This window comes from Nocardioides sp. WJ219, assembly GCF_058559815.1.
Window position 1 is genome coordinate 168445 of record NZ_JBZUJV010000005.1, and the last position, 54439, is coordinate 222883.

Here is a 54439-nt window from a genome sequence, read left to right on the forward strand (position 1 = left end):
GACCGACTCGGTGGTGCCGAGGGTGAACTCGCCGGAGGCCTCGGTGGAGGAGGTGTCGCCGCCGGAGCCCTCGCCGCCGGAGCCGCCGTTGTCGTCGGTGTCGCGTTCGCCGTCGCCGCACGCAGCCAGGGCGAGGATCAGGGTGCCGGCGCCTGCCAGGGACAGGACCTTCCGTACTGGGGTCACGAGCGACTACCTCCGGGAGACGTGAGCAGAACGTCGCGAACGTACTCGCGACCCCCGGTCGGCGCCACCCTGAGGGCGTGCGGCGAAGGTCGCGAATTGGCAACGATCCGCCGCGCCCGCGGTCCGGCCGGCGGAAGTCCTCCGGTCGGTGGCCCCGGCCCGGCGGACGGGGGCGGGACGGGCCCGGCTACCGGGCGGGCGCCGCCGGGAGCAGGTACGACGTCACCGCGGCCGTGTCGAGACCGGCGAGCGTCTCGACGAAGACCCGCCGCTCCCCCGGCTCGACCGGCACGTGGTGGGGCACGGCCAGCACCGTGCACCCGGCCGTCTCGGCCGAGCGACAGCCGGTGTTGGAGTCCTCGATCGCGACGCAGTCGCCTGGGTCGACCCCGAGCTGCCGGGCCGCACTCAGGTAGGGCTCGGGGTCGGGCTTGCCGCGGGCGACCTGGTCGCCGGTCACCACCACCTGGAAGGAGCCCGCGGGCAGCACCGCCAGGATCGGCGCGACGAACCGCTCGTAGGACATGGTGACCAGCGCGCAGGGCACGCCCTCGCTCCGGAGGTCGGCCAGCAGCTCGCGCGCGCCGGGCCGCCACGGCACGGCCTGCTCGACGTGGGCCACCACGCCGTCGAGGAGCCGCTCCACGATCTCCTCGGGGCTCAGCTGCGGCAGCGGCATGTGCTCCTGGATGAACCGCCCCGACTCCAGCAGGTCGTTGCCGACCAGCTGCAGGGCGAGCTCGTCGCTCCAGCTGCCGCCGAACTCGGCCGCGAGCGCGTGCTCGGTGGCGATCCAGTAGGGCTCGGTGTCGACGAGGGTGCCGTCCATGTCCCAGAGCACCGCGGCGGGCCGGGTGCTCTCGAGACGGGCGTGTCCGCCCTCCTCGACCAGCGTGGAGACGGTGGTCGGGGCAGGCGCGCCAGCGCCTGTCTCGAGACCCCTCTCGTCTGCGGTGCCCATCAGTCCTCGGGCTCGTAGCCGAGGTTGGGCGAGAGCCACCGCTCGGTCTCGGCGAGGGTCCAGCCCTTGCGCTCGGCGTAGGACGCGACCTGGTCGCGGCCCACACGGCCGACCACGAAGTACTGCGACTGCGGGTGGCTGAAGTACCAGCCGGAGACCGACGCGCCGGGCCACATCGCCATCGACTCGGTCAGGGTGATGCCGGTGGCGGCCTCGACGTCGAGGAGGTCCCACAGGGTGAGCTTCTCGGTGTGGTCGGGGCAGGCCGGGTAGCCGGGCGCCGGGCGGATGCCGTCGTACTTCTCGGCGATCAGGTCCTCGCTGCTGAGGTGCTCGTCGGGGACGTGGCCCCAGAACTCGGTGCGGACCCGCTGGTGCAGCCGCTCGGCGAACGCCTCGGCGAGCCGGTCGGCCAGCGACTCGAGCAGGATCGCGCTGTAGTCGTCGAGGTCGTCCTTGAACGCCTTGACCCGCTCGGGCAGGCCGATGCCGGTGGTGACCGCGAACCCGCCGACGTGGTCGGCCAGGCCGGTGTCGACCGGCGCCACGAAGTCGGCGAGCGACTTGTGGGGCACGCCCTGGCGGTGCTCCCCCTGCTGGCGCAGGTGGTGCAGCGTCGTGCGCACCTCCGACCGGGAGTCGTCGGTGTAGACGAGCGTGTCGTCGCCGTCGCCGGCGGCCGGCAGGAACCCGTAGACGCCCTTGGCGGTCAGCCACTTCTCGTCGATGATCCGGTCGAGCATGGCCTGGGCGTCGTCGTAGAGCTTGCGGGCGGTCTCGCCCGACGCCGGGTTGTTGAGGATGTCGGGGAACTTGCCCTTCATCTCCCAGGCGTTGAAGAACGGCTGCCAGTCGATGTAGCCGCGCAGCTCGGCGATGTCGTAGTCGTCGAGGACGTGGACGCCGGGCTGCTTCGGCGCCGGCGGCGTGTACGCCGTCCAGTCGACCGGGGTGGCGTCGGCGCGCGCGACGTCGTAGGAGACCAGCTTGCGGTCGCTCTTGCCCGCGTGGCGGGCGCGCAGGGCGTCGTAGTCGACCTTGATGTCGGCCATCAGCGTCGCGCGCTTGGTGTCGTGGAGCAGGGCGGCGGCGGTGGGCACCGAGCGGGAGGCGTCCTTGACCCAGACGACCGGGCCGTCGTAGCGCGGGTCGACCTTGACGGCCGTGTGCGCCCGCGAGGTGGTGGCCCCGCCGATGAGCAGCGGGATCTCCAGGCCCTGGCGCTGCATCTCGTTGGCGAGGTTGACCATCTCGTCGAGCGAGGGCGTGATCAGGCCGGAGAGGCCGATGATGTCGGCGCCCACCTCGGCGGCGGTGTCGAGGATCTTCTGCGCCGGCACCATCACGCCGAGGTCGATGACCTCGTAGTTGTTGCACTGCAGGACCACGCCGACGATGTTCTTGCCGATGTCGTGCACGTCGCCCTTGACGGTGGCCATCACGATCGTGCCGTTGGTCTCCTTGTCGCTGCTGGCGACGCCCCCGGCGGCGATGAGGTCGGCCTTCTCCTGCTCGATGTAGGGGATCAGGTAGGCCACGGCCTTCTTCATCACCCGGGCCGACTTCACCACCTGTGGCAGGAACATCTTGCCGGCGCCGAAGAGGTCACCGACGACGTTCATGCCGTCCATCAGCGGGCCCTCGATCACCTCGATCGGGCGGCCCCCGCGGTCGGCGATCAGCTGGCGCAGCTCCTCGGTGTCGGCCTCGACGTGGGCGTCGATCCCCTTCACCAGGGCGTGCGTGATCCGCTCGCCCACGGGCAGGTCGCGCCACTCCTCGGTCGCGGCCTCGACGGCCTCACCCGCCTTGTTGTGCGCCTCGGCGATCTCGAGCAGTCGCTCGGCGGCGTCGGGGCGGCGGTTGAGGACGACGTCCTCGATGCGCTCGCGCAGCTCGGGCTCGACCGAGTCGTAGGGCACCAGGGCGCCGGCGTTGACGATGCCCAGGTCGAGCCCGGCCCGGATGGCGTGGAAGAGGAAGACCGCGTGGATCGCCTCGCGCACCGGGTTGTTGCCGCGGAAGGAGAAGGAGACGTTGGAGATGCCGCCGGAGACCTTGGCACCGGGCAGGTTCTCCTTGATCCAGCGGGTCGCCTCGATGAAGTCGAGGCCGTAGGAGGCGTGCTCCTCGATGCCGGTGGCCACGGCGAAGACGTTGGGGTCGAAGATGATGTCCTCGGCCGGGAAGTCCACCTCGTCGACCAGGATCCGGTAGGCCCGCTCGCAGATCTGCTTGCGGCGCTCGAGGTTGTCGGCCTGGCCGTCCTCGTCGAAGGCCATCACGACCGCGGCGGCGCCGTACTTCTTGACCAGGGTCGCCTGCTCGCGGAAGGTGTCCTCGCCCTCCTTCATGGAGATCGAGTTGACGATCGCCTTGCCCTGGACGTTCTTCAGGCCGGCCTGGATCACCTCCCACTTCGAGGAGTCGACCATGAGCGGCACCCGGCTGATGTCGGGCTCGCTGGCGATGAGCTTGGTGAAGCGGTCCATGGCCGCGACGCCGTCGATCATGCCCTCGTCCATGTTGACGTCGATGACCTGCGCGCCGTTCTCGACCTGCTGGAGGGCGACCGCGAGCGCGGTGTCGTAGTCGCCGTCCTTGATCAGGTTGCGGAACTTCGCCGAGCCGGTGATGTTGGTGCGCTCGCCGACGTTGACGAACAGCGAGTCGGCGTCGACGGTGAACGGCTCGAGGCCCGAGAGGCGCATGGCCGACTCGACGGTGACCGGCTCGCGCCGGGTCTTGTCGGCGACCGCGCCGGCGATGGCCTTGATGTGGTCGGGGGTGGTGCCGCAGCAGCCGCCGGCGAGGTTGACGAACCCGGCCTCGGCGAACTCGGCCAGCATCGCGGCGGTCTCGTCGGGCGCCTCGTCGTACTCACCGAACGCGTTGGGCAGCCCGGCGTTGGGGTAGCAGGAGACGAAGGTGTCGGCCAGCCGGCTCATCTCGGCGATGTAGGGGCGCATCTCCTTGGCCCCGAGCGCGCAGTTGAGTCCGACGGCCAGTGGGCGCGCGTGGCGCACGGAGTCCCAGAAGGCCTCGGTGACCTGGCCCGACAGGGTGCGGCCCGAGGCGTCGGTGATGGTGCCGGAGATGATGACCGGCCAGCGCCGGCCGCGCTCCTCGAACAGCGTCTCGACGGCGAAGATCGCCGCCTTGGCGTTGAGGGTGTCGAAGATCGTCTCGATGAAGATCAGGTCGGAGCCGCCGTCGACCAGGCCGTTGGCCGCCTCGAGGTACGCCGCCACCAGCTGGTCCCAGGAGACGTTGCGGGCGCCGGGGTCGTTGACGTCGGGGCTGATGCTGGCCGTGCGCGTCGTGGGGCCGAGCGCGCCGCCGACGTAGCGGGGGGTGCCGGTGGCCGCGGCCACCTCGTCCGCGACCGAGCGGGCCAGCCTGGCGGCCTCGAGGTTGAGCTCGTAGGCGAGCTCGTCCATGCCGTAGTCGCTGAGCGAGACCCGGTTGGCGTTGAACGTGTTGGTCTCGATGACGTCGGCGCCGGCCTCGAGGTACTCGCGGTGGATGCCGGCGATGATGTCCGGCTGGGTCAGCGTGAGCAGGTCGTTGTTGCCCTGCAGGTCGCTGGGCCAGTCGGCGAACCGGTCGCCGCGGTAGCCGGCCTCGGAGGGGCGGTCGCGCTGGATGGCGGTGCCCATGGCGCCGTCGAGCACCACGATCCGCTCGCGCAGGAGCGCGGTGAGCTCGTCGGTGACGTCGGGACGCAGGTCGGGCACGGTGACTCCTTCTCGGTGGCCCTGTCCAGCCTAGGAACGGCGGTCCACGACCCGGACAGGGTTCTCAAATCGTGACACCGGCCGGCGGGGCGGCGAAATCGCGGCCCGGGACGCGGGCCCCGGGACAACACCGCACGCCTGAGTAGGCTTCCCGGGTGATCGAGATCGACGAGACCCCGGACCTGGTCGACCCCCTGGTCATCGCCGCGTTCGAGGGCTGGAACGACGCCGCCGACGCCGCCTCCTCGGTCATCGACCACCTGATGCAGGTCTGGTCGGCGCGGGTCGTGGCCGCGATCGACCCCGAGGAGTTCTACGACTTCCAGGTCAACCGGCCGATGGTCGGCACCGACGAGCTCGGCCACCGCCGGATCACCTGGCCGACCACGCAGATCGCGGTGGCCTCGCCGCCCGACCTCGACCGCGACATCATCCTGGTCCGTGGCATCGAGCCCAACATGCGGTGGCGCCTGTTCTGCGCCGAGCTGCTGGCGGCCTGCGACGACCTCGGGGGCGAGCTGGTCGTCACCCTCGGCGCGCTGCTGGCCGACACCCCGCACACCCGCCCGATCCCGGTGACCGGCACCACCACCGAGCCGGAGCTGGTCGACCGGCTCAAGCTGGAGCAGTCGACGTACGAGGGCCCGACCGGCATCGTCGGCGTCTTCCAGGACGCCTGCGTGCGGCTCGACGTGCCGGCCGTGTCCTACTGGGCCGCGGTCCCCCACTACGTCGCCCAGCCGCCGTGCCCCAAGGCCACCCTGGCCCTGCTCGGCCAGCTCGAGGACCTCCTCGAGGTCTCGATCCCGCTCGGCGACCTGCCAGAGGACGCCCGCGCCTGGGAGCGCGGCGTCGACGAGCTCGCCGAGGAGGACGAGGACGTCGCCGACTACGTCCGGTCGCTGGAGGAGACCCGCGACACCGCCGACCTGCCCGAGGCGTCCGGCGAGGCGATCGCCCGGGAGTTCGAGCGCTACCTCAAGCGCCGCGGCGACGACCAGCCGCCGGGACCGACCGGCGCCTGACCCCGAGGTCCCTCACCCGGCGCCCATCGCCGCCGCGACCTGCTCCGGGGTCGCGTCGTCGGGCGTGGCGAGGAGCCACTGCACGCCGAACGGGTCGCGCACGCGCCCCCAGCGCCCGCCCCAGGGCCGGTCGCTGATGGCGAAGACCTCGCTCGCGCCCGCGGCGAGCATCACCTGCGCGAGGCGGTCGGGGTCGTCGTGGACGACGTCGAGGATCGGCCCCGGGGTCGGCACCGGGTCGGCGCCGTCGGCGTCCTTGAGGGTCACCGTGGTGCCCAGGACGGTGAGCCGGGCGAAGACGACGGTCCCCTCGTGCTCGAAGACGGGCCCGACGTCGGCGCCGAGCGTCGCGGCGTACCACCGCAGGGCCTCGGCAGCGGGCTGGACGACGAGCTTGGGGCGGACGGCGTTGGTCATGGCTCCAGCGTGCGCCACCGGTGGCCTCCTTGTCCCGGCTTGTCCCGGCCCGTCCCGGCCCGGGGTCAGAGGGTGAGACCGAGAGCAGCGTCGACCACGGCGAGGACCGCGGTCGCGGCGTCGGGGTCGGAGGTGTCGGCCAGGCCGTCGGTGCCGAGCGTCGCGGCGACCCAGGCGTCGACGGCCGCGACCGCCCGCGGCGCGTCGAGGTCGTCGGCGAGCGCGGCCAGCACCGCGGTCACCACGGGCTCGGCGGGCGCGCCGGCGCCGAGCGCGACGGCCTTGCGCCAGCGGGCGAGTGCGTCGACGGCGTCGAACAGCTCGGCGTCGACCCACTCCCAGTCGCTGCGGAAGTGGTGACGCAGCAGCGCGAGACGGATCGCCATCGGGTCGATGTCGCTGTTGCGCAGCGCGGAGACGAAGACCAGGTTGCCCTTGGACTTCGACATCTTCTCGCCGTCGTAGCCGACCATCCCGGCGTGGCTGTAGACCTGCGCGAACCGCTCGCCGGGCGAGACCACCTGGGCGTGGCTGGCGCACATCTCGTGGTGCGGGAAGACCAGGTCGCTGCCGCCGCCCTGCACCTCGAACTCGCCACCGAGGTGGTGCCGGGCGATCGCGGCGCACTCGATGTGCCAGCCCGGGCGTCCGGGACCGTACGGGCTGGGCCACGACGGCTCGCCCTCCCGCTCGCCACGCCACACGACGGAGTCGAGCGGGTCCTGCTTGCCGGGCCGGTCGGGGTCGCCGCCACGCTCGCCGAACAGCCGCAGCATCGTCTCGCGGTCGTAGCCGGACTCCTCGCCGAACGACGGGTCCGACGCGACCGCGTGGTAGAGGTCGGTCTCGACGCCGTAGACCGCCCCGGCGGCGTCGAGCGCCTGGATCATCTGCACGGCCAGCGGGATCGACTCGACCGCGCCGACGTAGTGGTGCGGCGGCAGCACCCGCAGTGCCTGCATGTCCTGGCGGAACAGCTCCGTCTCGCGCTCGGCCAGCTCGACCCAGTCGACCTTCACCTTGGCGGCGCGCTCGAGGAGCGGGTCGTCGACGTCGGTCACGTTCTGCACGTAGAGCACGTCGTGCCCGGCGTTGCGCCAGGCGCGGTGGAGCAGGTCGAAGCCGACGTACGTCGCCGCGTGGCCGAGGTGGGTGGCGTCGTACGGCGTGATGCCGCAGACGTAGAGCCGCGCCGCCCGGCCCTCGGCCGGCGACACGTCGACCCGGGACCCGGTGGGGGTGTCGTGGAGCACCACGGGTGGGGCCGTCACGGGAAGGGTCGGGACCTCCGGGGCCGGCCAGGAACGCATGACTGCACCCTAGTGAAGAGTTGCGCGGACCCCGCCACGAGCCGTCGCCGGCCGAGCGTGGTGTGGTCTCGAGACGGGCCTGGCGGCCCGCCTCGACCACCGTGGGTCACCGATCACCGGTGGTCGAGGAGGTTGCCCTAGCAACCGTCTCGAAAGAACCCCGCAGGGCGCGCACCTCGCCGGATCTCGACCCGGGCTCGCCGGTCGAGGAGGCCGGCCACGGCCGTCTCGAGACCACGGTGGGGCACCCTCAGAACGGCGGCCAGGGGATCACGGGCCACTCGCCGCGCGGGACCGGCATCACGCCGCGGTCGAGGAGGCGGCGGCAGCGCCGGGCGAAGGTGTCGATCTCGAGGTCGGTGAGGTGCTCGGCGAGGGTGGCGCCGAGGTCGGCGGCCAGCGCCGAGAGCACCCGCTCGACCCCGGCGACCTGCTCGTCGTCGAGCGGGTAGCCGTGCCAGCCCCACAGCACGGTGCGCAGCTTGGGCTCGTGGTGGAAGGTCAGGCCGTGGTCGACGCCGTAGCGGTGGCCGCCGACCATCTCCAGCACGTGGCCGCCCTTGCGGTCGGCGTTGTTGGTGATCACGTCGAAGACGGCCATCCGGCGCAGCGGCTCGGTGTCCTCGTGGACGAGGGTGACCTCGCGGTCCTGCTCGTCGAGGCCCTCGAAGACCGACAGCATGCCGTCGGGCAGGCCGCGGCCGCTGCGGACCAGGGTCACGGCGTCCTGGTCGGGGTCGGGCTCCTGCCACTCCTGCAGCATCCCGGGACCGTGCGGTCCCTCGCCCAGCCAGGTGCGCGGGACGACGTCCCAGCCCGTCGCCTCCGAGACGGCGTACGCCGCCACCTCGCGGTCGGCGAGGGTGCCGTCGGGGAAGTCCCAGAGCGGGCGCTCGCCGGCGATCGGCTTGTAGACGACCGTGCGGCCGTCGAGCTCACCGAGGAACGTCGCGTTGGACGCGGGCATGATCCGCCCGCGCAGCTCGAGGTCGGCCACGTGCCCGCCGGGCCTCAGGGGGCCTGCGGGTCGCGGCGCCGGAAGCCGTTGGCCCGCACGCAGAGGTGGCCGTCGGGGTCGATCGGGTTGCCGCAGAACGGGCAGCTCGGACGTCCGGCCTCGAGCACCTGCTCGGCCCGCTGGACGAAGGAGCGGGCGACCGCCGGGCTGATCCGGACCAGCAAGACCTCGTCGGGCTCGGGCTCCTCGAAGTCCTCGTCGACCTGCTCCGGGCTGACCACCGCCGCCTCGCTGAACGGGAAGACCTCGATCACGACACGCTCGTCGCTCGGGTCCCACGACAGCGTCATGGTGCCGGCGCGGAACTCCTCCTCGATGGGCTGCTCGAGCGGGGCGGAGTCCTCGAGCCCGATGGGGGCGACGGCGGGCACGACGGTCTCGGTCTGGGTCGACATCACCTCGTCGAGCAGCTCGTCGACGCGCTCGGCGAGCGCGGCGACCTGCTGCTTCTCCAGCGAGACCGAGGTGACCCGCGCGCCGGTGCGGGCCTGGAGGAAGAACGTCCGCGCCCCGGGCTCGCCGACGGTGCCGGTGACGAAGCGTTCCGGCGGGTCGAAGGAGTGCACGATCGGCATGTCGTTCACCCTATGACCGACCCGAAGGACCGGCGCCACCCCCGACCGGGGCGTCCTCCCCCGGCTCGGTGGTACGACGGGCGCGGCCCTTCTTCTTCGGCGGCGGCGGCACCAGCCAGGACAGGTCCCCGGCGTGGGTGTTGGTGGCCAGCACGTAGGGACGGGTCCCGGTGTAGCGCACGATCGAGACCGAGGCCGGGTCGACGTTGATGCGCTGGAACAGGTCGAGGTGCATGCCGAGGGCGTCGGCCAGGACCGACTTGATGATGTCGCCGTGGCTGACCGCCACCCACACCGCGCCGGCTCCGTGCTCGGCCTCGATGGCCGCGTCGTGCCGGCGCACCGCGGCCACCGAGCGCGCCTGCATCGTCGCCATCGACTCCCCGCCGGGGAACGCGGCGGCCGACGGCTGGGCCTGGACGGTCTTCCAGAGGGGCTCCTTGGCGAGGTCCTTGAGCAGCCGGCCCTGCCACTCGCCGTAGTCGCACTCGGTGATCCCCTTCTCCGGGGTGATCCGCGGCGTCGTCCCGACCGTGCCGTCGCGGGCGTCGAGGAGGGCCTTGGCCGTCTGCCGGCACCGCTCGAGCGGGCTGCTGACGACCGCCGCCAGGGGCACCACGACGAGCCGCTCCCCCGTCCGCCGCGCCTGGTCGACGCCCACGTCGTCGAGCCGGACGCCGGGCAGGCGCCCGGCCAGGGTGCCCGAGGCGTTGGCCGTGGTCCGGCCGTGTCGGACGAGGATCACCGTTGCCATGTCGTGGAGCGTAGAGGGGCGTGCCGAGCGGCCGCGGTGACTATCGTGACGCCGTGATCGTGGACAGCGCCGTGTACAAGGGCGGCTCGAGGCTCCCGCTCGACTCGCACAAGCACGACTTCGCCGGTCTGCGCGCAGCCGCCGCCGAGTGCGACGGGTTCGTCTGGGTGGGGCTCTACCAGCCGAGCCGGACCGAGCTGAGCGAGGTCGCGACCGGGTTCGACCTGCACGACCTGGCCGTCGAGGACGCCTTCAAGGCCCACCAGCGCCCCAAGCTCGAGCAGTACGGCGGCAACCTGTTCCTGACGCTGAAGACGCTCTGGTACGTCGACGAGGACGACGCCGTGGAGACCGGCGAGATCAACATCTTCGTCGGACCCGACTTCGTCGTCTCGGTGCGGCACGGCCGCGGCTCCCAGCTCCAGGAGGCGCGCAGGTTCCTCGAGACGTCCCAGCACGTGCTCACCCACGGCCCGTCCGCCGTCGTGTACGCCGTGTGCGACACCGTGGTCGACGCCTACCTCGAGGTCGTCGAGTTCCTCCAAAAGGACGTCGACGAGGTCGAGGAGTCGGTCTTCTCCGATCAGCGGACCAAGGACTCCGCCCGCATCTACGCGCTCAAGCGCGAGATCGCCGAGGTACGCCGGGCGGTGCTGCCGCTGCGCGAGCCGATGCGTCGCTTCGCCTCGGGGCTGGTGCCCGGGGTCGAGGAGGAGGCGGCGCCGTTCTACCGCGACGTGGTCGACCACCTCAACCAGGCCGCCGAGATCGTCGACAGCCTCGACCAGCTCCTCTCCACCGCGTTCGACGCCCACCTGGCGTCGATCTCGGTGCAGCAGAACGACGACATGCGCAAGATCTCCGCGGGCGCCGCGCTGGTCGTCGTACCCACGCTGATCGCGGGGGTCTACGGCATGAACTTCGAGCACATGCCCGAGCTCGGCTGGACCCTCGGCTACCCCTTCGCGCTGGCGCTGATGACCGGGGTCTCGCTGGGACTGCTGTGGTTCTTCAAGCGGTCCGGCTGGCTGTAGCGCCGGCCTGGGCTCAGCCCCGGGCGGAGAGCACCCCGGTGGCCAGGAGCACGAACGTCGCCACGCCGAGCGCCACCCGGTAGAGCACGAACGGGGTGAACGAGCGGGTCGAGACGTAGCGCAGCAGCCAGGCGATCGCGGCGTACCCGACGACGAAGGAGACCACCGTCGCCACGATCGTGGGACCCCAGCCGTAGGGGTTGGCCTCGTCGCCGATCTTGCGGAGCTCGAAGATGCCGGCGCCGACCACCGCCGGGATGGCGAGCAGGAAGGCGAACCGGGTGGCCGACTCCCGGTCGTAGCCCAGCGCGCGCCCCATCGAGAGCGTGGCACCCGAACGGGACACCCCGGGGACGAGCGCCAGCGCCTGCGCACCGCCCATCAGCGCCGCGTGGCGCAGCGTCATCTGCTTCAGGTCGCGGTCGGTCGAGCCCAGCCGGTCGGCCAGGCCGAGCACGACGCCGAGCACGACGAGCGTGGTGGCGATGATCCACAGGTTGCGGAAGTCGGAGCGGATGACGCTCTGCAGGGCGAACCCCAGCACCACGATCGGCAGCGAACCGATCAGCACGAACCAGCCCATCCGGGCGTCGATGTGGCCGCGCAGCTCGGGCCGGAACAGCGACCGCACCCAGGTCGAGGAGATCCGCCAGATGTCGTGTCGGAAGTAGAGCAGCACCGCCACCTCGGTCCCGATCTGCACCACGGCGGTGAACGACGCGCCGGGGTCCTCCCAGCCGAACAGCTGGGGGTAGATCGCGAGGTGGGCGCTGCTCGAGATGGGCAGGAACTCGGTCAGACCCTGGAGGACGCCGAGGACCACAGCCTGGAGCACGTCCCACACGAGGGGCACGGTAGCGGCCCCACCCGCGAGCCACCGCCACCGCCCCACCGCGACTCGTCTAGGTTTTCGGCCATGCAGCAGCGAGCCGTGGGCAGCACCGGCCTCCAGGTGTCCCGCCTCGGGCTCGGGACGATGACGTGGGGCCGGGACACCGACGAGCACGAGGCGCGCGACCAGCTGATCGCGTTCGCCGAGGCCGGCGGCACCCTGGTCGACACCGCGGCCGGCTACACCGACGGCGACTCCGAGCGCCTGGTCGGCTCGCTCATCGGCGACGTGGTCGCGCGGGACGAGGTCGTGCTGGCGACCAAGGCCGGCATCTCCCGGCGGTCCGGCGAGCGGGTCACCGACACCTCCCGCGGGCACCTGCTCACCACCCTCGACGCCTCGCTGCGCCGACTCGGTGTCGACCACGTCGACCTGTGGCAGGTGCACGTGTGGTCCGACCGGGCGCCGCTCGACGAGACGCTCGGCGCCCTCGACGTCGCCGTGTCGTCGGGCCGGGCGTCGTACGTCGGGATCTCCAACTACGCCGGCTGGCAGACCGCCCAGGCGGCCACCTGGCAGCGGGCCGTGCCGGGCCGGGCGACCCTGGCCTCGACCCAGGTCGAGTACTCCCTGCTCAACCGGCTCGTCGAGCGCGAGGTGCTGCCGGCCTGCGCGGCGCTGGGCCTCGGCGTCCTCCCCTGGTCGCCGTTGGGCCGCGGCGTGCTCACCGGCAAGTACCGCGGCGGTACGCCGTCGGACTCGCGGGCGGCGTCGCCGGTCTTCGCCGGGTTCGTCGGTGCCTACCTCGACGACCAGAGCGCCCGGGTGGTCGAGGCGGTCGCCCGCGCCGCCGACGGCCTGGGCTGGACGCCGCTGGAGGTGGCGCTGGTGTGGGTCCGCGACCGGCCGGGGGTGACGGCGCCGATCGTGGGCGCCCGCACCGCCCACCAGCTGCGCGGTTCACTGGCCATCGAGGACAAGACGTTGCCGCCCGAGCTCGTCGACGCGCTCGACGACGTCTCGGGCGGCCCGGCAGGAGGAGCCTGAGTGCCCCGGCACGACCGCCGTCCGCCCCGCCCGGGGGTGGAGTGGGAGTTCGACAAGGTCACCTACTCGCGCGAGTTCCCGCGCAACGTCGTGACCAAGCTGCTGGTCGAGCGCGCCGAGCACGGCGGCTGGGAGCTCGACCGGGTCCGGATCGGCGCCGACGGCACCCGACGGGTCGTGCTGCGCCGCAAGATCATCCGCGCGGTGCGCACCGCCTGAGCGCGCTCAGACGTCGTCGAGGAACCGGTCGAAGACCCGCGCCCCGAACTCCAGCGCGTCGACCGGGACCCGCTCGTCGACGCCGTGGAACAGCGCGGTGAAGTCGAGGTCGGCCGGCAGCCGCAGCGGCGCGAAGCCGTAGGAGCGCATGCCGAGCTTGCGGAAGTGCTTGGCGTCGGTGCCGCCGCTCATCGTGTACGGCGCCACGATGCCCTCGGGGTCCTCGGCCAGGATCGAGCGGGTCATCGCGGCGACCAGGTCGCCGTCGTACGGCGTCTCCCAGGGTTGCTGGTGGGACAGGAAGTCCCACTCGATGCCGTCGCCGCACAGCTCGCGCAGGGTCGCGAAGAACTCGTCCTCGTAGCCCGGCAGGAACCGGCCGTCGACGTGGGCGGTGGCCTCGGTGGGCACGACGTTGACCTTGTAGCCGGCGTCGAGCTGGGTCGGGTTGACCGTGTTGCGGATGACGGCGCCGAGCATCCGGGCCGCACCGCCGAACTCCTCGACCAGCGCGGGCGCGTTGTCGGGGGTGGCCTCGGTGCCGGCCAGGTCGGCGACCGTGGCGAGCAGCACCTCCATGGTCGGGGTGAGCCGCACCGGCCACTGGTGGGCGCCGATGCGGGCCACCGCGGCCGAGAGCCGGGTCACCGCGTTGTCCGGGTTGATCATCGAGCCGTGGCCGGCGCGACCGCGGGCGGTGAGCCGCATCCAGGCCATCCCCTTCTCGGCCGCCTCGACGAGGTAGAGCCGGCGTCCGCGCACGGTCGTCGAGAACCCACCCACCTCGCCGACCGCCTCCGTGCAGCCCTCCAGCTCGTCGCGGTGGAGCCCGACGAGCTGCTCGGCACCGTGGTGCCCGCCGGCCTCCTCGTCGGCGGTGAAGCACAGCACGACGGGCCGCGCCGGTGCGGCGCCGGCGCGCTGCCGGGCACGGACCACCGAGAGCAGCATCGCGTCGAAGTCCTTCATGTCGACCGCGCCGCGGCCCCACACGTAGCCGTCCTGCACCTCGCCGCTGAACGGGTCGACCTGCCAGTCCTCCGCCGCGGCGGGCACGACGTCGAGGTGCCCGTGCAGCAGCAGCCGGTCGTCCCGGCTGCCGTCGCCGCCCCACGACGCCACCACCGAGGTACGGCCGGGGGTGGTCTCGTACAGGCGCGCCTCGATGCCGACCTCCTCGAGCAGCGCGGCGACGTGCTCGGCCGCCTTGCGCTCCCCCGGCCCGCCCTGTCCGTCGGCCTCGCCGTAGTTGGAGGTGTCGATCCGGATCAGGTCGCGGCACAGCTCGACGACCTCACCGGCCGGGTCGTAGGAGGCGCCGTCGGGCTCGGGTTCCATGGCCCCATCCTGGCACCCGCGCCGAGGACCCCCGATGCGGCCGGGAGGCCGCCGCTTTGCTACTGTTCCGACGCACTCGTCCGGGTGGCGGAATTGGCAGACGCGCTAGCTTGAGGTGCTAGTGCCCGTATTAGGGCGTGGGGGTTCAAGTCCCCCCTCGGACACCAGATCGGCCCCGACCCGCTGTCTCCAGCGGTCGGGGCCGGAGTCGTTTTTCTCGGCCCGCCGCCGACCCGCCGCCGGCCCGTTCGACCGCCCAGGCCGCGTCCGGCGTCCCTGGGAACCCGTCGGTGAGCGCCACGCAGGCGCGTCAAACAGGCGTCGGACGCCTGTGACGCAAGTGGCGGGAGTTGCCGGTGGGGTAGGCGTGACTGGTGAGGCTGTCACAAAGCGGAAATTGATGAAATCTTCGGGCGATTGCTTGCCGAACAGGCGCGTTTGCCACTCAGATTTGACACAATGTAACGACGGTTCGGGTACGCCGAATCGCCAAGTCGCTCGCGATCACTCCCTAGGAGAACCCGATGACCAAGTTCCGCGCCCTTCTCGCCTCGTCGCTGCTCGCCGCCACCCTGGTCGGCGGCGCGGTCTCCGCGACGGCCTCGGGCACGGAGGCCAAGGCGCCCGCGCCGGTCAGCGCCCGCAACGTCTGGTGCTGCTGACCACCTGCTGCGCACCTGGTCGTGGCGCCTGCCGGCGTCGCTCCTAGTTCGAGTTCATCAAGCGCGACCTCGCAAAAGTGGGCGCGGTCAAGCCGGTCGACGTGGCGGCACGACGGAACGCGTCGAGCGCATCGTCGGTGGCGCCGTACTCGCGCAGCAACGTGCCGAGCTCGAACCAGAGCTGAGCCGACTGACGGTCCTGCCCGACCCCCTCGAGGATGACGAGCGCGTGACGGAAGTGCGCGACCGCGTCGTCCAGCCGGTCGTGCATGGCATCGACCTGCCCGAGCACGGTCTGGGCCTCGGCGGCCACCAGCAGGCTGGCCCCGAGGGCGGCCTCGAACACGTCCTCCGCGAGACGCTCCGCCTCCTCGGCGTCGCCGATGAGCAGCCGCGCCTTGGCCAGACCGAGGTCGACGCGACCACGGTCGGCGACGTTGGTCTCGGTGAGCACGAACTCCGCCTGGGCTTGGGAGAGGTTGAGCATCGCGCCCTCGATCTCCGGGGGGACCATCGCCAGCTGCAGCAGCCCGAGCTGACCCCGCAGCCGCGCCATGTTGCGCGCGTCGTGGGTCTGCTCCATCAGGGTGACGGCCTTCTGGGCGAGCGGCACCGCGGCACCGAAGTCGCCCTGCTCCTTGTAGACGATGCTGCTGTTCCAGTAGGCCGAGGCGCGGGCGGTCGCCGACCCGAGCCGCTCGGCGTCCTCGATCGCACGCTCGCACTGGCGCGTCGCGAGGTGGTGGTCGCCGCGCTCGTAGTGGGCGGCGGCGACGGTCACGGCCAGCTGGATGCCCTCGGCGCTGCCCTGCAGCTCACCGGCGGTCAGCAGCTGCTCGGCACGTTCGCCGATCTCGCAGGCCCGCGAGAGGTTGCCGAGCTCGCGGTAGCAACGGGTGAGCGCGGTCAGGGCGCGGATCAGCTCGACGCCGGCGAGGCTGCGCACCACCTGCTCGAGCACGTCGATGGCCTTGTCGACCTCGCCCATCGTCTCCAGGGCGAGCGCCCGGAGGTGCTGGGCCCGGGCGGGGAAGCCGAGCGGGAGGTCGTCCTCGGCCAGCAGACCGTCGACCCGACGGAGGGCCGAGACCGCCTGACCGGTGCGCAGGTCGAGCTCGGCGTAGTCGAGCTCGAGGCTCAGCCGCGACTGCCGCTCCCGCTCGACGACGTCGTCGGCCGGCGCCAGCAGCTCCTCGGGGTCGCACCCCAGCCGCTGGGCCAGGGCGACCAGCAGCTCGGCACTGGCGCGGCGCTGGCCGGCCTCGATCCGGGAGATGTAGGCGGTCGACATGTGGTCGCCCGCGGCCTCGCCCTGCGTGAGCCCGGCACGCTGCCGAGCGAGCTTCAGACGCGACCCCACGAGGGTCGCGTCGATGTTCTTGGCCCGGACGCGCAGGTCGGGTGTGACGGCGCCCGGTTCGAGAGTCTTGTCCACCTCTTCAGTATGCCCGAATGTGACATGCGGTATGCGCAATCGGTTCAGATGGGTCACATCGAAGGGGTGATTGCCGCGGTCCTGCCATGCTGGGCACGTGACCGCAGATGACGCCACCGCCCTCCTGTCCCTGCACCGCGACCCGACGCTGCTGACCGTCGTCAACGTGTGGGACTCCATCAGTGCCACCGTGGTCTCCGACCTGCCCGGCACCCTGGCCCTCGCCACCGCCAGCCACTCGATCGCCGCCTCGCGCGGCTACGAGGACGGCGAGAACATCCCCGTCGAGGAGATGATCGAGGAGGTACGCCGCATCGTGGCCGCCACCTCCCTGCCGGTCAGCGCCGACCTCGAGGCCGGCTACGGCGACGCCGCCGAGACCGTCCGCAAGGCCATCGGCGTCGGTGTCGTCGGCGCCAACATCGAGGACCAGCTCAAGCCGCTCGCCGAGGCCACGGCCCAGGTCGAGGCGATCATGGCCGCTGCGACGGCCGCGGGAGTGCCCGACTTCGTCCTCAACGCCCGGACCGACGCCTTCCTCAAGGGGATCGACGACCCGCTGGCGGAGGCCGTGACCCGCGGCCGGGCCTACCTCGACGCCGGCGCCCCGGTCGTCTTCGTCCCCGGCCTGCTCGACGAGGAGCAGGTGGCGACGCTGGTGGAGGCGTTCGGCCCCCAGCGGCTGACGCTGATCGGCGTGCCCGGCACCCCGCCGCTCGCGCGCCTGGAGGAGCTCGGCGTCGCCCGGGTCTCCTACGGCCCGATGTCGCAGCGCGTGGCGCTGACCGCGCTGGCCGAGCTCGTGGAGGCCGTGCACGCCGGCGGCGGCGTCCCGGACACCATGCGACCGCTCAACTGACGGTCGAGCCGACCCACTCCGGGTCGCTGTCGGCCTCGCCCTGGACGTCGCCCTCGGCCGAGGTGGCGTCAGTGACGCCGGCCAGCGACCGGGTGATCGCCTCGTCGAGCGACAGGTAGGGCACCCCGGGCGCGAGGTCGCGACGCACGTCGTCGTCGCGGCAGACCATGTCGTGCGACAGGCTCCGCACCAGCGCCCGGACGGTGGTGCGGGGCACGCCGGTGACCAGCGCGATCGCCTCACCGACCAGCAGCTGCGGCGCCACGGGCACCGGCACCTGAGGTCGTTCGAGCCCGGCCAGCACGGCGAACCGCGCGATCAGGTCGGGGTAGGACAGCACCTCGTCGCCACCCACGTCGTAGGCGCGCCGGCGCGGCTCGCCGTCGAGCGCGGCGACGAGCAGGCGGACGACGTCCTCGACGGCGATCGGCTGGATGCGGCTCTGCATCCAGGTCGGCAGCGCGGTGACCGGGAGTCGCTCGCTGACCCGACGCATGATCTCGAACGACAGCGAGCCGCCGCCGATGACCATCGAGGCGCGCAGGACCGTGGTCGGGGTCGCTCCGGCGAGCAGCACCTCCTCGACCTCGAGCCGCGACCGCAGGTGGTCGGAGAGCTCGTCGACCGGCACGTCGGGCACCAGCCCGGACAGGTAGACGATGCGGCCGGTGCCGGCGTACTCGCAGGCGTGCGCCAGGCTCTCGGCGGCGTCGCGGTCGCGCTTGAGGAACTCTCCCGCCCCCATCGAGTGCACCAGGTAGAACACGGCGTCGACGTCGCGGACGGCCAGGTGCACCGAGACGGTGTCCTCGACGTCGAGGTAGCGGCGCTCGACGCGGTCGGACCACGCGAACCGGTCGAGCCCGTCGGTGTCGCGAGCGGCGGCGACGACCTCGTGCCCGGCCGCGAGCAGCGACGGGACCAGCCGGGAACCGACGTAGCCGGAAGCACCGGTGACCAGGACGCGCATGGCCCCGAACGTACGGGACACCGACGCCGCGATACTTCACCCATGACGTTCCGTCTGGGCTTCGTGACCGGCGCCACGCCCGACAAGTGGGCCCGGGCCTGGCGCGAGCGGTCGAGCGAGCCGATCGAGCTGGTGCCGGTCGAGGAGGCGCACCAGCTCGACGCGGTGCGCTCGGGCGACCTCGACATGGCGCTGGTGCGGTTGCCCGTCGACCGCGAGGGCCTCCACTGCGTGCGGCTGTACGACGAGGTGCCGGTCGTCGTCGCCGGTCACGAGCACCTGGTGGCGGCCACCGACCCGAGCGACCCCGACGACGCCGTCACGCTCACCGACCTGGCCGACGAGCAGCTGGTCCTGCCCCACCCCTCGGGCTGGACGCCGACCGTCGAGCAGCTCGCCTGGCCGCCGATGTCGCAGCGGGAGGCCGTCGAGACCGTCGCTGCCGGCACCGGGATCGCGATCCTGCCGATGTCGGTGGCCCGGCTGCACGCCCGCAAGGACGTGGTGAGCCGACCGGTCGCCGACCTCGACCCCACCACCGTCGCCCTGGTGTGGCGCACCGACCGCGACGACGACCGCACCCAGGCCTTCGTCGGCGTCGTCAAGGGCCGCACCTCGCGCTCCAGCCGCTGAGCCTGGTCTGGGCTGGGCCCAGGCACCGGCTCACCAGCTGGTCGAGAGCGGGCGACCCTCCTGGAAGCCGGCGGCGGACTGGACGCCGAGGACGGCGCGCTCGTGCAGCTCGGCGAGGCCGGCGGCGCCGGCGTACGTGCAGGCGGAGCGGACGCCCGAGCAGATCTGGTCGATCAGGTCCTCCACGCCGGGACGGGCCGGGTCGAGGTACATGCGCGAGGAGGAGATCCCCTCCTCGTAGAGCCCCTTGCGGGCCCGGTCGTACGCCGACTCCCCCACGGTGCGGGACGCGACGGCCCGCGCCGATGCCATCCCGAACGAGGTCTTGTAGGCGCGGCCATCGGCGTCGAGCACGAGGTCGCCGGGCGACTCGTGGGTGCCGGCGAACCACGAGCCCACCATCACCGACGACGCACCGGCCGCCAGGGCGAGCGCGACGTCGCGCGGGTGTCGCACGCCGCCGTCGGCCCACACGTGGGCGCCCAGCTCGCGAGCGGCGGCCGCGCACTCGAGGACCGCCGAGAACTGCGGGCGGCCGACGCCGGTCATCATCCGGGTGGTGCACATCGCACCGGGCCCGACGCCGACCTTGACGACGTCGGCGCCCGCGGCGACGAGGTCACGGGTGCCCTCGGCCGAGACGACGTTGCCTGCGACGACCGGGACCTGCGGGTCCAGCGCCCGTACGGCGCGGAGCGCCTCGAGCATGCGGTCCTGGTGGCCGTGGGCGGTGTCGACGACGAGGCAGTCGACACCGGCGTCGAGCAGCCGGCGGGCGATCGTGGCGACGGCGCCGTTGACGCCGACGGCCGCGGCGACGCGCAGGCCGCCGCGGGCGTCGGTCGCGGGCGTGTAGAGCGTGGCCCGCAGGGCGCCGGTCCGGGTGAGCACGCCGAGGAGCATCCCGTCGGCGTCGACGGCGACGGCCAGGTCGGCCCGGGCGGCGTCCAGGCGCTCGAACGCCGTGCGGGGGTCGGTGTCGGCGTCGACGACGACCGCGGGCGGCCGCATGACCTGACCGGCCTGGGCGAAGCGGTCCACGTCGCCGCAGTCGGACTCGGCGACGACCCCGACGGGCCGGCCGTCGACGACGACCACCGCGGCGCCGTGGGAGCGCTTGGGGATCAGCGACAGCGCCTCGGCCACGGTCTGGGCGGGGTCGAGCACGATCGGGGTGTCGAAGACCAGGTGGCGCGACTTCACCGACGCGACGACCTCGGCCACCACCGAGGGCGGGATGTCCTGCGGGATCACGGTGAGCGCCCCGCGGCGCGCCGTCGTCTCGGCCATCCGCTTGCCGGCGATCGCGGTCATGTTGGCCACGACCAGCGGGATCGTCGCGCCGGTGCCGTCGGTCGTCGCGAGGTCGACGTCGTAGCGGCTGGTCACGGCGCTGCTGCGCGGCACCATGAAGACGTCGTCGTAGGTCAGGTCGTGCGTCGGGGCTGCACCGAGGAACTCCACGTGGATCAACCTTAGGGTGCTGGGCGTGGACGACTTCACCGTGCGTGCGCCGGGACGGGTGAACCTCATCGGCGAGCACACCGACTACAACGCCGGGCTCTGCCTGCCGGTCGCCATCCCCGTGGCCACGACCGCGCGGGTGCGGGTGCGCGGCCGCGGGCCGTCACGGCTGGTCAGCGCGCAGCAGCCCGAGCCCTGGGAGGGCTCCCCCGCCGACGCCGCGCCGGGGCGCGTCGACGGGTGGGCGGCGTACGCCGCGGGGGTGCTGTGGGCCCTGGCCGAGGCCGGGTGGGACGTCCCCGCCCTCGAGGTGCGGCTCGACAGCACGGTGCCGCTGGGCGCCGGGTTGTCGAGCTCGGCCTCGCTCGAGGCCGCGGTCGCGGTGGCCGCGGCGACCGCGGCGGGCGTCGACCTCGACGACGCCGTACGACGCCACCTCGTCGAGGCATGCCGGCGCGCCGAGACCGAGGTGGCCGGTGCCCCGACCGGGGGCCTCGACCAGACCGCGGTGCTGCTGGCGTCGGCCGCTCACGCGCTGCTGGTCGACTTCGCCGACGGGTCGACCGAGCAGGTGCCCGTCGACGCGGCCGCGGTCGGGCTCGAGCTGCTCGTGATCGACACGCGGGTCCAGCACGCGCTGACCGACGGTGGCTACGGCTCGCGCCGCGACGAGTGCGCCGAGGCGGCACGGCGGCTCGGCCTCGGGTCGCTGCGGGAGGCCGGCGCCGGCGAGGTCGAGGCGCTCGACGACGACGTCCTGCGCCGGCGGGCGCGGCACGTGGTCACCGAGAACGACCGGGTCACTGCCTGCGTCGACGCCCTCCGTGATGGCGACTGGGCGGTCGTCGGCGGTCTCTTCACCGCCTCGCACCTCTCGCTGCGCGACGACTTCGAGGTCTCGTGCGCCGAGCTCGACCTCGTCGTCGCCACCGCGCTCGACGCCGGCGCGCTGGGCGCCCGGATGACCGGGGGCGGCTTCGGGGGGTCGGCGATCGCCCTCGTGCCCGTCGAGCGCGCCGAGGCCGTGCGCCGGGCGGTCGACACGGCGTTCGCGCGGGCGGGCCACGGCGTACCGGGCCACCTCGACGGGACGCCGTCGGAGGGCGCCGGCCTCACGCCGTCGCGGTGACCCCGATGTCGCCGTCGCGGAAGGCCTGCACGAAGCAGGCGTGGTCGTCGCGGGCCTGCACGGCGTACGTCGCCCCGAACTCGGTCACCCAGGCGACCAGCTCGTCGTCGCGGCCGTCGATCGCGCCCGCGATGGCGTCCTCGACCTGGAAGGCGACGAGGCTCTCGTCGCTGTCCTCGTCGGAGGCGCAGTGGATCTTGGCCGTCGCCCGGCCCAGCAGCCCGACCACCTGCTGCATCTCGTCGGGCTCGGTCAGCCCCGACCAGTCGAGGTCGACCTCGTAGGGCGAGACCTCCGCGACGAGGTAGCCCGTGCCGTCGACGTCGGTGTAGCCGAGCAGCGGGTCGGTGTGCACCTGCAGCGCCCGCTGGCTCACCGCCGTGCGGTGCCCCTCGTGCTCGAAGAAGCCCTCGACCTCGTGCGCGTCGACGAACCGGCTGATGGCCGGCACGTTGGCCTGCTTCATCGACAGGATCACGTCGTTGTCGAGCGCCTGGCTGTAGCCCTCGATGAGCACGTTGTAGGCCGGCAGCCCCGCGCTGCCGATGCCGAACCCCGACTTGCCGACCACGTCGCGCACGTCGTAGAACAGCGCGCGCTCGGAGCGTCGGTCGTGCGGGATCGTGTCGAGGTACTTCTCGTACGCCGCGACCACCCGCGCCCGCTCGTCGTCGTCGAGGCGGCGGAACGTCGGGTTGTCGCTGAAGTGGCGCACCCCGCCCTCGACGACCGTGTTGTCGTCGAGCAGGTCGGCGCGCCGCTGGCAGCGGGCCGCGACGAGCGCCGCCTGGATCGGGCCCTCGGTGTTGTCGAGGGTGAGGGCGAAGTCGTCGGTGTCGCCCTCGGCGTAGGCCCGGACCTGGTCGATGTAGGCGCGCAGGTAGGTCTCGGTCAGCGCCTCGACGTCGGCGACCGGCAGCGCCTTGGCCCAGCCCATCAGCGCCAGCGAGGCGGCGAAGCGCTGCAGGTCCCAGGTGAAGCGACCGAGGTAGGCCTCGTCGAAGTCGTTGACGTCGAAGACGAACCGCCCGTCGGAGTTGAGGTAGGTGCCGAAGTTCTCGACGTGCAGGTCGCCGTGCACCCAGATCCGGCCGGCGTCGCCGCTGGCGAACGGGTCGTCGTCGAGCCGGTCGCCGGCGACGTCGTGGAAGAACAGGCACGCCGTGCCGCGGTAGAACGCGTGCGGGTCGCGGGCCATCTTGCGGTACTTGGCGCGGAAGGAGACCGGGTCGGCCTCCATGAGGGGCGCGAACGCGTCGGCGAGGACGGAGACGATCACCTGGGTCCGGGAGTCAGCCACGAGGACACCGTGCCACAGCGGCGGCAGCGTCGCGCGGACCTGGGCCCGCGTACTCAGACCGGTCGAGTACGCCGGTGGGTCGCCGCCCGGCGCCCGACCGACACGCTCGACCCATGACCAACCCCGACACCCCGACCAAGAACACCGCCGCCTTCTTCGCGATGGCGGGGATCTCGTTCGCGGTCTCCCTGCTCGCCCTCCTCATGGCCGTGCTCTACCTCGAGGCCGACCCGTGGGCCAAGGCGTTCCTCGGCCTCGGCACGCTCTTCCTGACCACGTCGAGCTTCACCCTGGCCAAGTGCGTGCGCGACAACCAGGAGAGCCAGTCGGTGGTGCACCGCCTCGACCAGGCCCGCGTCGACCGGCTCCTGGCCGAGCACGACCCCTTCCGCAACGTCTCCTGACCTGCCCGGCCGTGTGCTTGGATCGGGCCACCGCACCCCGATCGAGGAGCCGCCCCGTGCCCCACCACGCGCTCGACCTGCTCAGGACGGCGGCCCGGCAGGCCGCCGGCGTCGTCACCACCGTGGGCGCGACGGCCTACCGCACCGCTGCGCCGCTGGTGCGGCGTGCGGCGCCCGGCCGGCGCGACGAGGTGGCTGCTCCCGTCGAGCCGCAGGTCGAGGAGACCCGGGTCGACGACCCGCAGCCGACCGCGGCCGCGCCGTCACCGGCGGCGATCGCCCCCCGCGTCGCACCTCGCGTCGCGCACCGTCGACCGGTCGCGGCGCCGGTCGCCGCGATGAACCGGACGCCGTCGCCGGACGACGTCCCCGGCGGCAAGCTGCCGCCACGGCGCTGACGACGGGCCTGCCCGACCCGGCGCTGGTCGTCCTCGTCGGGCCGAGCGGATCCGGCAAGACGCACTGGGCACGGTCGCACCACCGGGCCGAGGAGGTCGTGTCCTCCGACGCGCTGCGCGGGTTGGTCCGGCAGCGGCGCGCACGACCTCGACGCCTCTGCTGATGCCTTCGACCTGCTCGAGCGCATCGTCGCCGCCCGCCTCTCGCGCGGGCTGACGACCGTCGTCGACACCCTCGGCACCGACGCGGAGCGCCGGCAGCGCTGGCTCGGTCTCGGCCGGGCGGCCCGGCTGCCGTGCCTGGCGGTGGTCGTGGACACGCCGGCCGCCGAGGCCCGCGCCCGCAACGCCGCCCGCGACCGCCCCGTCCCCGCCGCCGTGCTCGCGCAGCAGCAGCGGCGGCACGCGGCCGTCGTACCGGTGCTGGGTGGGGAGGGGTGGGACCGCGTCGTCACCGTGCCGGGCTCGGGTCGGGTGCCCGAGGCCGGGCCCGCACCGGCTGCCAAGCCCACGACCCGGCCTCCCGGACGGACCGACCGGACCGAGCGGCGCAGCTCGCAGGGCCTGCGGGTGGTGCTGCAGCTCTCCCGCTTCCCGTGGGGCGCGGACCCGCGCGCCTGGCTGCGCGACGTCGCCCTGGCCGCCGACGACGCCGGCCTCGCCGGCATCGCGCTGATGGACCACCTGGTGCAGATCCCGCAGGTCGACCGTGCCTGGTCGCCGATCCCCGAGCCCTGGGTCGCGCTCGGCCTCCTCGCCGGCCTCGACACCGGCCTCGACCTCGGCACCCTGGTCACCCCGGTCACGTTCCGCCCCGCCGGCGTCACCGCCAAGGCGGCGGCGACGCTGAGCGCGCTCACGGGCGGCCGGGCCTTCGTCGGGGTCGGGGCCGGCTGGTGGGAGCGCGAGCACGCGGCGTACGGGCTCGACTTCCCGCCCGCCCGTGAGCGGCTCGACGCCCTCGAGGCCGCGATCGAGACCATGCGCGCCCTGTGGTCGGCCGGCACCAGGGCGCACGGGGGGCAGCGGGTCACCCTCCCCGAGACCACCTGCTACCCGCGTCCGGTCGGGGCGGTCCCGATCGTCGTCGGCGGGTCCGGACGCCGCACGCTGCGGATCGCCGCCACGCTCGGCGACGCCGCCAACGTGCCGTCGGCGCTGCCCGCCCTCGACGACCACCTCGCCGTCCTGCGCGGCCACCGCCCCGACGTCAACCGTGACCGTGCTCGACCTGCCGACCATCGGGACGTCGAGGGACGACACCTGGGCGCGGGTCGAGCGACTGCGCGGACGCGCGGTGGCGTCGTCGTACGCCGCTCGGACGCACGCCGGGACCGCCGCCGAGCAGCGGGACCGCTACGGCCTGCTGGCCGAACGGGGCGTCGACACCGTCTTCGTCGCGCTGGCCGACCTCGAGGGCCCCGACGACGTCGCCCGCCTCGCCCCACTGGCCCGTTGAGGGTTCCCCTGCCCCCTGAGCGTGGCGCAGTGTGACATGGTGCACGCCGCGATCACCCGCGCGGACGGGGTGAGGGCCCAGGCGGGGTGCGAGGGTGGGGCCATGCCCCTCCTCAACACCGTGAGCTCCGTCGTCCGCCTCCCGCTCCGCGTGGCCGGCAAGGTCGTCGGCACCGCCGCCAAGGTCCTGCCCGGCGGCGGCTCCAAGACGCCCGCCGCCGCGCCCACCGACGTGAAGCCCACCCCGGCTCCGTCGCCCGAGCCCGCCGCGCGCGAGACGCCGGTCCAGAAGCCCCCGGCCAAGGGCCCGGTCACGCCCCCCAAGAAGTCGCCCGCGGCCGCGACCACGGCGCCGCCGAAGAAGCCGGCCCCTGCCGACAAGGCGGCGGTGCCCGCGAAGAAGGCCGCGCCCGCTGCGCCCGTGAAGAAGGCCGCGCCCGCTGCGCCCGTGAAGAAGGCCGCGCCCGCCCAAGCCGCCGTGAAGAAGGCCGCGCCCGCCACGCCCGCCAAGCCCGCCGAGCCCGTCAAGAAGGCCGCGCCCGCCGCACCGGTGAAGAAGGCCGCGCCCGCCGAGCCCGCTAAGCCCGCCGAGCCCGCCAAGAAGGCCGCGCCCGCCGAGCCCGAGAAGAAGGCGCCTGCTGCGAAGGCGGCGCCGGCCAAGAAGAGCGCCCCGGTCGCGAGCACCACGCCCGCCAAGAAGACCGCGCCGGCCACGAAGGCGGCGCCGGCTCCCGAGGCGTCCCCCGCGCCGGTGACCGACATCGACGCCTCCGCCGACGCGTCCGAGGTCAAGATCACCCCCGCCGACATCGCGCCCATCGCGGGCCAGAAGCTCGTCGCGTCGGCCGAGGCCGCGGAGGCACCCGCGACGTCCGACGCCGCCGACGGCGACCGGCCGCCCAGCCCGTCCTGACGCCTTAACCGATGGCAGGTCATGCCCCGTACGCCTAGCGTGCGGGGCATGTCTGTGTCCCTGCCCACCTCGGTCGAGGAGGCCGTCCGCCTCGAGGACGCCGGGACGCGCCTGAAGATGCTGGCCTTCTGGGGCCACCGTCCGGCCCGCCCGGGCCAGGTCGACCAGGCCTGCCTCAGCCAGTGGTGGCCGGCCGCCTTCGAGGTCGACGGCCACCGCTACCGCAGCGCCGAGCACTTCATGATGGCGCACAAGGCGTGGCTCTTCGGCGACGACCTGTCGGCCCGGAGAATCCTCGAGGCGCGCAGCCCGGCCCAGGCCAAGGACCTCGGACGCCGGGTGGCGTCGTTCGACGAGGCCGTGTGGGCCGAGCACCGCAGCGACGTCGTCCGGCGGGCCAGCCTGGCCAAGTTCGGCGCCCACGCCGACCTGGCGGCGTACCTGGTCGGGACGCGGAGCCGGGTGCTCGTCGAGGCCAGCCCGGTCGACCGCATCTGGGGCGTCGGGCTCGCCGCGGCCGACGAGCGGATCGACTCGCCGAGCCGCTGGCGCGGCCTCAACCTGCTCGGGTTCGCGCTGATGGAGGCCCGCGCCGCGCTCACCTGACCCACGACGTACGACGGCCCCGCACTCCAAGGAGGGCGGGGCCGTCGTCGTGGGCCGTCAGGTGCGTGTCGTCACTTGAGCTCGGCGCTGGAGAGGCCCAGCACCCGGCGCGCCACGATCAGCTGCTGGATCTGCTGGGTGCCCTCGAAGATGTCGAGGATCTTGGAGTCGCGCGCCCACTTCTCGAGCAGCTCGGCCTCGCTGTAGCCGATCGAGCCGGCGAGCTCGACGCACGACAGCGTGATGTCGGAGCCGACCCGGCCGGCCTTGGCCTTGGCCATGGACGCCTCGAGCGAGTTGGGGCGGCGGTTGTCGGCCAGCCACGCCGCCTGGAGCATCAGCAGGTAGGCGCCCTCCCAGTCGGACTCCATCTGCAGGAACTTCGCCGCGGCCGCGGACTGCACCAGCGCCGGCCGGTCGTAGTCGACGACGACACCGGCGTCGGCGAGCAGGTCGCGGGTCAGGTCGAGGGCAGCGCGGGAGCAGCCCACGGCCATGGCGGCGACGAGGGGCCGGGTGTTGTCGAAGGTCGCCATCGCCCCGGCGAAGCCCTGCCCAGCCGATGGTCCCGTGTCGACGTCGGGCGAGCCGAGCAGGTTCTCCTTCGGCACCCGGCAGTCCTCGAAGATGATCGTGGCGGTGTCGGAGGCCCGGATGCCGAGCTTGTGCTCGAGCCGGTCGACCCGCATGCCGGGGGTGCCCTTGGCGACCACGAACGACTTGATCGCGGCCCGGCCGAGGTCGCGGTCGAGGGTCGCCCACACCACGATGTGGTCGGCGCGGTCGCCGGAGGTGACGTAGATCTTCTCGCCGTTGAGCACGTACTCGTCGCCGTCGAGGACCGCGGTGGTCCTGATGTTGGCGGAGTCGGAGCCGGTGCCGGGCTCGGTGATCGCCATGCCGGCCCACACGCCGGCGAACCGCTCCTGCTGCTCGGCGTCGGCGACCGAGGCGATCGCGGAGTTGCCCAGACCCTGCCGGGGCATCGACAGCAGCAGCCCGACGTCTCCCCAGCACATCTCGGCGATCGACATCACCGAGGCGAGGTTGGTGCCGTTCTTGACCGTCGTGTCGGCGGACGCGTCGTCCCGGCGCACGCCGGCGGCGCCGGCACCCTCCGACGCGCCGGACTCGGCGAGCCCGTCGATCATCGCGGCGAGCATGTCGAGCTCCTTGGGGTACTCGTGCTCGGCGCGGTCGTACTTGCGCGAGATGGGCCGCAGCATGTTCATCGCGACCTGGTGGGCCTGGCCCACCAGCGGGCGGAACTTCTTGGGGTTGTCCAGGTTGATGGCCATCAGACGATCAGGGTTCCTTCCATGACACCGACGGCCCGCAGGTCGCGGTACCACCGCTCGACCGGGTGCTCCTTGACGTAGCCGTGACCGCCGAGCAGCTGGACGCCGTCGAGGCCGATCCGCATGCCCTTGTCGGCGCAGGCCTTGCGGGCCAGCGCGACCTCGCGCGAGAAGTCCTTGCCGGCGGCCGCGCGGGCGGCGGCCTTGTAGGTGAGCAGGCGCATGGCCTGCAGCTCGATGGCGATGTCGGCGACCATGAACGCCACCGACTGACGGTGGGCGATCGGCTCGCCGAACGCCTCGCGGTCCTTGACGTACGGCGTGACGTAGTCGAGCACGGCCTGCCCGGTCCCGACGGCCAGCGCGCACCAGGCCAGGCGCGCGAGGCGCACGCACTCGACGTACGTCGTGCCGTCGGTGGCGCCGAGGACGGCGTCGGGCGGCACCTGGACGCCGTCGAGCGTCAGCCGGGTGAGCGCGGCGGCGCGGACGCCCATCGACGGGTCGCCCTCGACCTGGAGGCCGGGGGTGCCGGACTCGACGAGGAACAGCACCGGCTGGCCGTCGAGGTCGGCGCCCACCACGAACAGCTCGGCCTGCGCGCCGCGGGGCACGAGGGTCTTGACGCCGTCGAGCACGTAGCCGTCGGCGGTCCTGCGGGCCGTGGTCGACGGGGACAGCACGTCGAGGAGCACGGTGGGCTCGTTGAGCGCGATGGCCGCGGCCGGCACGTCGTCGCCGGTGAACGCCGGGAGGTAGGTCTGCTGCTGGGCGTCGGTGCCCCACAGGCCGAGGGCGGTGGCCACCGACCCGGCCGACAAGGTGGCGACCGCCAGGCCCATGTCGCCCTGCGCCAGGGCCTCGGCGACCAGGACGCCCGCCATCGCCGAGCGCTCCTCGGAGATGCCGCCGAGCGCCTCGGGCACGCCGAGGATCGGCAGGCCGATCTCGAGGCTGGCCTTGAGCACGGCCTCGGGCGCCTCGCAGGACTCGTCGGCCTCGACGGCGGCGGGCCGCACGACCTCCTCGGCGTACTCGGTGACGACGTCGACGAGCATCTGCTCGTCCTCGGTCGGCGTCAGGTCGAAGACGCCCGGTGGCGTCGAGGCCGGTGCCGGGCGGGCGCCGGGCTGACCGGTCCGGCCGGCGCGGGCAAAGGTGCGACTGGCCGCGGTGAGCACCTTGAAGCCGTCGCGGGTGGCGGAGAAGACGACCTGCTCGGCCGGCTTGCGGAGCCGGACGCGGTCGATGAGGTCGCTCTGGGCGAGCCGGTTGAGGCCGGCGACGAGGTAGCCGATCGGGTCGCGCGACTCCGAGCTCGGGACGCCGTGCCGGCCGCCCGGCCGGAGGCTCTGGATGAGGGGCATGCGGAAAATGTAACTGAGAGTTACACACTTGGCCACGGACGGCCTCGGTTGGTGGCGTCACATCCCCGATCTCTATTGTTCGGCGCATGTCCGACGACGACCTCCGCGCTCCCCACGGCCCGCTGCCGACCGGCGGCACGGTCCGCCCGATCACCCGCTGGGGCACCCCGGTGATGCACCGCCCGCAGGCCCCCGTCACCTCCTACGACGACGACCTGCGGACGCTCGCCGCCGACATGGTCGCCACCATGTACGCCGCCGACGGGGTCGGGCTGGCCGCCTGCCAGGTCGGCGAGGACGTCGCGATGTTCGTCTTCGACTGCCCCGACGACGACCAGGTGCGCACCGTCGGGGTGGTCTGCAACCCCGTGCTGACGCTGCCGGAGGGCAAGGACCGCCGCCTCGAGGAGGCCGACGAGGGCTGCCTGTCGCTGCCCGGCGCCTTCGTCGACTGCGCGCGCCCGGACCACGCGTCGGTGACCGGGTTCGGGCTCGACGGCGAGCCCGTCTCGTTCGAGGGCACCGGCCTGCTCGCCCGCTGCCTGCAGCACGAGACCGACCACACCGTCGGCACCGTCTTCGGCGACCGCGTCTCGGCCAAGGCCCGCAAGAAGCTGCAGAAGACCCACGAGGCCGCCGCCGACGAGTTCCCGCCCGACTGGCCCGTCGGCGTCGAGCACGACTGACGTGACGTGGTCGAGCCGCGGCGACGACGTCATCGCGGGTCGAGACCCCCGCAGGGTCCGTGCCCACCGTCCGCGCGCACCTCACCGGGTCTCGACTCGGGCTCGTTCCTCGCCCGGCTCGACCACCGTCGGTGCCACCGTCGCCGCCGGCGTCAGCCGCGGCGGGCGGTGACCCAGCAGGCGACCGCCGCCGCGGCGGCGACGTTGAGGGAGTCGATGCCGTGCTCGGCGCCGCGGGCCATCGGGATCGTGGCGCGGCGGTCAGCGGTGTCCTGCCAGGTGCGGGAGAGGCCGTGGCCCTCGGAGCCGAGGACGAGCGCGACCCGGTCGAGGCCGCGCACGGCGTCGTCGAGGGGGACGGCGTCGGGCGCCACCGTGAGGGCGACGGTGGTGAAGCCGGCGGCGGAGAGGTCGGGCAGCGCGGTGCGCCAGTCGGGCACCCGGGTCCACGGCACCGAGAAGACCGCCCCCATCGCGACCTTGACCGAACGGCGGTAGAGCGGGTCGCCGCACCGGGGGGCGAGCAGCACGGCGTCGAACCCGAGCGCGGCGGCGGAGCGGAAGACGGCGCCGACGTTGGTGTGGTCGACGAGGTCCTCCAGCACCAGCACCGTGCGAGCGCCGTCGAGGACCTCGGTGACCGACGACAGCGCCCGGCGCTCCAGCGACGCCAGCGCGCCGCGGTGGACGTGGAAGCCGGTGACCTGCTCGACCAGCTCCTCGGCCAGCACGAAGCACGGCGCGTCGGTGGTCGCGAGGACGTCGGCGAGCCCGTCGACCCAACGGGGTGCCATCAGGAACGACCGGGCCGGGTAGCCGGCGGCGAGCGCGCGGCGTACGACCTTCTCGCCCTCGGCGAGGAACAGCCCGTGGTCGACCTCGAGGTGGCGGCGCAGCTGGACGTCGCGCAGGTCGCGATAGTCGGCGAGCCGGGGATCGGCGGGGTCGGTGACCTCGACGACCTCAGCCATCCACGACGCCGTACCGCTCCGGGTGGGCGACGGCCACCACCTCGCCGACGACGATGATCGCCGGGGGCTTGACGCCCTGGGCCTCGAGGTCGTGGGCGAGCCCGCCGAGGGTGCTGAGCACGGTGCGCTCGGCCGGCATCGTGCCGTCGCAGACCACCGCCACCGGCGTGGTCGCGGCGCGGCCACCCGCCACCAGCGCGGCCGCGATCTGCGGGCCGTGCTCGACGGCCATCATCAGCAGCAGCGTGCCGCGGAGCCGGGCGAGCGCCGCCCAGTCGACCAGCGACTCGTCGTGGCCCGGCGGCAGGTGCCCCGAGACGATCGTCATCTCGTGGGCGATCCCGCGGTGGGTGACCGGGATGCCGGCGATGGCGGGTACGGCGATCGGGCTGGTCAGCCCCGGGACCACGGTGACCGGGACCCCGGCCTCGCGGCAGGCGATGACCTCCTCGTAGCCGCGCCCGAACACGAAGCTGTCGCCGCCCTTGAACCGGACGACGCGGTGCCCGGCCAGCGCACGGTCGACGATGATCCGGTTGATCTCCTCCTGCTGGGCCGACCGGCCGCGCGGGAGCTTGGCCACGTCGATCAGCTCGACGTTGCTCGGCAGCTCGCTGAGCAGCTCGCGGGGCGCGAGGCGGTCGGCGACGACGACGTCGGCCTCCATCAACGCGCGCCGTCCCGCGAGGGAGATCAGCTGGGGGTCGCCCGGTCCCCCGCCGACCAGCGTGACCCCCGGTGTGCGGTCGCGGTGGCGGGCGGTGCTGATCGACCCCTGGCGCAGGCCCTCGAGGATCTCGTCGCGCACCGCCACCGAGCGGCGCGGGTCGCGCCCGCCGTGGACCGCGACCGTGACCCCGGCCGCCTGCCCGACCGCCGGCGTCCAGGCGCTCGCGCGGGTGGCGTCGTCGGCGCGGTTGCAGAACGTACGCCGCTCCTCGGCCGCCGCCGAGACAGCCTCGTTGACCTCGGTGTCGTCGGTCGCGGCGACGACGTACCACGCGTCGTCGAGGTCGTCGGGCTCGAAGCCGCGGCGCTCCCAGACCACCTCGCCGGCACCGACCAGGCCCTCGATGGCCGGCGTCACCGACGGCGAGACCACGGTGACCCGGGCCCCGGCCGCGAGCAGCGCCGGCACCCGGCGCTGGGCGACGTGGCCGCCGCCCACGACCACGACCCGACGGTCGGCCAGCCGGAGCCCGGTGGGGTACAGAGGGGTGTCGTCCACGGGGGGATCATCCCGTACGTTCGGTCCATGGTTCTCGAGCGCCCCGTGACCCCGGACCCCTACGACCTCCTGCCGGCCGCGCCGTCCTTCCGCGTGACCAGCGACGACGTCACCGACGGCCAGCCCCTCCGGGACGACCAGGTCGCCGACGGCGGCAACACCTCACCGCAGCTGTCGTGGGACCCCGTCGAGGGCGCCCAGAGCTACACCGTCACCTGCTTCGACCCCGACGCGCCCACCCCGAGCGGGTTCTGGCACTGGGTGCTGGTGGACCTGCCTGCCGACGTGACCTCGCTCGACACCGGCGCCGGCGCCGAGGGTGCCGACCTGCCCGGCTCGGCGTTCCACTGCCGCAACGACGGCGGCGGCCACGGGTTCATGGGCGCCGCTCCCCCGCAGGGCGACCAGGTGCACCGCTACTACTTCGTGGTGCACGCCGTCACCGAGCCGCGGCTCGGGGTCGACAGCGACGCCTCGCCCGCCGTGGTGTCGTTCAACCTCGCCTTCAAGACCGCCGCCCGCGCGATCCTCCACGGGACCTACCAGCACTGAGCTGAATGGCGCGAGCGTGTCGCTCGTGCCCGCGTCGCCGCCGCCGCGAGGTGGGTGCCGATCGGGCTCGCAGCGGCGGCGCCCCGCGCGAGCGCCACGCTGCCGCGCTGCCGCGCGTGTCGCTCGGCGCCGAGCCACGGTGGTCGAGCCGCGGGGACGAAGTCTCCGCGAGTCGAGACCCCCGCAGGATGCCTTGCCGCACCAGGTCTCGACTCGGGCTCGCTGGCGCTCACCCGGCTCGACCTGCGTCAGCCGGCGCGGCTGAGGATCAGCACGGCGCGGTCGTCGTCACCGCGCGGCACCTGGCGGATGATGCGCCGGGCGGCGCCCGCCGCGCCCGCGCGGTACGCCGTGGCGGCGGTCTCCTGCAGCCAGGCGATGCCGTCGTCGATGTCCTGGCCGGGGGTCTCGACGACGCCGTCGGTGTAGAACAGCAGCGCCTGTCCCGGGCGCAGGACGCCGGTGCTCGCCTCGAGCTCGGGGCGGTCGAGCACGCCGAGCGCGGTCCCGCGGGCGCCGTCGAGCACCCAGCGCTCGTCGTCGGGCTCGAACCGCAGCGCCGGCGGGTGGCCGGCACTGAGGATCGTGTAGGCGCCGTCGAGCAGGTCGACGCTGACGTGGACGGCGGTGGCGAAGGTCTCCTCGGCGTACCGCTCGTCCTGGCGCAGCAGGAAGTCGTTGGCGGCCTCGAAGAGCGCGGGGCCGCGCAGCGCGCCGACCATGCCGCCGAGCGCGCCGGCGAGCAGCAGCGCCGACGGCGCGGCCTTGACGCCCTTGCCGACCACGTCGACGAGCACCAGGTCGAGGCGGCCGGTCTCGGTGTCGAGGTCGGTGACCATGAAGTCGCCGGCGTAGCCGACGCCGTGCGCCGCCAGCATCGCCGTCTCGCACGTCCACGGGGCCGGCAGCGGGGGCACCCGACCCAGCGCGTTGAGCCGGTCGCGCAGGTCGGCGAGCAGGGCCGAGCTGAGCGGTCCCGGCAGCCCGCTGCGCTGCCGGCTGGACGTGTAGAGGATCAGCAGTGACGCCACCACCAGCAGCACGACGCCCGAGACCCGCCCACCGGCGACGTCGCCCTGCCCGACGCGGACCGCGGCTCCGGCGAGGGTGACGAGGGCGGCCAGGACCAGCAGCTCGCGGAACCTCAGCAGCAGCAGCCCGAGCAGCAGCCAGACGAAGAACCCCGCCATCGGGAACAGGTCGTAGTCGGCCAGCGAGACCACCATGGACAGCAGCACCGCCACCACGAGCCCGGCGAGGACCAGCTGCTGGCCGTGGCGGGTGCCCGAGCGCCAGGCGTCGACCGCGTCGCCGAGCGAGCGCGGGAGCCAGGTCACCCCGGAACCGTAGTCGTGCCGGGGATCACACGTCGCGCAACGCGCCAGCGGACCTCACCGCCCTGCTGGCATCATCGGCTCGCGTGAGGCCCGACCAGACCGTCGACGTCCTCGGCGAGCCGTGGCTGTCCGAGACCATCGGCCTGCCGCCCGACGAGGAGGGCGCGGTGGTCGCGACCCTCGTCTCCCGCCGGGCGGAGCAGCCGAACGGCCGGGCGGTGCTGCACGTGCACGGGTTCGCCGACTACTTCTTCCACACCGACTACGCCGAGTGGTGGCTGGCGCGCGGCTACGACTTCTACGCCCTCGACCTGCGCAAGTACGGCCGGTCGATCCGCCCGCACCAGACCCCGACGTACGTCGCCGACCTGCACGACTACTTCACCGAGCTCGACCTCGCCTGGTGGCGGATCACCGAGCGCGACGGCCACGGCGACCCGGCGTCGGTCGTGCTGTCGGGGCACTCGACCGGCGGCCTCACCACCTCGTTGTGGGCCCACCACCGGCAGCCCGACGGGCTCGCGGCGCTGGTGCTCAACTCGCCGTGGTTCGACCTGCAGGGGGCGCCGTGGCTGCGCACGGCCACCGCCGGCCGGCTCCTCGACCGGGTGGGGCAGCGCCAGCCGCTGCGCGAGATCTCCCGCGAGGTCACGGGCGTCTACGCGCGCAGCCTGCACCGCGACCACGCGGGCGAGTGGGACTTCGACCTCAGGTGGAAGCCCGTCGAGTCGTTCCCGGTGCGGCTCGGGTGGCTGCGGGCGATCCGACGCGGCCACGCCGAGCTGCACGCCGGGCTGTCGGTCCTGGCGCCGGCGCTGATCCTCTCCTCCGCCGCGACCGTGCGCCCGCCCGAGCTCGACGACGACGTGCACACCCACGACGTCGTCCTCGACGTGCCGCAGATCAGGCACTGGGCCGCCTCGGTCGGGCCGCACGTCACCTACGTCGCCGTCGACGGGGCGCGCCACGACGTGGTGCTCTCGCTCCCCCACGTCCGCAAGGTCGTCTACGACGAGCTCGACCGATGGGTGTCGTCGTACGTCGAGCGGTGAGCGCTGCCCGCCCGGTCAGGTCGCGGCGAGGGCGGCGACCAGGCGCTGCTCGAGCCGGTCGAACTCGTCGGGTGCGGTGACGAGGGCAGCGGTCAGCGCGCGCTCGGCGACGACCGCCGACCCGACCTGGGCGCCGGCCCAGGCGACGAGCGTCCCGATGCTCAGAGGGGCGGCCCGTCGTAGCGCTCGCGGGTGACGAACTCGTCGATCGGCTGCCGCTTGAGCCGGGTGAGCACCTTGACCGGCCGGCCCAGCGGGACGACGGCCGCCACCGCGAACGTCTCGGGCATCCCGAAGAGCTCCTTGACGGCCGGCTCCTCGACCGCCGCCATCGTGGTGATCGTGCCGCCGAGGCCCTCGTTGCGGGCGGCGAGCAGCACGTTCCAGACCAGCGGGTAGACCGAGCCACCGCTGATGACCCCGACCCGGTCGAGGTCCTGGTCCATCGAGGCGACGACCGCGAGGTCGACGAAGAAGACCAGCACGACCGGGGCGTGCAGCACCGGGTCGGTGAACCGTCCGGGCACTTCGGTGGCCGCGATCTCCTCGGGCGACGGACCGGGCGGGTGGACGCTGTTCCACGGGCTCTCCCCCGCCGTCGCCTGGGCGACGTAGCGGCGCACCGCGCTCGGGTAGAGCGCCACGAGGCGCTCGCGGGTCTCCCGCTCGCGGACCACGACGACGTGGGCGCCCTGCCGGTTGCCCCCGCTCGGCGCGAACCGGGCGTGCTCGAGCATCCGGCGCAGCGTCTCGTCGTCGACCGGGTCGTCGGTGAACTCCCGGGTGGCCGGGGTCGTCCGCATGACGTCGTAGAGCTCCATGGCACTCACGCTACTGACGGCGTTCCGCTGCGCGCCCCTGGACGCCCCGCCAGACTGTGCCCGTGATCCGTCGCGTCGTCCTGCCGACCCTCGCCCTGCTGCTCGCCCCGCTGCTCGTGGCCGCCCCGTCGTACGCCGACGCGTGGTCGGGACCCGATCCGACGGGCGACGTCCGGAACCTGAGGTTCGACCCCGAGCCCGTGCCCTGCGGCAGCCTGGTCGAGACCCGGGGCACCGTCGGTGACGTGCGTCGGCTCGGCGTGCGCCACGCCGACGGCGAGATCCGGTTCGTCGTCGACATCGCCCGGCTGCGCCGGGTCCACGACGTGATGCTGGCGATCCCGGTGCTCACGGAGCGGCGAGCCTCCACGATCCAGGTCGACCGGCGTCCAGGAGGCCGCGTCGTGGCTTCGCTCTGGAGCGCGACCAGCTGGGGCGACGCACACACCGACGAGTGCGGGTACGAGTCCTTCCTCGGCGGCGCCTCGGGACGGACCTGCACGGGCATCGAGGCACGGTCCGAGCGCCGGGGCAACCGCGTCGTCGTCACCATGCCCCGGCGCTGCCTCGGTGCGCCACGATGGGTCCGGGCCGGGGTCGAGGTCCAGGGAGAAGTCGGCGACGGTGTCTTCGTGCTCGACACCTGGCAGCGTCCGGGCACCGGCAACGGCGACTTCCGCACACCGGACTATGGGGCCCGTGTCCGGCACTCGGCCCGCTAGGTTGCGGGCATGAATCCCGTGACCGGTCTCTCCCTCGGCCGCATCGCCGTCGGCGTCGTCTCCCTCGCCCGCCCCGACGTGGCCGCCAACGCGCTCGGCGCGCCGTCCAGCCACCCGCTGCTGACCCGCTGGTTCGGCACCCGCGAGATCGCCCTGGGCACCGCCACGCTGCTGTCCTCGGGCCCCGCGCGCCGGTCCCTGGTGCTGATCGGGGTCGCCGTCGACGGCGCCGACGCCGCGACCGCCTACGCCGCCGTGCAGGACGAGTCGATGGACAAGAAGATCGGTCTGACCCTGGTCGGCGTGGCGGCCGGGGCCGCGCTGCAGGGCCTCCTCGGCCTCCGGGTCAAGCGGAAGATCGCGCTCGACGCGGCCTGACCTCGTCGGCGGATCGCCGTCGCTCAGGAAGCAAGGATCGCCACGAAGGCCGTGAGGCCGACGACGACGATGGTGACGCGCAGCACCAGCGGCGGGAGCCGCTTGCCGATGCGGGCGCCGATCAGGCCGCCGACCACGCTGCCGGCCCCGATCAGGGCGACGACCCGCCAGTCGACGTCGGCCACGACGACGAAGATCGCGCCGGCGATGCCGTTGACCCCGGCCGCAAGCACGTTCTTGACGGCGTTGCTGCGCTGCAGCGACTGGGCGACGCCGATCCCGAGCACGCCCATCAGCAGGACGCCCTGGGCTGCGCCGAAGTAGCCGCCGTACACGCCGGTCAGGAGCACGGCCGGCCACACCCACCAGGCGCCGTCGGCGCGCTCGCCGCCCCGCTCCTCGGCGCGGCGGCGTACCCAGGCCGACAGCCGGGGCTGGACGACCACCAGCACCACGCCGAGCAGGATCAGCACCGGCACGACCGCGGCGAAGGCCCCGTCGGGCAGCACGAGCAGCAGCACCGCGCCGGTCGCGCCGCCGACCAGCGACGCGCTGAGCAGGCGCAGCACCCGGTCGCGCTGGCCCGCGAGCTCGTCGCGGTAGCCGATCGCGCCGGCCACCGACCCCGGCACCAGGCCGATGTTGTTGGACACGTTGGCCGTCACCGGCGGGACGCCGAACGCCAGCAGCGTCGGGAAGGTGATGAGCGTGCCCGACCCGACGACGGTGTTGATGGTGCCGGCGGCCAGACCGGCGAGAGCGACCAGGACGGACTCGAGCAGGCTCACTCGGCGGGCGGGGGCGGCGGCACGTTGGTGGGGTCGATCGCCGGGTCGGTCGCGAGCTCGGCGTGCTGGGTGCGGTCGCCGGGGGCGGTGCGAGCGGCGCTCTCGGCCGCCGCGATCGCCTGCCTGACGGCGTCGTCGGCCGCCCCCACCGCGGCCGGCTTCTCCTCCGGCGCGGGACCCATGTCGACCCGGGTGCGCGGGCCCTCGGTCTCGGTCGGGATGCCGGTGAGCTGGTTCATCGTCGACCCGAGACCCTCGAGCGCCTTGCCGATCTCGCTGGGCACGATCCAGACCTTGTTGGCGTCGCCCTCGGCGATCTTGGGCATCATCTGGAGGTACTGGTAGGCCAGCAGCGACTGGTCGGGCCGGCCGTCGTGGATCGCCTGGAAGACCGTCTGGATCGCCTGCCCCTCACCCTGGGCGCGCAGGATGGACGCCTCGCGCTCGGCCTGGGCCCGCAGATCTGCGACTCGCGCTCGCCCTCGGCGGTGAGGATGGCCGACTGCTTCTGGCCCTCGGCCATCAGGATCGCTGACTGCCGCCCGCCCTCGGCGGTGAGGATCTGGGCCCGCTTGTCCCGGTCGGCCCGCATCTGCTTCTCCATCGAGTCCTTGATCGACGGCGGCGGGTCGATGCCCTTCAGCTCGACCCGGTTGACCCGGATGCCCCACTTGCCGGTGGCCTCGTCGAGGACGCCGCGCAGGCCGGTGTTGATCTGGTCGCGGCTGGTGAGCGTCTCCTCGAGGTCCATGCCGCCGACGATGTTGCGCAGCGTGGTCATCGTGAGCTGCTCGATGGCCTGGATGTAGTTGGCGATCTCGTACGTCGCCGCGACCGGGTCGGTGACCTGGAAGTAGATGACGGTGTCGATCGAGACCACCAGGTTGTCCTCGGTGATCACCGGCTGCGGCGGGAAGCTGACGACCTGCTCGCGCAGGTCGATCTGGTAGCGCACCTTGTCGACGAACGGCACCACCGTGTTGAGGCCGGCGTTGAGCGTCGTCTTGTACTTGCCGAAGCGCTCCACGATGCCGGCCCGCGCCTGCGGCACGATCCGGATGGTCTTGGCCAGCAGGACCACCACGAACAGCAGCACCAGGCCCAGGACTCCGAGCAGGATCTCCACGTGTCTTCACTCTCCGCTGTCGATGGCAGGGACGGGGTGCACGTAGGCCGTGGCCCCCCGGATCTCGAACACCTCGACCGTCGCCCCCTCGGCGATGGTCAGGCTGTCGTCGTACGGCGCGGCCGACCAGACGTCGCCGTCGATGCGCACCCGGCCGATCTCGGTGCCGCTCATCGTCGCCGTGACCACGCCGCGGCGTCCGACGAGCTTGCCGTGGCCCAGCCGCAGCTCGGGTCCGCTGTGCAGCCGGCCCACCACCGCCGGGCGCACCAGCGCCAGCATCGCGACGGCGGCACCGCCGGCCACCAGCCCCTGGACCACGAGGGGTGCCCCGGCCAGGGCCGTGACGCCGCCGGCCAGCGCGCCCACGGCCAGCATGGCCAGCACCAGGTCGAGGCTCATCAGCTCGGCCACGCCGAGCACCACGGCGACCGCGAGCCAGATGCTCCAGAGGTGGTCGCCGAGCCATTCCATGGGCGCAGCCTAGACGGAGCGCATCAGCGGTGCCGTACGTCGCGCCGCGCCGCCCAGCGCCCGTCGGCGTGCTGGAGCACCAGCGGCATCCCGAACGTCGCCGAGAGCGCCTGGGCGGTGAGCACCTCCTCGACCGGGCCCTCGGCCACCACCGCACCCTGGCGCAGCAGCAGGGCGTGGGTGAACCCCGGCGGGATCTCCTCGACGTGGTGGGAGACGAGCACCGTGGCCGGTGCGTCGGGGTCGTAGGCCAGCGTCGACAGCGTCGAGACCAGGTCCTCGCGGCCCCCGAGGTCGAGGCCGGCGGCCGGCTCGTCGAGCAGCAGCAGCTCGGGGTCGGTCATCAGGGCGCGCGCCACCTGCACGCGCTTGCGCTCGCCCTCGCTGAGGGTGCCGAAGGTGCGCTCGGCGAGGTGGGCCACCCCGATCTCGCGCAGCAGCGCCGTGGCCCGCTCGTGGTCGAGGTCGTCGTAGGCCTCGCGCCAGCGGCCCAGGACGCCGTAGGCCGCGGAGATCACGACGTCGCGCACCAGCTCCTGGCGCGGGAGCTTCTCGGCCAGCGCGGCGCTGGTCAGGCCGATCCGGGGCCGCAGCTCGAAGACGTCGACGGTGCCGAGCAGCTCGCCGAGCACGGCGGCCACGCCGGAGGTCGGGTGCATCTGCGCCGAGGCGATCTGCAGCAGCGTCGTCTTGCCGGCCCCGTTGGGCCCGAGGACCACCCAGCGCTCGCTGTCGCGGACCACCCAGGTGACGCGGTCGAGGAGCACCGTGGAGCCCCGTCGCACCGTGACGTCGGCGAGCTCGAGGACGGCAGCCATGGCCGTCACCCTATGTGCTGGTCGCCGGCGGCTACCGTCGGGGCGTGCCGTCGCAGAACCCCAGCCCGCTCCCCGTCTCGGGCCGCCTGGCGTGGTGGGCGACGGCGTGGCTGCGCGGGCACGTGGGACCCGACGACCTCCTCGACGGCGTGCTCGACGGCGACGTGACCCACGTCGTCCTCGGACCGGTCGGCGGCCTGGTGACCACGCTGGCCTCGCTGCGCGCGGCCGGCGCGACGGCGTTCGGTGCGGCGTTCCCGGCCGAGGGCGACCTGGTCGGCCTCGGGGGTCCGGCGGAGCTGAACGTCGCCGCACTGGAGGCCGGCGAGGCCGTGGTCGTGCTCGGCGCCGAGACCGGTCTGGTGCCGAACCGGGTGGGACCCACGGTGGAGTGGACGCTCCTCCCGGCTCGCCGCCGGTCGCTGCCCGACGTGGGCGAGGCCGACCGGGAGCTGCGCACGGTGCTCATCGAGGCCGCCGAGCGGCTGGCCGCGCTCGACGTGGCCCGGTGGCGCCCCGAGGTCGCCGACCAGCTGCTCAACCTGCGTCACCGACCGGCGGTGCCGGCGCCCCCGGGCGTCCCGCCCCGGTGCGTCGACCTCGCCTCCCGCGGGCTCCAGGCGCTGGGCATCGCCGAGCTCGCCCTGGAGGACGACGGGGGTGCCCTGACGGCGGCGGAGATCGGACGCCGTCGCGACGCGCTGGCCCCCCTGGCCCGGGCCGGACGTCGGGCGCTGGTCGCCGCCACGTCACCCGAGGTGTGGCCGCCCGGGTAGGGCCTCAGCCGGCAGCCGGGGTCCACGCGCCGAGCCGGTTGCCGTCGGGGTCGGCGAAGAAGAACCGGCGACCGCCGGGGAACGCGTAGGGCGGCTCGACGACCTCGCCGCCGGCGGCCTCGACCGCGGCGACGGTGGCGTCGAGGTCGTCGGAGTAGAGGAGCACGTGCACCCCGCCCGGGCGCTCGACGGTGCCCGCGGCCAGCCCGCCGACCTCGCCGTCACCGTCGGGGGCGCGGATGCCGGCGTAGTCGGGGCCGTAGTCGGTGAAGGTCCAGCCGAACGCGGCGGCGTAGAACGCCCGTGCGCGGGCCACGTCGCTGACGGTGATCTCGACGTAGTCGATCGCGTGGTGGGTGTGGGTCTCGGTCATCGGCTGCTCCTGTCGGGGACGGGTTGCTCGTCGTCGGTCCAGAGCTCGACGAGCTCGGTGAGCTGCTCGCCCTCGACGGTGGCGAAGAGGGCGACGTGGAACCCGGCGGTGCCGTCGGTGACGAACGCGCGACCGGCCGCCCGGGCGCCGCGGCCGACGAGGTCGTCGAGCCGCACCTGCCACGCCCCGGGGTAGTCGCGGTTGAAGGCGACGTAGGCGGCGGCGTCGAAGGTCTCGCCGGTGTGCACGAGGCGGGCGGTGAAGCGCGGTGCGAGCAGGCCGGCCAGGCCGGACCAGTCGCGGGCGTCGAGCGCGGCGGCGTAGCGCCGGAGCACGCGAGCGGCGATCGAGGGTTCCATGCGGGACAGCATGGACGCCGCCACCGACAACGCGGTGCGGACCGCTAGCGTGACCGCGGTGAGCACGACGCCCGACACCCTCCTGGTGACCCTCACCGGCAAGGACCGGCCCGGCGTCACGTCCTCGGTCTTCGCGGCCCTGACCTCGGCCGGGGTCGAGGTGGTCGACGTCGAGCAGATCATCCTGCGGCGCCGGCTGATCCTCGGCGTCCTGGTCACGGCCCCCCGGGACTGGCGCAAGCTGAGCGCCGCCGTCGAGCGCACCGCGGCCGGGCTCGACATGCACGTCGAGATCGAGCGCGGCTCCGGCGACAACCGCACCCGCGCGGCCGGCCGGGCCCACGTCACCGTGATCGGCAGGCCGCTCCGGGCCTCGCACATGGCCGCCATCGCCGGCCGGATCGCCGACACCGGCGGCAACATCGACCGGATCGAGCGGATGGCCCGCTACCCGGTCACCGCGATCGACCTGCACGTCTCGGGTGCCGACCCCGACATGCTGCGCAGCCTGCTCGCCGCCGAGGCCGCGGCCCAGGGCGTCGACGTGGCCGTGCAGCCGGCCAACCTGCTGCGTCGCGGCTCCCGCCTGATCGTGATGGACGTCGACAGCACGCTGATCCAGGGCGAGGTGATCGAGATGCTCGCCGCGCACGCCGGCCACGAGGCCGAGGTGGCCCGGGTGACCGAGGCGGCCATGCGCGGCGAGCTCGACTTCGAGGAGTCGCTGCGCCGACGGGTCAGGCTGCTCGCCGGGCTCGACGCCGCCACGCTCGACGAGGTGTACGACGCCATCGTGGTCACCCCCGGTGCCCGCACCATGGTCCGCACCCTGCGCCGCCTGGGCTACCGGTTCGCGATCGTCAGTGGCGGCTTCAGCCAGATCACCGACCGTCTCGCCACCGACCTCGGCATCCACTTCTCCCGCGCCAACGAGCTCGAGATCGTCGACGGCCGGATCACCGGCGAGATCGTCGGCGAGGTGGTCGACCGGGCCGGCAAGGCCCGGGCGCTGCGCGAGTTCGCCGAGCGGGTCGGCGTCCCCATCGCGGCCACCATCGCGGTCGGCGACGGCGCCAACGACCTCGACATGCTCAACGCCGCCGGGCTGGGCATCGCCTACAATGCCCGGCCGGTGGTCCAGGAGGCGGCCGACACCGCCGTCAACGTGCCGTTCCTCGACCCGATCCTCTACCTGCTCGGCATCTCGCGCGAGGAGATCGAGGCCGCCGACGCCGAGGCCGGCATCGTCACCCCCGCGCCCCCGGTGTGAGCACGACCCGCTCGCCGAACGCCGGGGTCAGCGGCAGCACCGCGGGCGCCGCCGCCGCCAGCGCCTGACGGAACCGCTGGGGCGGGCTGACGAACAGCCGGCGGTGGGTCCCCGGCTGCAAGCGGCGCAGCCACAGCGGCCAGAAGGTGCCGTAGTGCACGGCCAGCGCCCAGCGCGCACCGACCTGGGTCACGGCGGTCACCGCCTCCTCGGGGTCGAGGTGCTCGTCGCCGAGCGAGGGCCCCCAGCCGCCGATCGGCACCGCGGCGAGGTCGACCGGCCCGACGTCGGCGAAGTCGGGGCGCATGCCGGTGTCGCCCGGGTACCAGCAGGACGTCGTCCCGTCGCTGACCCGGAAGCCGATCGCCGGCACGTCGCCGCCGCGCCCGACCACGCTCCGCCGGCCGCTGTGGTGGGCCGGGAGGACCTCGATGGCGACGCCGGCGACGTCGACCCGGTCACCCGGCGCGACCTCCACGAGCGGGCGTCGGTCGAGGCCGCGCACGGCGCGCGGCGACCCGCGGGGCACCACGACCGGCACGTCGGGGGCGAAGCGGTCGAGCGAGGGCAGGTGCAGGTGGTCGTGGTGCAGGTGCGAGACCAGCACGACGTCGGCGACCGCGGCGTCCGGCGGCGGGGGCGGCGTCGCCCGGCGGAGGTGGAAGAGCTGGCCGCTGAGCAGCGGGTCGGTCGCGACCCGCGCCGACCCGAGGTCCAGCGTCATCGAGGAGTGCCCCCACCAGACGACCGACGGGGCGCGGACCCCGTCCTGCTCGCCGTCGGGGTCGTGGTGCGTGCGCTGGGTCATGACGGGTCCGACGGTAGCGGCCGGACCCCCGGGACGGGCCTGCTTTGCTGGAGCCATGGACATCTCCCTGCGCGGCAGGACCGCCGTCGTCACCGGCTCGACCCAGGGCATCGGGCTGGCCATCGCCACCGGGCTGGCCCGGGCCGGGGCGCGCGTCGTCGTCAACGGGCGCAGCGACGAGACGTGTGCGCGGGCCGCGGACGCCGTCCGCGAGGCCGTCCCGGGTGCCGACGTGCTGCCGGTGGCGGCCGACGTGGCCACCGACGCCGGGGCGCAGGTGCTCGTCGCGGCGGCGCCCGACGTCGACGTGCTGGTCAACAACCTCGGCATCTTCGGCGCCCGGCCGGTGCTCGAGATCGACGACGACGAGTGGCGTCGCTACTTCGAGGTCAACGTGCTCTCGGGTGTCCGCCTGACCCGCGCCTACCTGCCGCGGATGGTCGAGCAGGGCTGGGGGCGGGTGCAGTTCATCTGCAGCGACTCCGCGGTGGTCATCCCCGAGGAGATGGTGCACTACGGGATGACCAAGACGGCGCTGCTCGCGGTGTCCCGCGGGTACGCCAAGGCCGCCGCCGGCACCGGCGTGACCGTCAACGCGGTGCTGGCCGGCCCCACGCACACCGCCGGGGTCGAGGACTTCGTCGCCGAGCTGGTCGGCGACGAGCTGCCGTGGGAGGAGGCGCAGCGGGAGTTCATGCGTCGGCACCGCCCCCAGTCGCTGATCCAGCGGCTCATCGAACCCGACGAGATCGCCCACCTGTGCACCTACCTGGCCTCCGACGCCGCGTCGGCGACCACCGGCGGGGCGCTGCGCGTCGACGGCGGGTACGTCGACTCGATCCTGCCCTGACCTCAGCCGCGACCGACGTGGTAGCCGGTCAGGCTCGCCGCGCCGGGTGCCAGGTCGCGCCAGGAGCCGGACACCGTGAGCACGGCCGCGGCGCTGGTCGGGAAGGTGCCCACCGTCATCTCGGTGGTGGCCTCGACGTCGCCCTCCCCGTCGTCCAGGGTGGCCGCCAGCGAGGCCATCGTCGGGTTGTGCCCCACGACGACCGCGGTCCGGACGTCGTCGTCGAGGAGCCGCACCAGGTCGAGCGCGGTGTCGACGTCGGCGGCGTACAGGCCCCGGTCGAGCTCGGGCGAGAGGCCCCAGCCGGCGCCCCGGCACACGTGCTGCCAGGTCTGCTCGGTGCGCAGCGCCGCCGAGACCAGCGCGTGGCGCGGCACCACGCCCGCCTCGGCGAGCCACCGGCCGGCCTCGGCGGCGTCGCGGTGGCCGCGCTCGGCGAGGGGCCGCTCGAAGTCGCTCGGGGCCGACTGCTCGGCCTTCGCGTGCCTCATCAGCACCAGCGTGCGCGTCGCCCCAGCCATGCCCGCCACCCTAGCGAGGGGCCCCGTCCGCGGCAGCGGGTGATCACTAGGGTGGTCGCCATGGCTCCCGGACCCCTCATGATCATCGGCGGCGCGGAGGACAAGCTCCGCAAGCGGACGATCCTGCGGGAGTTCGTGGCCGCCGCCGGGGGGCCGGAGGCCCGGATCGCCGTCGTGCCGACCGCGTCGTCGCTCGGCCCCGAGGTCGTCGAGGTGTACGACGCCCTGTTCCGGCGCGAGGGCGCCGCCGACGTCGTCGCGATCCGCCCGGAGTCGCGCGACGACGCCCACGACCCCGACCTCGTGGCCCGCCTCGACGGCGTCACCGGCATCTTCATGACCGGCGGCAACCAGCTCAAGCTCTCGGCGATCATCTGCGGCACCCCGCTGGGCGACGCCGTCGTGGCGGCCCGCGGGCGCGGCGTGGTCGTCGCCGGCACCTCGGCCGGGGCGAGCATCCAGTCCAGCCACATGGTGGCCTTCGGGGGGCCGGGGTCGACCCCCAAGCAGCGGATGACCCAGGTAGCGGCCGGCCTCGGGCTGCTCGACTCTGCGGTCATCGACCAGCACTTCGACCAGCGCAACCGCTACGGCCGGCTGCTGATGATCGTCGCCCAGTCGCCCCAGCTGCTCGGCATCGGTGTCGACGAGGACACCGCCGCGGTCGTCGACACCCTGACCGTCGACGGCGAGCAGCACGAGGTGCTCAGCGTGCTCGGCAAGGGCGCCGTCACGGTCATGGACCCCGCCCGGATCACCACCAACGCCTACGAGGCCAGGCGGTCGGCCCCGATCCTGGCCAGCGGCGTCGTGCTGCACGTGCTGCCGGCCGGGTCGACGTTCGACCTCACCACCCGCACCCTCGCCCCGCACGTGGCGGAGGTCGACCCCGCCGAGGCCGCCGAGATGGCGGCCGCCGGCCACGACCTGCGCCGTCTCGCCCGCGACATCGCCGCCGCGGACGCCGACCCGATCACCCTCAGGCGCCGGCTCGCCCGGAGCCGCACCGGCCGCACCACGCAGGCCGAGCAAGGACGGACCACCCCATGAGCGAACGCCCGACCCCCGACCTCACCATCGTCGAGACGCGGGTCTACCGCGGCGCCAACGTGTGGTCCTACGACAAGGCGATCCACCTCGTCGTCGACCTCGGCGTGCTCGAGGACTTCCCGACCAACACCCTGCCCGGGTTCACCGACAACCTGCTCGAGATGCTGCCCGGGCTGCGCGAGCACTCGTGCTCGCGCGGCAAGCGGGGCGGCTTCGTCGAGCGGCTCAACGAGGGCACCTGGCTCGGCCACGTCGCCGAGCACGTCGCCCTCTCGCTGCAGCAGGTCGTCGGTCACGACGTACGCCGCGGCAAGACGCGGGGCGTCAAGGGCCAGCAGGGCGTCTACAACGTCATCTTCGGCTACATCGACGAGCAGGTCGGCCTCGCGGCGTCGCGGCTCGCCGTCCGGCTGGTCAACCACCTGGTCGAGGCCGACCCGGAGTTCGACTGGGACACCGCGCTCGAGGAGTTCATCAAGCGCGCCCAGCGCACGGCGTTCGGCCCCTCCACCCAGGCGATCCTCGACGAGGCCGTCTCCCGCGACATCCCCTGGATCCGGCTCAACCAGCACTCGCTGGTCCAGCTCGGCCAGGGCGTCCACGCCAAGCGCATCCGGGCCACGATGACGTCGGCCACCAGCGCGATCGCCGTCGACATCGCCTCCGACAAGGACCTGACGACGTCGCTGCTCAGCGCCGCCGGCCTGCCCGTGCCCAAGCAGGAGACGATGCGCACCGCCGACGCCGCCGTGCGTGCCGCGGAGCGGATCGGCTACCCGGTCGTCCTCAAGCCGCTCGACGGCAACCACGGCCGGGGCGTGGTCCTCGACAACGAGGACGAGGACGACGTCCGGGCGGCGTTCGAGCTCGCCCAGGCCGAGTCGCGCCGCGGCGTGGTCCTGGTGGAGTCGCAGATCGTCGGCAAGGACTACCGCTGCCTGATCATCGACGGCCGCGTGGCGGCGATCGCCGAGCGGGTGCCGGCCTCGGTGACCGGCGACGGCATCTCGACCGTCGAGCAGCTCGTCGACACCGCCAACGCCGACCCGCGCCGGGGCGTCGGGCACGAGAAGGTGCTGACCCGGATCAAGGTCGACGACGCCGCCGTCCAGCTCGTCTCCGAGCAGGGCTTCGCGATGACCGACGTGCCCCCCGAGGGCACCCACGTCAGGCTCGCCCTCACCGGCAACATGTCGACCGGCGGCATCTCGATCGACCGGACCTTCGAGGCCCACCCCGAGAACGTCGAGATCGCCGAGGAGGCCGCCCGGATGGTCGGCCTCGACATCGCCGGCATCGACTTCATCTGCCCCGACATCACCGAGCCCGTGCGCGAGACCGGCGGCGCCATCTGCGAGGTCAACGCCGCCCCCGGCTTCCGGATGCACACCCACCCGACGATCGGCGAGCCGCAGTTCATCGCCAAGCCGGTGGTCGACATGCTGTTCCCGCCCGGCGCGACGTCGCGGATCCCGATCGTCGCGGTGACCGGTACCAACGGCAAGACCACGACCTCGCGGATGATCAGCCACATCTTCAAGGGCATGGGCCGCAAGGTCGGCATGACCTCGACCGACGGCGTGGTCATCGACGAGCGCCTGCTCATCCGGGCCGATGCGTCGGGACCCCGCTCGGCGCGGATGGTGCTCCAGAACCCTCGTGTCGACTTCGCGGTCTTCGAGGTCGCCCGCGGCGGCATCCTGCGCGAGGGCCTGGGCTACGAGCGCAACGACGTCGCCGTCGTCCTCAACGTCCAGCCCGACCACCTGGGGCTCCGCGGCATCGACACCGTCGAGCAGCTCGCCGACGTCAAGGCCGTCCTGGTCGAGGCCGTCCCCCGCGACGGGCACGCCGTCCTCAACGCCGACGACCCGCTGGTGCGCGAGATGCGTCGGCGCTGCTCGGGCCAGGTGGTGTGGTTCTCGATGGAGGAGCCCGGCTCGGAGGTGCGCGACATGATCGACGCCCACTGCCGGCGCGGCGGCAAGGCGCTCGTGCTGAACCCGAGCGAGCGCGGCGAGATGATCGTGGTCAAGCACGGCCCCCGCGAGATGCAGCTCGCCTGGACCCACCTGCTGCCGTCGACGTTCAGCGGCCGGGCCCGGATGAACGTGCAGAACGCCCTCGGCGCGGCCGCGGCGGCGTTCGCGGCCGGCGCTCCCCTGCACGACATCCGGCAGGGCCTGCGGACCTTCTCCACCAACTACTACCTCGCGCCGGGACGCCTCAACGAGGTCGAGGTCAGCGGCGTCAACGTCATCGTCGACTACTGCCACAACGCCCCCGGCATGCGGATGCTCGGCGACTTCGTCGACCGGGTCGGCGACTCGATGCAGTCCACGCACGAGCTCGCGCGCCCCTCGCGCATCGGCGTCATCGCCACGGCCGGCGACCGGCGCGACCAGGACATGCGCGAGCTCGGCGAGATCGCCGCGGCGCACTTCGACGTCGTCGTGGTGCGCGAGGACGCCAACCCGCGCGGCCGCCAGGACGGCGAGGTGGCGTCGCTGGTGACCGAGGGCGTGCGGGCCGCGATGGCCGACGGCGCGCGCTGCAAGCAGGTCGAGGAGGTCCTCGACGAGATCGAGGCGGTGCGCCACGCGATGGCGCGGGCCAACCGCGGCGACCTGCTGGTGCTGTGCGTCGACAACCACGCCGCGGTGATGAGCGAGCTGGAGAACTGGTCCTCGGTCGCCCAGGCCGGTGCCGGCGCCAGCGACGACGCCCCCGCCGCCGACCCCGACTACGCCGCGCCCGTCCCCGCCGAATGAGGATCCTCGACCTCGGGTCGGTCGCCCACCGGCCGGTGGAGGCCAACGGCAGCAAGGGCTTCGAGGTCGGCGCGTTCGGGCTGGGGTCCGAGACCCACCTGGTGATGGTCCGGCTGCGGCCCCGGGGCACGATCGGGCGGCACCCGGCCGCGTCGGCCCAGCTGCTCGTCGTCCTCGAGGGCGACGCGGTCGTCGCCGGCGGCGACGGCGTCGAGCAGGAGATCGGGCCGGGCCAGGCCGCGGTGTGGGAGCGCGGCGAGTCCCACACCACCCGCACCGTCGGAGGTCTCTCGGCGCTGGTGGTCGAGGGCGACCTCGACGTCAGCACGCCCGGCCATGTCGTGGATCCCGGCGACGTCTGAGCCCCGGTGCTCACCCGGAGCACCGCCGTCCTGGGGCATCCTGGGCGCGTGGACCAGTTCAGCCCCGCACACCTGGTGATGCTCGGCATCTTCGCCGTGGGTCTGCCGCTCGCCTACCTGCTCGGCCGTGCCGAGCGGCTGCGCGGCGACCTGAGGGTCAGCCGGGCGGTGGCGGTCGCGATCCCGGTCGTGCACGTCCCCACCCAGGTCTACGACGTCCTGGCCAACTTCGAGCTCGGCGTCTCGCTGCCGTTCAACCTCAGCGACCTGGCCTGGATGGCGGCCGCGGTCGCGCTGTGGACCCACCACCGCCACGCCGTCGCGCTGACCTACTTCTGGGGCCTGGTGCTGACCACCCAGTCGGTCGTCACCCCGTCGCTCGGGGAGGACTTCCCCGACGTCCGGTTCTTCGCCTACTGGTTCATCCACCTCGTCGTGGTCTGGGCCGCGGTGTTCCTGGTCTGGGGCGCGCGGGTGCGCGTCGGGTGGCGCGACTACCGCTTCACGATCGTGGTGACCCTGGTGTGGGCGGTCGCGGCGTACGCCTTCAACGAGGCCGCCGGCACCAACTACGGCTACCTCCAGGCCAAGCCCAGCGGCGGCTCGGCCCTCGACCTGCTCGGCCCCTGGCCCTGGTACGTCGTCGCCGAGGTCGCGATCCTGGCCACCCTCTGGGCGCTGATGACGTGGCCGTGGGTGCGGGCCGCGTCACGTGAGCCCCACCAGGCGCCGTCCAGGGTCTAGGACCGCGGTCGCGCGCCACCCCGGAGCACGGTGCCGACGTTGCGGGCGATGCCGGCCAGCGCGCTGCCGTGGTGGCCCTCGAGGGCGTTGCCGTCCTCCCGGGCCTCCAGCACGTTGCCGTCGGTGGGCTCGACCGGGCGCGACAGGTCGGTGGCGCCGACGGCGAACGACGACTCGATGATCCGCTCGTAGACCCACGGCACGAACTGGTGACCGAAGCGCACCACGTCGTTGGCGAGCGTGAGCTGCGACCGGCTCCGCGGGCGCTGCACGTGGTCGAGCACCTGGCGGGCCGTGCGCTCGGGGCTGGCGACGGGCGGCGGCGGCCGTCCGGCGAACCCGGCGTAGTTGGCGGCCTGGCGGTAGATCGGGGTGTCGACACCGCCGGGGGCGACGTACCCGATGCCGACGCCGGACCGGTCGCGGTTCTCCACCCGCAGCTGGATGGCCAGGCAGCGGACGCCCCACTTGCTCAGCACGTACGGCGACATGCCCGGCACCGTCACGTGCCCGACGACCGAGCCGACCAGCACGAGCGTGCCGTGGTCCTGGCGCCGCAGCACCGGCACCACGTGCCGGGCGACGTTGACCGAGCCCACCAGGTTGGTGCGCAGGACGCCGTCGAAGACCTCGGCCGGCACCTCCTCGGTGCGTCCGTAGGCCACCACACCGGCACTGTTGACGACCCCGTCGAGCCGGCCGTGCTCGGCCAGCGCCGCGCCCACCAGGTGCTCCACCGCGGCGTCGTCGCCGACGTCGGTCGGGACGACGAGCGCCGAGGCCGCACCGGCCTCCAGGCACTCCTCCGCGACCTCGTCGAGGCTCGCCTCGCCGCGGGCGGCGAGGACGACGTGCCAGCCCCGCGCCGCGGCCTCCAGGCAGGTGGCGCGACCGATGCCGCTGGAGGCGCCGGTGACGACCAGGACGGGAGGATCGACTTCGTCGGGCATGGCTCCCGGTTTCCAGGCGACCGGCGCTCACCCCACCCCTTGGTGCGGTGGTCGCGGGAGTCGGGGGCTCGCTCGCCGAGCTTTCACCGGTGGACCGGTGAAATCTCACCCCCCGGGCCGCGGCCAGGATCCAGCCGCACCCCCGCTACGCCGGACCCGGACCCGGACCCGGACCCGCAGCCGCCCGCACCTTGGCGGCCAGCGCCTCGGCGGTGTCGGCGGTGCCGCCGTGCTCGGCGATCCAGTCGTAGCACTCCTGCCGCTCGGCGTGGCACATCAGCCCGACGACGTCGCCGGGCAGGGCCTGGCCGACCAGGGCCGAGAGCACGGCCACCTCGGTCGGGTGCGCCGGCACAGCCGTCACGCCGACCCGCTCGGCGCCGGCGCGCATCAGGGTCTCGAGCTCCTCGACCGTGCGGCCGCGCAGGTAGTGCTCCTTGTGGCCGATCGCGACGACGTCGCTGTCGCGGGCCGCGATCTCGCCGAGCTTCTCGATCAGCTCGTCGGTGCGGTCGCCGACGACGCCGAGCCCCAGGAGGATGCGCTGCCCGACGGCGCGGACGCCGTTCATGATCTCCACCATCGCCTCGAGCCCGGCCTCGTTGTGGGCGAGGTCCATGACCACGGAGACGCCGTCGGGCATGGTGAAGAAGTTCATCCGGCCCGGGTTGTGCTCGGCGTCGGGCCGGAAGGTGCGCAGGCCCTCGACGACGGCTGCGCGCGGGATGCCGACGGCCAGGGCCGCGGATGCGGCGGCGAGGGTGTTCTCGACGTTGAAGCGGGACAGCCCGGCGAGGGTCATCGGGACGTCGACCAGCTCGACGAGCGGGTCGGGGTCGGCGTCGGGGCGCAGCACCGAGACCCAGCCGTCGATGACGACCGTGGCGCGACCGCGGTCGTTGAGCGTGTCGCGCACGCCCGGGGAGTCGACGTCGCGCGAGAATGCCCACGGCCGGGCCTTGATGACCGACCGCATCGCGTAGACCCGGGGGTCGTCGGCGTTGAGCACGGCCCAGCCGGAGCGGCGGGTGATCCGCGGGACCACGGCCTTGACCTCCGCGAGCTGGTCGACGGTGTCGATGCCCTGGAGCCCGAGGTGGTCGGCGGTGACGTTGGTGACGACCGAGACGTCGTTGCGGACCAGCCCGATCCCCTTGAGCAGGATGCCGCCGCGGGCGGTCTCGGTGACGGCGATCTCGACCTCGGGGAAGGCCAGCACCCGCCCCGCGCCGCTGGGCCCGGAGTAGTCGCCCTCCTCGACCAGCTCGCCGTCGACGTAGATGCCGTCGGTGTTGGACCAGCCCACGTGCAGCCCGTGCGTGCGGGCGATGTGGGCCACCATCCGCGAGGTGGTGGTCTTCCCGTTGGTGCCCGTCACCGCCACCACCGGCACGTGCGGCACGATCGTGGTCGGCTCCGGACCGGGCTCGGCCGCGGCCACCCGGGCCGCTGCCGCGCTGACGGCCCCCTCGATGTCGCCGCCGGGCACGGCGTCGAGGACGTCGCCCACGGCACGGCCCATCTCCTGGGCGCGGGTGCGGTGCTTCCACGGGAACGCCACCACGACGTGGTGCGGGTCGCTGGTCGAGCGCACCCGTACGCCGAGCCGCGACGTACCGGACTCCTGGGCGACCGCGCGCACGAGCCGCCCGATGGCCCGCAGCGCGAACCGCTGCCGGAACCCCGACCCGGGGGCGCCCGGCCGGGCGTTCTTGAGGCCGGTCCGGGTGGCGAAGCGGAGCGCCGTCTCCTCCGTGGCGTCGCTGAGCCCGCTGATGTCGAGGGTCAGCTTCACGGCCGCGCGCGGGAAGTAGAGGTTGGGTCCCTCGAGGACCCGCAGCTCGAGCAGGGAGGAAGGCACGGCGCGCACGTTACCCAGCGCGCCGGTCACGCCGCGGGGGCCGGTGGTGCCTCAGGCGCCCATCGCGTGGAAGCCGCCGTCGACGTGCACGATCTCGCCGGTGGTGGCCGGGAAGAAGTCCGACAGCAGGGCGCAGACCGCCTTGGCGGTGGGCTCGTGGTCGGCGTTGTCCCAGCCGAGCGGGGCCTTGGTCTCCCACATCGCCTCGAGGTCCTCGAAGCCGGGGATCGCCTTGGCGGCCAGCGTCTTCAGCGGCCCGGCGGCGACCAGGTTGACCCGGATGCCCTCGGGTCCGAGGTCGCGGGCGAGGTAGCGCGACGTCGACTCGAGCGCGGCCTTCGCCACGCCCATCCAGTCGTAGACCGGCCAGGCCGTGGTGGCGTCGAACGTCAGCCCCACCACCGAGCCACCGGGGCCCATCAGCGGCCGGGTGGCCATGGCCAGCGACTTCAGCGAGTACGCCGAGACCTGCACGGCCTGCGCGACGTCGTCCCACGGGCCGGTGAGGAACTTGCCGCCGAGCAGCGTGGCGGGGTTGCCGTAGGCGATGGAGTGGACAACGCCGTCGAGGTGGGCGTCTGCGCCGAGGTGCTCGCGCACCTGGTCGGCCAGGCCGGCGAGGTGGTCGTCGTCGGTGACGTCGAGCTCGAGCACCGGAGGCGTCTCGGGCAGCCGCTTGGCGATCCGCCGGGTGATGCCGAGGGCGCGCCCGAAGTTGGAGATGAGCACCGTGGCGCCCTGCTCCTGCGCGACCTTGGCGGTCGCGAAGCCGATCGAGGAGTCCATCGTGACGCCCGCCACGAGGATGGTCTTGCCGTCGAGGATGCCGCTCATGCTCAGTGCCCCATTCCTAGTCCGCCGTCGACCGGGATGACGGCCCCGGTCACGTACGCCGCGCCGTCGCCGGCCAGCCAGGTCACGGCCGCGGCGACCTCGGCCGGGTCGGCGTAGCGACCCAGCGGCACCTGCGAGCGGATGGCCGCCCGCTGGTCGTCGGTGAGCACGGCGGTCATGTCGGTGTCGACGAAGCCCGGCGCCACGACGTTGGCGGTGATCGAGCGCGACCCCAGCTCGCGGGCCAGCGACCGGGCCATGCCGACCAGGCCGGCCTTGGAGGCGGCGTAGTTGACCTGGCCCGGCGAGCCGAGCAGCCCGACTACCGAGGAGATGAAGATGATCCGCCCCCGTCGCAGTCGCAGCATGCCCTTGGCCGCGCGCTTGGCGAGGCGGAAGGAGCCGGTGAGGTTGGTGTCGATGACGCTGTTCCAGTCGTCCTCCGACATCCGCAGCACCAGGGTGTCGGCGGTGACGCCGGCGTTGGCCACCAGCACCTCGACCGGGCCGAGCTCGGCCTCGATCGTGGTGAACGCCGCGTCGACGGCGGCCTGGTCGGTGACGTCGCAGCGCACGTCGAGCGCGCCGTCGGGCGCACCGCCGCTGCG

General features: G+C 73.6%; 57 protein-coding genes, 1 tRNA gene and 1 pseudogene (2 of these 59 running past the window's edge). 27 read left to right on the forward strand and 32 right to left on the reverse strand.

The window, feature by feature from the left end; all coding sequences use genetic code 11:
• From AC4MBH_RS13770 to metH, 3 genes are all read right to left on the reverse strand, one after another.
• On the reverse strand, window positions 1-186 hold the 5' end (the start) of the coding sequence (locus AC4MBH_RS13770; protein WP_491795464.1) for an ABC transporter substrate-binding protein. The gene continues 1461 nt to the left of window position 1, outside the view; the window shows 186 of its 1647 coding nt (coding positions 1-186); it begins with the start codon at window positions 184-186; its stop codon lies beyond the left edge, outside the window.
• 187 nt (window positions 187-373) lie between these two features.
• Window positions 374-1147 (reverse strand): HAD family hydrolase, encoded by a 774-nt coding sequence (locus tag AC4MBH_RS13775; RefSeq protein WP_491795465.1) that lies wholly within the window; start codon window positions 1145-1147, stop codon window positions 374-376.
• Complete coding sequence (gene metH, locus AC4MBH_RS13780) at window positions 1147-4806, reverse strand: methionine synthase (protein ID WP_491795680.1); 3660 nt, start codon at window positions 4804-4806, stop codon at window positions 1147-1149. The genes AC4MBH_RS13775 and metH overlap by 1 nt, the downstream gene beginning before the upstream one ends.
• A gap of 233 nt (window positions 4807-5039) precedes the next feature.
• Here metH and AC4MBH_RS13785 point away from each other — a divergent pair, with 233 nt between their 5' ends.
• A complete protein-coding gene (locus AC4MBH_RS13785; protein ID WP_491795466.1) occupies window positions 5040-5909 on the forward strand; it encodes a PAC2 family protein in 870 nt (289 codons plus the stop codon).
• 12 nt (window positions 5910-5921) lie between these two features.
• On the opposite strand, the gene AC4MBH_RS13790 is transcribed toward AC4MBH_RS13785, so the two are convergent.
• From AC4MBH_RS13790 to AC4MBH_RS13810, 5 genes are all read right to left on the reverse strand, one after another.
• Window positions 5922-6326 (reverse strand): VOC family protein, encoded by a 405-nt coding sequence (locus AC4MBH_RS13790; protein WP_491795467.1) that lies wholly within the window; start codon window positions 6324-6326, stop codon window positions 5922-5924.
• A gap of 65 nt (window positions 6327-6391) precedes the next feature.
• Complete coding sequence (gene mshC / locus AC4MBH_RS13795; protein ID WP_491795468.1) at window positions 6392-7636, reverse strand: cysteine--1-D-myo-inosityl 2-amino-2-deoxy-alpha-D-glucopyranoside ligase; 1245 nt, start codon at window positions 7634-7636, stop codon at window positions 6392-6394.
• Window positions 7637-7886: 250 nt separating this feature from the next.
• Window positions 7887-8633, reverse strand: a complete 747-nt coding sequence (locus AC4MBH_RS13800) for an SCO1664 family protein (RefSeq protein WP_491795469.1) — start codon at window positions 8631-8633, stop codon at window positions 7887-7889.
• A gap of 14 nt (window positions 8634-8647) precedes the next feature.
• Window positions 8648-9229, reverse strand: coding sequence for a DUF3090 domain-containing protein (locus tag AC4MBH_RS13805; RefSeq protein ID WP_491795470.1), 582 nt, complete (start codon window positions 9227-9229; stop codon window positions 8648-8650).
• A gap of 10 nt (window positions 9230-9239) precedes the next feature.
• Window positions 9240-9983 (reverse strand): histidine phosphatase family protein, encoded by a 744-nt coding sequence (locus AC4MBH_RS13810; protein WP_491795471.1) that lies wholly within the window; start codon window positions 9981-9983, stop codon window positions 9240-9242.
• 53 nt (window positions 9984-10036) lie between these two features.
• Here AC4MBH_RS13810 and corA point away from each other — a divergent pair, with 53 nt between their 5' ends.
• A complete protein-coding gene (gene corA, locus AC4MBH_RS13815; protein WP_491795472.1) occupies window positions 10037-11017 on the forward strand; it encodes a magnesium/cobalt transporter CorA in 981 nt (326 codons plus the stop codon).
• A gap of 13 nt (window positions 11018-11030) precedes the next feature.
• Here corA and AC4MBH_RS13820 read toward each other — a convergent pair whose 3' ends face one another.
• Window positions 11031-11861 (reverse strand): undecaprenyl-diphosphate phosphatase, encoded by an 831-nt coding sequence (locus tag AC4MBH_RS13820; protein ID WP_491795474.1) that lies wholly within the window; start codon window positions 11859-11861, stop codon window positions 11031-11033.
• A 72-nt stretch (window positions 11862-11933) separates the two neighbouring features.
• On the opposite strand from AC4MBH_RS13820, the gene AC4MBH_RS13825 reads away from it, so the two are divergent.
• Both AC4MBH_RS13825 and AC4MBH_RS13830 read left to right on the forward strand, forming a co-directional pair.
• Window positions 11934-12896, forward strand: coding sequence for an aldo/keto reductase (locus tag AC4MBH_RS13825; RefSeq protein ID WP_491795475.1), 963 nt, complete (start codon window positions 11934-11936; stop codon window positions 12894-12896).
• 36 nt (window positions 12897-12932) lie between these two features.
• On the forward strand, window positions 12933-13115 hold the full coding sequence (locus AC4MBH_RS13830) for a DUF5703 family protein (protein WP_491795681.1): 183 nt from the start codon (window positions 12933-12935) through the stop codon (window positions 13113-13115).
• A gap of 6 nt (window positions 13116-13121) precedes the next feature.
• Here the strand turns inward: AC4MBH_RS13830 and AC4MBH_RS13835 are convergent, their stop codons facing one another.
• A complete protein-coding gene (locus AC4MBH_RS13835; RefSeq protein WP_491795476.1) occupies window positions 13122-14453 on the reverse strand; it encodes a M20/M25/M40 family metallo-hydrolase in 1332 nt (443 codons plus the stop codon).
• Between the two features lie 78 nt (window positions 14454-14531).
• On the opposite strand from AC4MBH_RS13835, the gene AC4MBH_RS13840 reads away from it, so the two are divergent.
• Window positions 14532-14620: transfer RNA gene (locus AC4MBH_RS13840), tRNA-Leu, on the forward strand.
• Window positions 14621-14977: 357 nt separating this feature from the next.
• Window positions 14978-15115, forward strand: coding sequence for a hypothetical protein (locus tag AC4MBH_RS13845; protein ID WP_491795477.1), 138 nt, complete (start codon window positions 14978-14980; stop codon window positions 15113-15115).
• 43 nt (window positions 15116-15158) lie between these two features.
• On the opposite strand, the gene AC4MBH_RS13850 is transcribed toward AC4MBH_RS13845, so the two are convergent.
• Window positions 15159-16550 (reverse strand): tetratricopeptide repeat protein, encoded by a 1392-nt coding sequence (locus AC4MBH_RS13850; protein WP_491795478.1) that lies wholly within the window; start codon window positions 16548-16550, stop codon window positions 15159-15161.
• 97 nt (window positions 16551-16647) lie between these two features.
• Here AC4MBH_RS13850 and AC4MBH_RS13855 point away from each other — a divergent pair, with 97 nt between their 5' ends.
• Window positions 16648-17409 carry an isocitrate lyase/PEP mutase family protein gene (locus tag AC4MBH_RS13855; RefSeq protein ID WP_491795479.1) on the forward strand — a complete coding sequence of 254 codons (762 nt, stop codon included), beginning with the start codon at window positions 16648-16650 and terminating at the stop codon, window positions 17407-17409.
• Here the strand turns inward: AC4MBH_RS13855 and AC4MBH_RS13860 are convergent.
• Window positions 17402-18379: an NAD(P)H-binding protein gene (locus AC4MBH_RS13860; protein ID WP_491795480.1), complete on the reverse strand. Its 978-nt coding sequence runs from the start codon at window positions 18377-18379 to the stop codon at window positions 17402-17404. The two genes, AC4MBH_RS13855 and AC4MBH_RS13860, sit on opposite strands and share 8 nt — an antisense overlap.
• 42 nt (window positions 18380-18421) lie before the next feature.
• Here AC4MBH_RS13860 and AC4MBH_RS13865 point away from each other — a divergent pair, with 42 nt between their 5' ends.
• Window positions 18422-19012, forward strand: coding sequence for a LysR family substrate-binding domain-containing protein (locus AC4MBH_RS13865; RefSeq protein ID WP_491795481.1), 591 nt, complete (start codon window positions 18422-18424; stop codon window positions 19010-19012).
• 30 nt (window positions 19013-19042) lie between these two features.
• Here AC4MBH_RS13865 and AC4MBH_RS13870 read toward each other — a convergent pair whose 3' ends face one another.
• Window positions 19043-20476: a GuaB1 family IMP dehydrogenase-related protein gene (locus AC4MBH_RS13870; protein ID WP_491795482.1), complete on the reverse strand. Its 1434-nt coding sequence runs from the start codon at window positions 20474-20476 to the stop codon at window positions 19043-19045.
• A gap of 25 nt (window positions 20477-20501) precedes the next feature.
• Between AC4MBH_RS13870 and galK the strand changes: the two genes are divergently transcribed.
• On the forward strand, window positions 20502-21605 hold the full coding sequence (gene galK / locus AC4MBH_RS13875) for a galactokinase (RefSeq protein ID WP_491795483.1): 1104 nt from the start codon (window positions 20502-20504) through the stop codon (window positions 21603-21605).
• On the opposite strand, the gene AC4MBH_RS13880 is transcribed toward galK, so the two are convergent.
• A complete protein-coding gene (locus tag AC4MBH_RS13880; protein WP_491795484.1) occupies window positions 21589-22905 on the reverse strand; it encodes a DUF2252 domain-containing protein in 1317 nt (438 codons plus the stop codon). The two genes, galK and AC4MBH_RS13880, sit on opposite strands and share 17 nt — an antisense overlap.
• A gap of 113 nt (window positions 22906-23018) precedes the next feature.
• Between AC4MBH_RS13880 and AC4MBH_RS13885 the strand changes: the two genes are divergently transcribed.
• The 6 genes from AC4MBH_RS13885 (at window position 23019) to ybiA (ending at window position 26684) form a co-directional block, all read left to right on the forward strand.
• Window positions 23019-23309 carry a YiaA/YiaB family inner membrane protein gene (locus AC4MBH_RS13885; protein ID WP_491795486.1) on the forward strand — a complete coding sequence of 97 codons (291 nt, stop codon included), beginning with the start codon at window positions 23019-23021 and terminating at the stop codon, window positions 23307-23309.
• A 56-nt stretch (window positions 23310-23365) separates the two neighbouring features.
• Complete coding sequence (locus AC4MBH_RS13890) at window positions 23366-23707, forward strand: hypothetical protein (protein ID WP_491795687.1); 342 nt, start codon at window positions 23366-23368, stop codon at window positions 23705-23707.
• A 23-nt stretch (window positions 23708-23730) separates the two neighbouring features.
• Window positions 23731-23871 (forward strand): AAA family ATPase, encoded by a 141-nt coding sequence (locus AC4MBH_RS13895; RefSeq protein ID WP_491795682.1) that lies wholly within the window; start codon window positions 23731-23733, stop codon window positions 23869-23871.
• 22 nt (window positions 23872-23893) lie between these two features.
• Entirely contained in the window at window positions 23894-25201 is a 1308-nt protein-coding gene (locus tag AC4MBH_RS13900; protein ID WP_491795683.1) for an LLM class flavin-dependent oxidoreductase, read from the forward strand.
• Window positions 25202-25268: 67 nt separating this feature from the next.
• The gene (locus AC4MBH_RS13905; RefSeq protein WP_491795487.1) at window positions 25269-26078 is read left to right on the forward strand and encodes a hypothetical protein; all 810 of its coding nucleotides are present in this window, start codon (window positions 25269-25271) and stop codon (window positions 26076-26078) included.
• Window positions 26079-26126: 48 nt separating this feature from the next.
• Window positions 26127-26684 (forward strand): riboflavin biosynthesis intermediates N-glycosidase, encoded by a 558-nt coding sequence (gene ybiA, locus AC4MBH_RS13910; RefSeq protein WP_491795488.1) that lies wholly within the window; start codon window positions 26127-26129, stop codon window positions 26682-26684.
• A gap of 71 nt (window positions 26685-26755) precedes the next feature.
• Here the strand turns inward: ybiA and AC4MBH_RS13915 are convergent, their stop codons facing one another.
• Both AC4MBH_RS13915 and AC4MBH_RS13920 read right to left on the reverse strand, forming a co-directional pair.
• Complete coding sequence (locus AC4MBH_RS13915) at window positions 26756-27982, reverse strand: acyl-CoA dehydrogenase family protein (RefSeq protein ID WP_491795489.1); 1227 nt, start codon at window positions 27980-27982, stop codon at window positions 26756-26758.
• On the reverse strand, window positions 27982-29349 hold the full coding sequence (locus AC4MBH_RS13920; RefSeq protein WP_491795490.1) for an acyl-CoA dehydrogenase family protein: 1368 nt from the start codon (window positions 29347-29349) through the stop codon (window positions 27982-27984). Before AC4MBH_RS13920 ends, AC4MBH_RS13915 begins: the two co-directional genes overlap by 1 nt.
• An 86-nt stretch (window positions 29350-29435) precedes the next feature.
• Here AC4MBH_RS13920 and def point away from each other — a divergent pair, with 86 nt between their 5' ends.
• Window positions 29436-30035 carry a peptide deformylase gene (def, locus tag AC4MBH_RS13925; RefSeq protein ID WP_491795491.1) on the forward strand — a complete coding sequence of 200 codons (600 nt, stop codon included), beginning with the start codon at window positions 29436-29438 and terminating at the stop codon, window positions 30033-30035.
• Window positions 30036-30187: 152 nt separating this feature from the next.
• Here def and AC4MBH_RS13930 read toward each other — a convergent pair whose 3' ends face one another.
• Both AC4MBH_RS13930 and cobA read right to left on the reverse strand, forming a co-directional pair.
• Window positions 30188-31006 carry a TrmH family RNA methyltransferase gene (locus tag AC4MBH_RS13930; protein WP_491795492.1) on the reverse strand — a complete coding sequence of 273 codons (819 nt, stop codon included), beginning with the start codon at window positions 31004-31006 and terminating at the stop codon, window positions 30188-30190.
• Window positions 30999-32234 (reverse strand): uroporphyrinogen-III C-methyltransferase, encoded by a 1236-nt coding sequence (gene cobA, locus AC4MBH_RS13935; protein WP_491795494.1) that lies wholly within the window; start codon window positions 32232-32234, stop codon window positions 30999-31001. Before cobA ends, AC4MBH_RS13930 begins: the two co-directional genes overlap by 8 nt.
• Before the next feature lie 27 nt (window positions 32235-32261).
• Here cobA and AC4MBH_RS13940 point away from each other — a divergent pair, with 27 nt between their 5' ends.
• Entirely contained in the window at window positions 32262-32786 is a 525-nt protein-coding gene (locus AC4MBH_RS13940; protein WP_491795495.1) for a YbhB/YbcL family Raf kinase inhibitor-like protein, read from the forward strand.
• Window positions 32787-33034: 248 nt separating this feature from the next.
• Here the strand turns inward: AC4MBH_RS13940 and AC4MBH_RS13945 are convergent, their stop codons facing one another.
• A complete protein-coding gene (locus tag AC4MBH_RS13945) occupies window positions 33035-34123 on the reverse strand; it encodes a PP2C family protein-serine/threonine phosphatase (RefSeq protein ID WP_491795496.1) in 1089 nt (362 codons plus the stop codon).
• A gap of 83 nt (window positions 34124-34206) precedes the next feature.
• On the opposite strand from AC4MBH_RS13945, the gene AC4MBH_RS13950 reads away from it, so the two are divergent.
• Complete coding sequence (locus tag AC4MBH_RS13950; protein ID WP_491795497.1) at window positions 34207-35175, forward strand: alpha/beta hydrolase; 969 nt, start codon at window positions 34207-34209, stop codon at window positions 35173-35175.
• Between the two features lie 161 nt (window positions 35176-35336).
• On the opposite strand, the gene AC4MBH_RS13955 is transcribed toward AC4MBH_RS13950, so the two are convergent.
• Window positions 35337-35996, reverse strand: a complete 660-nt coding sequence (locus AC4MBH_RS13955) for a nitroreductase family protein (protein WP_491795498.1) — start codon at window positions 35994-35996, stop codon at window positions 35337-35339.
• Window positions 35997-36058: 62 nt separating this feature from the next.
• On the opposite strand from AC4MBH_RS13955, the gene AC4MBH_RS13960 reads away from it, so the two are divergent.
• Both AC4MBH_RS13960 and AC4MBH_RS13965 read left to right on the forward strand, forming a co-directional pair.
• On the forward strand, window positions 36059-36718 hold the full coding sequence (locus AC4MBH_RS13960) for a hypothetical protein (protein WP_491795499.1): 660 nt from the start codon (window positions 36059-36061) through the stop codon (window positions 36716-36718).
• A 9-nt stretch (window positions 36719-36727) separates the two neighbouring features.
• The gene (locus AC4MBH_RS13965; RefSeq protein WP_491795500.1) at window positions 36728-37096 is read left to right on the forward strand and encodes a hypothetical protein; all 369 of its coding nucleotides are present in this window, start codon (window positions 36728-36730) and stop codon (window positions 37094-37096) included.
• 23 nt (window positions 37097-37119) lie between these two features.
• Here AC4MBH_RS13965 and AC4MBH_RS13970 read toward each other — a convergent pair whose 3' ends face one another.
• From AC4MBH_RS13970 to AC4MBH_RS13985, 4 genes and pseudogenes are all read right to left on the reverse strand, one after another.
• Window positions 37120-37884, reverse strand: a complete 765-nt coding sequence (locus AC4MBH_RS13970; protein WP_491795501.1) for a sulfite exporter TauE/SafE family protein — start codon at window positions 37882-37884, stop codon at window positions 37120-37122.
• Window positions 37881-39010: pseudogene (locus tag AC4MBH_RS13975) on the reverse strand (SPFH domain-containing protein). The gene AC4MBH_RS13970 and the pseudogene AC4MBH_RS13975 overlap by 4 nt, the downstream one beginning before the upstream one ends.
• Window positions 39011-39016: 6 nt before the next feature.
• Entirely contained in the window at window positions 39017-39484 is a 468-nt protein-coding gene (locus tag AC4MBH_RS13980; protein WP_491795502.1) for an NfeD family protein, read from the reverse strand.
• Window positions 39485-39507: 23 nt separating this feature from the next.
• Complete coding sequence (locus AC4MBH_RS13985) at window positions 39508-40302, reverse strand: ABC transporter ATP-binding protein (RefSeq protein ID WP_491795503.1); 795 nt, start codon at window positions 40300-40302, stop codon at window positions 39508-39510.
• Between the two features lie 44 nt (window positions 40303-40346).
• On the opposite strand from AC4MBH_RS13985, the gene AC4MBH_RS13990 reads away from it, so the two are divergent.
• The gene (locus AC4MBH_RS13990; protein ID WP_491795504.1) at window positions 40347-41078 is read left to right on the forward strand and encodes an Rv1486c family protein; all 732 of its coding nucleotides are present in this window, start codon (window positions 40347-40349) and stop codon (window positions 41076-41078) included.
• Window positions 41079-41082: 4 nt separating this feature from the next.
• Here AC4MBH_RS13990 and AC4MBH_RS13995 read toward each other — a convergent pair whose 3' ends face one another.
• Both AC4MBH_RS13995 and AC4MBH_RS14000 read right to left on the reverse strand, forming a co-directional pair.
• Window positions 41083-41451 carry a VOC family protein gene (locus AC4MBH_RS13995; protein WP_491795505.1) on the reverse strand — a complete coding sequence of 123 codons (369 nt, stop codon included), beginning with the start codon at window positions 41449-41451 and terminating at the stop codon, window positions 41083-41085.
• Entirely contained in the window at window positions 41448-41810 is a 363-nt protein-coding gene (locus tag AC4MBH_RS14000) for a nuclear transport factor 2 family protein (RefSeq protein WP_491795506.1), read from the reverse strand. Before AC4MBH_RS14000 ends, AC4MBH_RS13995 begins: the two co-directional genes overlap by 4 nt.
• A gap of 10 nt (window positions 41811-41820) precedes the next feature.
• Here AC4MBH_RS14000 and serB point away from each other — a divergent pair, with 10 nt between their 5' ends.
• On the forward strand, window positions 41821-43080 hold the full coding sequence (serB, locus tag AC4MBH_RS14005; protein WP_491795684.1) for a phosphoserine phosphatase SerB: 1260 nt from the start codon (window positions 41821-41823) through the stop codon (window positions 43078-43080).
• Here serB and AC4MBH_RS14010 read toward each other — a convergent pair.
• Window positions 43058-43888: an MBL fold metallo-hydrolase gene (locus AC4MBH_RS14010; RefSeq protein WP_491795507.1), complete on the reverse strand. Its 831-nt coding sequence runs from the start codon at window positions 43886-43888 to the stop codon at window positions 43058-43060. The genes serB and AC4MBH_RS14010 overlap by 23 nt on opposite strands.
• 55 nt (window positions 43889-43943) lie before the next feature.
• Here AC4MBH_RS14010 and AC4MBH_RS14015 point away from each other — a divergent pair, with 55 nt between their 5' ends.
• Window positions 43944-44738, forward strand: coding sequence for an SDR family NAD(P)-dependent oxidoreductase (locus AC4MBH_RS14015; protein ID WP_491795508.1), 795 nt, complete (start codon window positions 43944-43946; stop codon window positions 44736-44738).
• A 2-nt stretch (window positions 44739-44740) separates the two neighbouring features.
• Here the strand turns inward: AC4MBH_RS14015 and AC4MBH_RS14020 are convergent, their stop codons facing one another.
• Window positions 44741-45259 (reverse strand): SixA phosphatase family protein, encoded by a 519-nt coding sequence (locus AC4MBH_RS14020; protein ID WP_491795509.1) that lies wholly within the window; start codon window positions 45257-45259, stop codon window positions 44741-44743.
• Between the two features lie 60 nt (window positions 45260-45319).
• On the opposite strand from AC4MBH_RS14020, the gene AC4MBH_RS14025 reads away from it, so the two are divergent.
• The 4 genes from AC4MBH_RS14025 to AC4MBH_RS14040 are packed head-to-tail and all read left to right on the forward strand — an operon-like array spanning window position 45320 to window position 50186.
• On the forward strand, window positions 45320-46309 hold the full coding sequence (locus AC4MBH_RS14025) for a cyanophycinase (RefSeq protein ID WP_491795510.1): 990 nt from the start codon (window positions 45320-45322) through the stop codon (window positions 46307-46309).
• The gene (gene cphA, locus AC4MBH_RS14030) at window positions 46306-49080 is read left to right on the forward strand and encodes a cyanophycin synthetase (protein ID WP_491795511.1); all 2775 of its coding nucleotides are present in this window, start codon (window positions 46306-46308) and stop codon (window positions 49078-49080) included. The genes AC4MBH_RS14025 and cphA overlap by 4 nt, the downstream gene beginning before the upstream one ends.
• A complete protein-coding gene (locus AC4MBH_RS14035) occupies window positions 49077-49442 on the forward strand; it encodes a cupin domain-containing protein (protein WP_491795512.1) in 366 nt (121 codons plus the stop codon). Before cphA ends, AC4MBH_RS14035 begins: the two co-directional genes overlap by 4 nt.
• A 48-nt stretch (window positions 49443-49490) precedes the next feature.
• Window positions 49491-50186: a YwaF family protein gene (locus AC4MBH_RS14040; protein WP_491795513.1), complete on the forward strand. Its 696-nt coding sequence runs from the start codon at window positions 49491-49493 to the stop codon at window positions 50184-50186.
• Here the strand turns inward: AC4MBH_RS14040 and AC4MBH_RS14045 are convergent.
• From AC4MBH_RS14045 to AC4MBH_RS14060, 4 genes are all read right to left on the reverse strand, one after another.
• Complete coding sequence (locus tag AC4MBH_RS14045) at window positions 50183-51136, reverse strand: SDR family NAD(P)-dependent oxidoreductase (RefSeq protein ID WP_491795514.1); 954 nt, start codon at window positions 51134-51136, stop codon at window positions 50183-50185. The two genes, AC4MBH_RS14040 and AC4MBH_RS14045, sit on opposite strands and share 4 nt — an antisense overlap.
• Before the next feature lie 145 nt (window positions 51137-51281).
• Window positions 51282-52997 carry a Mur ligase family protein gene (locus AC4MBH_RS14050; RefSeq protein WP_491795515.1) on the reverse strand — a complete coding sequence of 572 codons (1716 nt, stop codon included), beginning with the start codon at window positions 52995-52997 and terminating at the stop codon, window positions 51282-51284.
• Between the two features lie 51 nt (window positions 52998-53048).
• Entirely contained in the window at window positions 53049-53831 is a 783-nt protein-coding gene (gene fabI / locus AC4MBH_RS14055) for an enoyl-ACP reductase FabI (protein WP_491795516.1), read from the reverse strand.
• A gap of 2 nt (window positions 53832-53833) precedes the next feature.
• Window positions 53834-54439, reverse strand: partial view of a beta-ketoacyl-ACP reductase gene (locus tag AC4MBH_RS14060; RefSeq protein ID WP_491795685.1) — the 3' portion only. It continues 126 nt past the right edge of the window; only the last 606 of its 732 coding nucleotides appear in the window; its start codon lies beyond the right edge, outside the window — the gene reads right to left on this strand; the stop codon is at window positions 53834-53836.

Excerpts from the sequence above, each read along its gene's own strand:
- AC4MBH_RS13920 (WP_491795490.1), bottom strand. The coding sequence starts at position 29,349 with ATGCCCCTCATCCAGAGCCTCCGGCCGGGCGGCCGGCACGGCGTCCCG.
- cphA (WP_491795511.1), top strand. The coding sequence starts at position 46,306 with ATGAGCGAACGCCCGACCCCCGACCTCACCATCGTCGAGACGCGGGTC.
- AC4MBH_RS13825 (WP_491795475.1), top strand. The coding sequence starts at position 11,934 with ATGCAGCAGCGAGCCGTGGGCAGCACCGGCCTCCAGGTGTCCCGCCTC.
- AC4MBH_RS14035 (WP_491795512.1), top strand. The coding sequence starts at position 49,077 with ATGAGGATCCTCGACCTCGGGTCGGTCGCCCACCGGCCGGTGGAGGCC.
- AC4MBH_RS13885 (WP_491795486.1), top strand. The coding sequence starts at position 23,019 with ATGACCAACCCCGACACCCCGACCAAGAACACCGCCGCCTTCTTCGCG.
- AC4MBH_RS13955 (WP_491795498.1), bottom strand. The coding sequence starts at position 35,996 with ATGGAGCTCTACGACGTCATGCGGACGACCCCGGCCACCCGGGAGTTC.
- AC4MBH_RS13845 (WP_491795477.1), top strand. The coding sequence starts at position 14,978 with ATGACCAAGTTCCGCGCCCTTCTCGCCTCGTCGCTGCTCGCCGCCACC.
- AC4MBH_RS14045 (WP_491795514.1), bottom strand. The coding sequence starts at position 51,136 with ATGCCCGACGAAGTCGATCCTCCCGTCCTGGTCGTCACCGGCGCCTCC.
- AC4MBH_RS14025 (WP_491795510.1), top strand. The coding sequence starts at position 45,320 with ATGGCTCCCGGACCCCTCATGATCATCGGCGGCGCGGAGGACAAGCTC.
- AC4MBH_RS13790 (WP_491795467.1), bottom strand. The coding sequence starts at position 6,326 with ATGACCAACGCCGTCCGCCCCAAGCTCGTCGTCCAGCCCGCTGCCGAG.
- AC4MBH_RS14020 (WP_491795509.1), bottom strand. The coding sequence starts at position 45,259 with ATGGCTGGGGCGACGCGCACGCTGGTGCTGATGAGGCACGCGAAGGCC.
- AC4MBH_RS13775 (WP_491795465.1), bottom strand. The coding sequence starts at position 1,147 with ATGGGCACCGCAGACGAGAGGGGTCTCGAGACAGGCGCTGGCGCGCCT.
- AC4MBH_RS13985 (WP_491795503.1), bottom strand. The coding sequence starts at position 40,302 with ATGGCTGCCGTCCTCGAGCTCGCCGACGTCACGGTGCGACGGGGCTCC.
- AC4MBH_RS13835 (WP_491795476.1), bottom strand. The coding sequence starts at position 14,453 with ATGGAACCCGAGCCCGACGGCGCCTCCTACGACCCGGCCGGTGAGGTC.
- AC4MBH_RS13980 (WP_491795502.1), bottom strand. The coding sequence starts at position 39,484 with ATGGAATGGCTCGGCGACCACCTCTGGAGCATCTGGCTCGCGGTCGCC.
- AC4MBH_RS14010 (WP_491795507.1), bottom strand. The coding sequence starts at position 43,888 with ATGACCCAGCGCACGCACCACGACCCCGACGGCGAGCAGGACGGGGTC.
- AC4MBH_RS13905 (WP_491795487.1), top strand. The coding sequence starts at position 25,269 with ATGCCCCTCCTCAACACCGTGAGCTCCGTCGTCCGCCTCCCGCTCCGC.
- ybiA (WP_491795488.1), top strand. The coding sequence starts at position 26,127 with ATGTCTGTGTCCCTGCCCACCTCGGTCGAGGAGGCCGTCCGCCTCGAG.
- serB (WP_491795684.1), top strand. The coding sequence starts at position 41,821 with ATGGACGCCGCCACCGACAACGCGGTGCGGACCGCTAGCGTGACCGCG.
- AC4MBH_RS14000 (WP_491795506.1), bottom strand. The coding sequence starts at position 41,810 with ATGGAACCCTCGATCGCCGCTCGCGTGCTCCGGCGCTACGCCGCCGCG.
- AC4MBH_RS13930 (WP_491795492.1), bottom strand. The coding sequence starts at position 31,006 with ATGGCTGAGGTCGTCGAGGTCACCGACCCCGCCGATCCCCGGCTCGCC.
- def (WP_491795491.1), top strand. The coding sequence starts at position 29,436 with ATGTCCGACGACGACCTCCGCGCTCCCCACGGCCCGCTGCCGACCGGC.
- mshC (WP_491795468.1), bottom strand. The coding sequence starts at position 7,636 with ATGCGTTCCTGGCCGGCCCCGGAGGTCCCGACCCTTCCCGTGACGGCC.
- AC4MBH_RS13940 (WP_491795495.1), top strand. The coding sequence starts at position 32,262 with ATGGTTCTCGAGCGCCCCGTGACCCCGGACCCCTACGACCTCCTGCCG.
- AC4MBH_RS13915 (WP_491795489.1), bottom strand. The coding sequence starts at position 27,982 with ATGGCCATCAACCTGGACAACCCCAAGAAGTTCCGCCCGCTGGTGGGC.
- AC4MBH_RS13860 (WP_491795480.1), bottom strand. The coding sequence starts at position 18,379 with ATGCGCGTCCTGGTCACCGGTGCTTCCGGCTACGTCGGTTCCCGGCTG.
- AC4MBH_RS13995 (WP_491795505.1), bottom strand. The coding sequence starts at position 41,451 with ATGACCGAGACCCACACCCACCACGCGATCGACTACGTCGAGATCACC.
- metH (WP_491795680.1), bottom strand. The coding sequence starts at position 4,806 with ATGGGCACCGCCATCCAGCGCGACCGCCCCTCCGAGGCCGGCTACCGC.
- AC4MBH_RS14015 (WP_491795508.1), top strand. The coding sequence starts at position 43,944 with ATGGACATCTCCCTGCGCGGCAGGACCGCCGTCGTCACCGGCTCGACC.
- fabI (WP_491795516.1), bottom strand. The coding sequence starts at position 53,831 with ATGAGCGGCATCCTCGACGGCAAGACCATCCTCGTGGCGGGCGTCACG.
- AC4MBH_RS13965 (WP_491795500.1), top strand. The coding sequence starts at position 36,728 with ATGAATCCCGTGACCGGTCTCTCCCTCGGCCGCATCGCCGTCGGCGTC.
- AC4MBH_RS13810 (WP_491795471.1), bottom strand. The coding sequence starts at position 9,983 with ATGGCAACGGTGATCCTCGTCCGACACGGCCGGACCACGGCCAACGCC.
- AC4MBH_RS13805 (WP_491795470.1), bottom strand. The coding sequence starts at position 9,229 with ATGCCGATCGTGCACTCCTTCGACCCGCCGGAACGCTTCGTCACCGGC.
- AC4MBH_RS13865 (WP_491795481.1), top strand. The coding sequence starts at position 18,422 with ATGACGTTCCGTCTGGGCTTCGTGACCGGCGCCACGCCCGACAAGTGG.